The 57,671-nt window shown below is 70.7% G+C and carries 52 protein-coding genes and 1 pseudogene (1 of these 53 running past the window's edge); 15 read left to right on the top strand and 38 right to left on the bottom strand.

All coding sequences use genetic code 11. From position 1 onward, the window contains the following. Positions 1-79 precede the first annotated feature (79 nt). Positions 80-997 carry an endonuclease domain-containing protein gene (locus tag U870_RS0102430; protein WP_025155830.1) on the top strand — a complete coding sequence of 306 codons (918 nt, stop codon included), beginning with the start codon at positions 80-82 and terminating at the stop codon, positions 995-997. Positions 998-1,018: 21 nt separating this feature from the next. Here U870_RS0102430 and U870_RS24210 read toward each other — a convergent pair whose 3' ends face one another. Genes U870_RS24210 through recO form a run of 4 tightly spaced genes read right to left on the bottom strand, consistent with a single transcriptional unit; the run spans position 1,019 to position 3,475 of the window. Beyond that, positions 1,019-1,165: a hypothetical protein gene (locus tag U870_RS24210; protein ID WP_162819070.1), complete on the bottom strand. Its 147-nt coding sequence runs from the start codon at positions 1,163-1,165 to the stop codon at positions 1,019-1,021. Beyond that, complete coding sequence (locus tag U870_RS0102440; RefSeq protein WP_025155831.1) at positions 1,162-1,833, bottom strand: DsbA family oxidoreductase; 672 nt, start codon at positions 1,831-1,833, stop codon at positions 1,162-1,164. Before U870_RS0102440 ends, U870_RS24210 begins: the two co-directional genes overlap by 4 nt. Before the next feature lie 29 nt (positions 1,834-1,862). Next, positions 1,863-2,738 (bottom strand): isoprenyl transferase, encoded by an 876-nt coding sequence (locus U870_RS0102445; protein ID WP_025155832.1) that lies wholly within the window; start codon positions 2,736-2,738, stop codon positions 1,863-1,865. Further along, on the bottom strand, positions 2,735-3,475 hold the full coding sequence (gene recO, locus U870_RS0102450) for a DNA repair protein RecO (protein WP_025155833.1): 741 nt from the start codon (positions 3,473-3,475) through the stop codon (positions 2,735-2,737). The genes U870_RS0102445 and recO overlap by 4 nt, the downstream gene beginning before the upstream one ends. A gap of 60 nt (positions 3,476-3,535) precedes the next feature. On the opposite strand from recO, the gene U870_RS0102455 reads away from it, so the two are divergent. Further along, positions 3,536-4,297: a trimeric intracellular cation channel family protein gene (locus tag U870_RS0102455; protein ID WP_025155834.1), complete on the top strand. Its 762-nt coding sequence runs from the start codon at positions 3,536-3,538 to the stop codon at positions 4,295-4,297. Positions 4,298-4,518: 221 nt separating this feature from the next. Here U870_RS0102455 and leuA read toward each other — a convergent pair whose 3' ends face one another. The 15 genes from leuA to hrcA form a co-directional block, all read right to left on the bottom strand. Further along, positions 4,519-6,294, bottom strand: a complete 1,776-nt coding sequence (leuA, locus tag U870_RS0102460; protein WP_025155835.1) for a 2-isopropylmalate synthase — start codon at positions 6,292-6,294, stop codon at positions 4,519-4,521. 134 nt (positions 6,295-6,428) lie between these two features. Beyond that, a complete protein-coding gene (locus tag U870_RS0102465; RefSeq protein ID WP_025155836.1) occupies positions 6,429-9,104 on the bottom strand; it encodes a bifunctional lysylphosphatidylglycerol flippase/synthetase MprF in 2,676 nt (891 codons plus the stop codon). Then, entirely contained in the window at positions 9,101-10,387 is a 1,287-nt protein-coding gene (locus U870_RS0102470) for an alpha/beta hydrolase (protein ID WP_240183616.1), read from the bottom strand. The genes U870_RS0102465 and U870_RS0102470 overlap by 4 nt, the downstream gene beginning before the upstream one ends. 103 nt (positions 10,388-10,490) lie before the next feature. After that, positions 10,491-11,924 (bottom strand): ABC transporter permease, encoded by a 1,434-nt coding sequence (locus tag U870_RS0102475; protein ID WP_205288710.1) that lies wholly within the window; start codon positions 11,922-11,924, stop codon positions 10,491-10,493. Then, a complete protein-coding gene (locus U870_RS0102480) occupies positions 11,921-12,703 on the bottom strand; it encodes an ABC transporter ATP-binding protein (RefSeq protein WP_025155839.1) in 783 nt (260 codons plus the stop codon). Before U870_RS0102480 ends, U870_RS0102475 begins: the two co-directional genes overlap by 4 nt. Positions 12,704-12,777: 74 nt before the next feature. After that, a complete protein-coding gene (locus U870_RS0102485; protein WP_043709255.1) occupies positions 12,778-13,503 on the bottom strand; it encodes a response regulator in 726 nt (241 codons plus the stop codon). Then, entirely contained in the window at positions 13,500-15,380 is a 1,881-nt protein-coding gene (locus U870_RS0102490) for a sensor histidine kinase (protein WP_029947092.1), read from the bottom strand. Before U870_RS0102490 ends, U870_RS0102485 begins: the two co-directional genes overlap by 4 nt. A 79-nt stretch (positions 15,381-15,459) precedes the next feature. Next, positions 15,460-16,353: a GTPase Era gene (gene era / locus U870_RS0102495; RefSeq protein WP_025155842.1), complete on the bottom strand. Its 894-nt coding sequence runs from the start codon at positions 16,351-16,353 to the stop codon at positions 15,460-15,462. Then, the gene (locus tag U870_RS0102500) at positions 16,350-17,714 is read right to left on the bottom strand and encodes a hemolysin family protein (protein WP_025155843.1); all 1,365 of its coding nucleotides are present in this window, start codon (positions 17,712-17,714) and stop codon (positions 16,350-16,352) included. The genes era and U870_RS0102500 overlap by 4 nt, the downstream gene beginning before the upstream one ends. A gap of 8 nt (positions 17,715-17,722) precedes the next feature. Beyond that, a complete protein-coding gene (gene ybeY, locus U870_RS0102505) occupies positions 17,723-18,184 on the bottom strand; it encodes an rRNA maturation RNase YbeY (RefSeq protein WP_025155844.1) in 462 nt (153 codons plus the stop codon). A gap of 7 nt (positions 18,185-18,191) precedes the next feature. Next, on the bottom strand, positions 18,192-19,265 hold the full coding sequence (locus U870_RS0102510) for a PhoH family protein (protein ID WP_052357516.1): 1,074 nt from the start codon (positions 19,263-19,265) through the stop codon (positions 18,192-18,194). 7 nt (positions 19,266-19,272) lie between these two features. Then, positions 19,273-19,635: a histidine triad nucleotide-binding protein gene (locus U870_RS0102515; RefSeq protein ID WP_025155846.1), complete on the bottom strand. Its 363-nt coding sequence runs from the start codon at positions 19,633-19,635 to the stop codon at positions 19,273-19,275. A gap of 60 nt (positions 19,636-19,695) precedes the next feature. Further along, positions 19,696-20,424: a 16S rRNA (uracil(1498)-N(3))-methyltransferase gene (locus tag U870_RS0102520; protein ID WP_025155847.1), complete on the bottom strand. Its 729-nt coding sequence runs from the start codon at positions 20,422-20,424 to the stop codon at positions 19,696-19,698. 4 nt (positions 20,425-20,428) lie between these two features. Continuing rightward, a complete protein-coding gene (gene dnaJ, locus U870_RS0102525; RefSeq protein ID WP_025155848.1) occupies positions 20,429-21,544 on the bottom strand; it encodes a molecular chaperone DnaJ in 1,116 nt (371 codons plus the stop codon). A gap of 32 nt (positions 21,545-21,576) precedes the next feature. Beyond that, positions 21,577-22,596 carry a heat-inducible transcriptional repressor HrcA gene (gene hrcA / locus U870_RS0102530; protein WP_025155849.1) on the bottom strand — a complete coding sequence of 340 codons (1,020 nt, stop codon included), beginning with the start codon at positions 22,594-22,596 and terminating at the stop codon, positions 21,577-21,579. A gap of 184 nt (positions 22,597-22,780) precedes the next feature. Between hrcA and U870_RS0102535 the strand changes: the two genes are divergently transcribed. Continuing rightward, the gene (locus tag U870_RS0102535) at positions 22,781-23,371 is read left to right on the top strand and encodes a DUF4870 domain-containing protein (RefSeq protein WP_025155850.1); all 591 of its coding nucleotides are present in this window, start codon (positions 22,781-22,783) and stop codon (positions 23,369-23,371) included. A 119-nt stretch (positions 23,372-23,490) separates the two neighbouring features. Beyond that, the gene (locus tag U870_RS0102540) at positions 23,491-23,871 is read left to right on the top strand and encodes a DUF4870 domain-containing protein (RefSeq protein WP_025155851.1); all 381 of its coding nucleotides are present in this window, start codon (positions 23,491-23,493) and stop codon (positions 23,869-23,871) included. Between the two features lie 9 nt (positions 23,872-23,880). On the opposite strand, the gene hemW is transcribed toward U870_RS0102540, so the two are convergent. Further along, complete coding sequence (hemW, locus tag U870_RS0102545) at positions 23,881-25,110, bottom strand: radical SAM family heme chaperone HemW (protein WP_025155852.1); 1,230 nt, start codon at positions 25,108-25,110, stop codon at positions 23,881-23,883. Next, on the bottom strand, positions 25,110-25,757 hold the full coding sequence (locus U870_RS0102550) for a DUF1990 family protein (RefSeq protein WP_025155853.1): 648 nt from the start codon (positions 25,755-25,757) through the stop codon (positions 25,110-25,112). The genes hemW and U870_RS0102550 overlap by 1 nt, the downstream gene beginning before the upstream one ends. A 122-nt stretch (positions 25,758-25,879) precedes the next feature. On the opposite strand from U870_RS0102550, the gene U870_RS0102555 reads away from it, so the two are divergent. Further along, positions 25,880-26,512 carry a dihydrofolate reductase family protein gene (locus tag U870_RS0102555; protein WP_025155854.1) on the top strand — a complete coding sequence of 211 codons (633 nt, stop codon included), beginning with the start codon at positions 25,880-25,882 and terminating at the stop codon, positions 26,510-26,512. Positions 26,513-26,535: 23 nt separating this feature from the next. On the opposite strand, the gene lepA is transcribed toward U870_RS0102555, so the two are convergent. Together lepA and U870_RS0102565 are read right to left on the bottom strand one after the other, a co-directional pair. Further along, positions 26,536-28,380: a translation elongation factor 4 gene (gene lepA / locus U870_RS0102560; RefSeq protein ID WP_025155855.1), complete on the bottom strand. Its 1,845-nt coding sequence runs from the start codon at positions 28,378-28,380 to the stop codon at positions 26,536-26,538. Positions 28,381-28,423: 43 nt separating this feature from the next. Further along, a complete protein-coding gene (locus tag U870_RS0102565; RefSeq protein WP_025155856.1) occupies positions 28,424-29,644 on the bottom strand; it encodes an amidohydrolase in 1,221 nt (406 codons plus the stop codon). 100 nt (positions 29,645-29,744) lie between these two features. Here U870_RS0102565 and U870_RS0102570 point away from each other — a divergent pair, with 100 nt between their 5' ends. Both U870_RS0102570 and rpsT read left to right on the top strand, forming a co-directional pair. Continuing rightward, the gene (locus U870_RS0102570; RefSeq protein WP_025155857.1) at positions 29,745-30,635 is read left to right on the top strand and encodes an NAD-dependent epimerase/dehydratase family protein; all 891 of its coding nucleotides are present in this window, start codon (positions 29,745-29,747) and stop codon (positions 30,633-30,635) included. A 143-nt stretch (positions 30,636-30,778) separates the two neighbouring features. After that, entirely contained in the window at positions 30,779-31,039 is a 261-nt protein-coding gene (gene rpsT, locus U870_RS0102575; RefSeq protein WP_025155858.1) for a 30S ribosomal protein S20, read from the top strand. A gap of 197 nt (positions 31,040-31,236) precedes the next feature. Here the strand turns inward: rpsT and holA are convergent, their stop codons facing one another. The 5 genes and pseudogenes from holA to U870_RS0102600 all read right to left on the bottom strand — a co-directional run bounded on the left by holA (position 31,237) and on the right by U870_RS0102600 (position 39,749). Continuing rightward, the gene (gene holA / locus U870_RS0102580) at positions 31,237-32,217 is read right to left on the bottom strand and encodes a DNA polymerase III subunit delta (RefSeq protein ID WP_240183618.1); all 981 of its coding nucleotides are present in this window, start codon (positions 32,215-32,217) and stop codon (positions 31,237-31,239) included. A gap of 335 nt (positions 32,218-32,552) precedes the next feature. Then, positions 32,553-34,763: pseudogene (locus tag U870_RS25020) on the bottom strand (ComEC/Rec2 family competence protein); the annotation flags it as partial. Beyond that, on the bottom strand, positions 34,763-35,413 hold the full coding sequence (locus U870_RS0102590; protein ID WP_029947096.1) for a helix-hairpin-helix domain-containing protein: 651 nt from the start codon (positions 35,411-35,413) through the stop codon (positions 34,763-34,765). The gene U870_RS0102590 and the pseudogene U870_RS25020, both read right to left, overlap by 1 nt. 110 nt (positions 35,414-35,523) lie before the next feature. Further along, entirely contained in the window at positions 35,524-38,112 is a 2,589-nt protein-coding gene (gene leuS / locus U870_RS0102595; protein WP_025155862.1) for a leucine--tRNA ligase, read from the bottom strand. A 161-nt stretch (positions 38,113-38,273) separates the two neighbouring features. Beyond that, entirely contained in the window at positions 38,274-39,749 is a 1,476-nt protein-coding gene (locus U870_RS0102600; RefSeq protein WP_025155863.1) for an anthranilate synthase component I family protein, read from the bottom strand. A 17-nt stretch (positions 39,750-39,766) separates the two neighbouring features. Here U870_RS0102600 and U870_RS0102605 point away from each other — a divergent pair, with 17 nt between their 5' ends. Next, complete coding sequence (locus tag U870_RS0102605; protein ID WP_025155864.1) at positions 39,767-40,561, top strand: aminotransferase class IV; 795 nt, start codon at positions 39,767-39,769, stop codon at positions 40,559-40,561. Positions 40,562-40,567: 6 nt separating this feature from the next. Here the strand turns inward: U870_RS0102605 and cydC are convergent, their stop codons facing one another. Genes cydC through U870_RS0102625 form a run of 4 tightly spaced genes read right to left on the bottom strand, consistent with a single transcriptional unit; the run spans position 40,568 to position 46,327 of the window. Continuing rightward, on the bottom strand, positions 40,568-42,241 hold the full coding sequence (gene cydC, locus U870_RS0102610) for a thiol reductant ABC exporter subunit CydC (protein WP_025155865.1): 1,674 nt from the start codon (positions 42,239-42,241) through the stop codon (positions 40,568-40,570). Further along, on the bottom strand, positions 42,231-43,877 hold the full coding sequence (cydD, locus tag U870_RS0102615) for a thiol reductant ABC exporter subunit CydD (RefSeq protein ID WP_025155866.1): 1,647 nt from the start codon (positions 43,875-43,877) through the stop codon (positions 42,231-42,233). Before cydD ends, cydC begins: the two co-directional genes overlap by 11 nt. 4 nt (positions 43,878-43,881) lie before the next feature. Next, on the bottom strand, positions 43,882-44,901 hold the full coding sequence (gene cydB, locus U870_RS0102620; protein WP_025155867.1) for a cytochrome d ubiquinol oxidase subunit II: 1,020 nt from the start codon (positions 44,899-44,901) through the stop codon (positions 43,882-43,884). Between the two features lie 13 nt (positions 44,902-44,914). After that, the gene (locus U870_RS0102625) at positions 44,915-46,327 is read right to left on the bottom strand and encodes a cytochrome ubiquinol oxidase subunit I (protein ID WP_025155868.1); all 1,413 of its coding nucleotides are present in this window, start codon (positions 46,325-46,327) and stop codon (positions 44,915-44,917) included. A 95-nt stretch (positions 46,328-46,422) separates the two neighbouring features. On the opposite strand from U870_RS0102625, the gene U870_RS0102630 reads away from it, so the two are divergent. Genes U870_RS0102630 through U870_RS0102645 form a run of 4 tightly spaced genes read left to right on the top strand, consistent with a single transcriptional unit; the run spans position 46,423 to position 49,045 of the window. After that, positions 46,423-46,791: a BlaI/MecI/CopY family transcriptional regulator gene (locus U870_RS0102630; RefSeq protein ID WP_025155869.1), complete on the top strand. Its 369-nt coding sequence runs from the start codon at positions 46,423-46,425 to the stop codon at positions 46,789-46,791. A 5-nt stretch (positions 46,792-46,796) separates the two neighbouring features. Further along, positions 46,797-47,741, top strand: coding sequence for a M56 family metallopeptidase (locus U870_RS0102635; protein WP_025155870.1), 945 nt, complete (start codon positions 46,797-46,799; stop codon positions 47,739-47,741). A gap of 42 nt (positions 47,742-47,783) precedes the next feature. Beyond that, a complete protein-coding gene (locus tag U870_RS0102640; protein WP_025155871.1) occupies positions 47,784-48,374 on the top strand; it encodes a TetR/AcrR family transcriptional regulator in 591 nt (196 codons plus the stop codon). Continuing rightward, entirely contained in the window at positions 48,371-49,045 is a 675-nt protein-coding gene (locus U870_RS0102645) for a DedA family protein (protein ID WP_025155872.1), read from the top strand. The genes U870_RS0102640 and U870_RS0102645 overlap by 4 nt, the downstream gene beginning before the upstream one ends. 6 nt (positions 49,046-49,051) lie before the next feature. Here U870_RS0102645 and U870_RS0102650 read toward each other — a convergent pair whose 3' ends face one another. From U870_RS0102650 to U870_RS0102670, 5 genes are all read right to left on the bottom strand, one after another. Beyond that, entirely contained in the window at positions 49,052-49,981 is a 930-nt protein-coding gene (locus U870_RS0102650; RefSeq protein ID WP_025155873.1) for an ABC transporter substrate-binding protein, read from the bottom strand. A 51-nt stretch (positions 49,982-50,032) separates the two neighbouring features. Then, entirely contained in the window at positions 50,033-50,782 is a 750-nt protein-coding gene (locus U870_RS0102655) for an ABC transporter permease (protein ID WP_025155874.1), read from the bottom strand. Next, positions 50,779-51,465 carry an ABC transporter permease gene (locus tag U870_RS0102660; protein ID WP_025155875.1) on the bottom strand — a complete coding sequence of 229 codons (687 nt, stop codon included), beginning with the start codon at positions 51,463-51,465 and terminating at the stop codon, positions 50,779-50,781. The genes U870_RS0102655 and U870_RS0102660 overlap by 4 nt, the downstream gene beginning before the upstream one ends. Then, entirely contained in the window at positions 51,462-52,340 is an 879-nt protein-coding gene (locus U870_RS0102665) for an ABC transporter ATP-binding protein (RefSeq protein WP_025155876.1), read from the bottom strand. The genes U870_RS0102660 and U870_RS0102665 overlap by 4 nt, the downstream gene beginning before the upstream one ends. 217 nt (positions 52,341-52,557) lie before the next feature. Beyond that, positions 52,558-53,214 (bottom strand): TetR/AcrR family transcriptional regulator, encoded by a 657-nt coding sequence (locus U870_RS0102670; RefSeq protein WP_025155877.1) that lies wholly within the window; start codon positions 53,212-53,214, stop codon positions 52,558-52,560. A gap of 210 nt (positions 53,215-53,424) precedes the next feature. Here U870_RS0102670 and U870_RS0102680 point away from each other — a divergent pair, with 210 nt between their 5' ends. The 3 genes from U870_RS0102680 to U870_RS0102690 are packed head-to-tail and all read left to right on the top strand — an operon-like array spanning position 53,425 to position 56,709. Further along, positions 53,425-54,498: an App1 family protein gene (locus tag U870_RS0102680; RefSeq protein WP_025155878.1), complete on the top strand. Its 1,074-nt coding sequence runs from the start codon at positions 53,425-53,427 to the stop codon at positions 54,496-54,498. Positions 54,499-54,552: 54 nt separating this feature from the next. Beyond that, positions 54,553-55,644, top strand: coding sequence for a winged helix DNA-binding domain-containing protein (locus tag U870_RS0102685; RefSeq protein ID WP_025155879.1), 1,092 nt, complete (start codon positions 54,553-54,555; stop codon positions 55,642-55,644). A gap of 15 nt (positions 55,645-55,659) precedes the next feature. Further along, positions 55,660-56,709, top strand: coding sequence for an FUSC family protein (locus U870_RS0102690; RefSeq protein ID WP_025155880.1), 1,050 nt, complete (start codon positions 55,660-55,662; stop codon positions 56,707-56,709). Between the two features lie 93 nt (positions 56,710-56,802). Here the strand turns inward: U870_RS0102690 and U870_RS0102695 are convergent, their stop codons facing one another. Beyond that, positions 56,803-57,671 carry the 3' portion of a proline--tRNA ligase gene (locus U870_RS0102695; protein WP_025155881.1) on the bottom strand. 898 nt of this gene lie beyond the right edge of the window, so only the last 869 of its 1,767 coding nucleotides appear in the window; the start codon falls outside the window, past its right edge; it ends in the stop codon at positions 56,803-56,805.

Genomic DNA, 57,671 nt, shown 5'->3' on the forward strand with positions numbered 1-57,671 from the left:
GACGGCGTGTCGTGACAGATGGATGGCGTGGCTGTGGAGAACTCCGGCAGCCGGCGCGGGGGCGTGGGAGGGTGGCGCGATGCAGCCCACGCCCCTCCCTCCGGAGTTCCGGAACGACCCGTTCCGCGTTCGTGATGCACGCGCGGCCGGGATCTCGTCGTCCCGCCTCCGGCGCGCCGATCTGAGTCGGCCCACCCACGGCGTGCGGTCCGCGACGCCGGCACGGCTCGACGACACCGCCGGACGCTGTCGAGAGCTGCTGCCGGTCCTTCCGGACGAAGCGATCTTCAGCCACGCGACCGCCGCGGTCCTGCATGGGCTGCCGGTCCCCGCACGTCTGCACGACGGTCCGCTCCATGTCGCCGTGCCCCACCCGACGCGCGCGCCTCGTCGGCCGGGTGTCGTCGGGCACCAGCTGGAACGCATCGAACGGGTGCGGGTGGGCGGCATCCCCACGTCGTCTCGGCTCGAGACGTGGGTGCAGCTCGGCGCGCTGCTCCCCGTGGACGACCTCGTCGTCGCCGGGGATGCGCTGCTGCGCCGCCACGACCCGCACACCTCGATCGTCGCCATCGACTTCGCCGTGGACGCCGCCGCCGGTCGCCCCGGCATCCGTCGGCTCCGCACGGCACTCACGTTGATCAGGCCGCGCACGGATTCCCCGATGGAGACGGTGCTCCGGCTTGCGATCGTCCGCGCCGGTCTGCCCGAGCCGAGCATCAACCATGTGATCCCGACGCCGACTCGCGACTATCACGCCGATCTCGCGTACCCGGCGCTCCGAGTCGCGATCGAGTACGACGGCGACCACCATCGCACGGACGCCGCGCAGTTCCACACCGACATCGACCGCCTCTTCGAGATCGAGGCGGCCGGATGGCGCGTGGTCCGGCTGAACCGGTCCCACCTCACGCCCGACGCTGCACTCGCGATCGCACGAATCACAAGCGCGATGGCAACCAGTGGCCACGACACGCCGTGGGCGCGACGCCTCTGACGGCGTGTCGCGACAAGTGGTTCAGGCGGGGAGGGAAGGGAGGGCGCAGGAGTCGCCGTCGCAGGCGGCGGCGGAGGCGTCGCCGAGGGGGATGAGAGTGAAAGGGGCGGCGGACGCGGCGACCACGGCCCCGGTCACGGCCCCGGTCTCGGCGGGGGCGGCGCTCATGCGGTCGCCGCCTCGCGCTCGCCCCAGACCTGCTCGAGCACCTGGGCGAAGGTCGCGGCGTCCTGAGCTCCGGAGACGCCGTACTTGCCGTCGATCACGAAGAACGGGACGCCGTTGATGCCGAACTCGGTGGCGGTCCGCTGGTCCTCGCGCACGTCGGCGAGGTACTGCTCCGACTCCAGCGCGGCGAGGGCCTCGGCGCGGTCGAGGCCCACGGAGGCGGCGAGGTCTGCGAGGTCCTCGACGCGCCCGACGTGGCCGCCCTCGATGAAGTAGGCCTTGAACAACCGCTCGGCCAGCTCGAGCTGCTTGCCGTTCGCCTTCGCGAAGTGCAGGAGCTCGTGCGCCTTGACCGTGTTGGTGTGCTTGAGGCTGTCGAAGTCGTAGTCCAGGCCCACGGAGGAGGCGATGCCGGTGACGCGCTCCAGCATCTGCTGCACCTGCTCGGCGGCCATGCCCTTGTGCCCGGCGAGGAAGTCGATCTCGCTGCCGTCGAAGTCGACCGGGGTGTCCGGCGAGAGCTCGAAGGAGTGGTACTCGACCTCGACGTCGCGGCCGTCGCCGGCTCCGGCGAAGAGGCCGCTGCCGGCCTCGAACTTGCGCTTGCCGATGTAGCACCACGGGCACGCGATGTCGGACCAGATGTCGATCTTGATGGGTTCGCTCACATCGGCCTCAACGTCGTGCACCGCTGCAACTATTCCGAACCGGACGAGGCCGCCGAACCCGACGAACCCGACGAACCCGACGAACCCGACGAACCGCCGCCCTCGGCGGTGGGCGTGTCGACCGCCCCGCCGAAGCGACGGTTGCGGCGCGCGTACAGCCCGACGGCCTCCCACAGGTCCGTGCGGCTGAAGTCCGGCCACAAGGTGTCGAGGAACACCATCTCGGCGTACGCGCTCTGCCAGAGGAGGAAGTTGCTGGTGCGCTGCTCCCCCGAACTGCGTACGAAGAGGTCGACGTCGGGCATGTCGGGCAGGTAGAGGTGGCGCTGGATGGTCTTCTCCCCCACCGCGGACGGCTTCAGCCGGCCCGCGGCGACCTCCTGGGCGATGGAGCGGACGGCGTCGGCGATCTCGGTCCGTCCGCCGTAGTTGACGCACATCGTCAGGGTGAGCACGTCGTTCCCCGCGGTCAGCTTCTCGGCGTACTGCAGCTCCTTGACGACCGACCCCCACAGACGCGGCTTGCGGCCGGCCCAGCGCACCCGGACACCCCACTCGTTGAGCTGGTCGCGCCGGCGGTGCAGCACGTCGCGGTTGAAGCCCATGAGGAAGCGGACCTCGTCGGGCGACCGCTTCCAGTTCTCGGTCGAGAACGCGTAGACGCTCAGGTGCTTGACACCGATCTGGATGGCGCCGGCCACGACGTCGAGCAGCGACGCCTCCCCCGCGCGGTGTCCCTCGATGCGGGTCAGGCCCTGCCGATTGGCCCAGCGTCCGTTCCCGTCCATCACGATCGCGACGTGCCCTGGCACCACGGCGGCGGGCAGGGCAGGCGGATACACGCCGGTCCAGTCGAGCGGGCGGTACTCGACCGCGTCCTTGTGCGTGTAGGGCTTGGGGCTCATGCGCTCCCCTTCTCGTCGTGGTGGACGTGCTGCAGGGAACGGAGGCCGCGCTCCAGATGCCACTGGGTGTAGGCCGAGACGACGCCGTTCGCCCGGGAGCGGGTGGTGTCGTCCGCCGCGTCGGCGGCCGCCCAGTCGCCGGTCAGCAGTGCGCCCAGCAGGTCGATCGTCGCCGGGTCGACCCGCGGGGCACCGCTCGGCGCGCACTCCGGACAGACCACGCCGCCGAGCTGGACGACGATGTGGTCGTGCGGTCCCGGACGCCCGCACCGCGAGCAGTCGAGGAAGCTGGGCGCCCAGCCCGCGAGGGAGAGCGCCCGCAGCAGGTAGGAGTCCAGCGTGAGGGTCGGTGGGTGCTCGCGGCGCGACAGCGAGCGCAGCGCTCCGACGAGCAGCAGGTACTGCTGCAGGGAGGCTTCCGCGTCGGTCAGCCGGTCGGCGGTCTCCACCATCGCGCTGGCCGCCGTGTAGCTGGCGTAGTCGTCCGCGATGAGCGCGCCGTAGGAGCCGAGGGACTCCGCCTGCGTGATCACGTCGAGCGTGCGCCCTTCGTAGAGCTGCAGGTCGGCGACCATGAACGGTTCGAGCCGCGCCCCGAACCGCGAGGCCGTGCGCCGCACCCCCTTGGCGACCGCACGGATCTTGCCGTGCTGGCGGCTGAGGAGCGTGACGATACGGTCGGCTTCGCCCAACTTGTGGGTGCGCAGCACGACGGCTTCATCACGGTAGACGGGCACCCCTCCAGTATCGCGCGTCCGACCGACAGCCTCGCGCAGCGCCGCATGGTAGAAGTGACTGTGAGCACGACCGCCGCCCTGACCATCCCCCTCTGGGGCGACCTCGTCGCCGTCGGCATCGGCAGCCTCCAGGGGGCGATGTTCGCCTCCGGTTTCCGCGATCGACGGCTCGATCTGCTCGGCGTCGCGATCATCGGCGTCGCCACCGGCGTCGGCGGCGGTCTGCTGCGCGACCTGCTCCTGAACGTCACACCGGTCGCACTGCAGTCCAATTGGTACCTGCCGGCGACCGTCGTCTCCGCCCTGGTCGGGATGCTGCTGGTCCGCCTGTTCCGTCGGCTGGACCCGCTGATCACCTTCCTGGACGCCCTCACCATCGGCCTGTTCGGCGCGATCGGCGCGAGCAAGGCGCTCTCGCTGGGGCTGCCGGAGGTTCCCGCCATCTTCGTGGGGGTGCTGGCGGCCGTCGGCGGGTCGATCCTGCGCGACGTGCTGCTCAACCTGCCGATCGCGCTGATGCACGTCGGCTCTCTCTACGCGGTCGCCGCGGGAGCAGGCACCGTCGTGCTGGTCGTCCTGGTCGATCTCGGAGCACCGCTCACGGTCGCCGCTCTGCTCTGCGTGGTCGTCACCCTGATCATCCGGTTGCTCGCGGTGCGTTTCGGCTGGAGCCTGCCGGAGCAGCGGGAGCTGGGCCGGATCCCGCGGGTGCGCTGGCCGCGGCTGACGCGCCGCCCGGTCGATGCGCACGTGGACGAGCGCACCGACACCGGCGCCATCCCCCGCTACCGCATCGAGAAGCCCGACGACCCCGTCCAGTAGCGCGGCGCCCCAGGATCCGGCCCTCTGCGATCCGGCGCCCTGGCGATCCGGAGCCTCGAGATCCCGCGCACTGCGATCCGGCACTCCCCGATCCGGCGCCCCGCGTTCCGGCACCCCGCGACGTGGCGTCGAGCGCCGTCGCACCCGCCGCCCAGGCCGCCACACGCCGCCCGCACGACGGAACGCCGCCCACCTCGTGGACGGCGTTCCGGGCGACCGGTTCAGGCGCTGACGAGCTCGGCGTCCTCCGCCTGACCCGCCGAGGCGCGCACCGCGCGGTTGACGGCCGAGACGACCGCCTTGAACGACGCGGTGGTGGTGTCGGCGTCGATCCCGACGCCCCAGAGGCGCACCCCGTCCACGTCGAGTTCGATGTAGGCCGCGGCCAGCGCCGACTCGCTCGCCGACAGCGTGTGCTGCGAGTAGTCGTAGAGGTGCGCGTTGATGCCGCGGGCGTTCAGGATGTCGATGAACGCGGCGATCGGCCCGTTGCCCTCTCCGCTGACCTTCGAGACGGTGTCGCCGTCGCGCAGGGTGGCGGTGAGGGTCACGTGGTCGCCGGACTCGTTCGTGGTCGAGGTGCTGCCGAGCTCGAACCGGCCCCACTTGGCGTCGGCGTCGGAGGCCGGCGCGGGCAGGTACTCGTCCTGGAAGACGTCCCAGATCTGCTCGCTGGTGACCTCGCCGCCCTCGGCGTCCGTCTTCGCCTGCACGACGCCGGAGAACTCGATCTGGAGCTTGCGCGGCAGGTCGAGCGCGTGGTCGGTCTTCAGCAGGTAGGCGACGCCGCCCTTTCCGGACTGCGAGTTGACGCGGATGACCGCCTCGTAGCTGCGGCCCAGGTCCTTCGGGTCGATGGGCAGGTACGGCACGGCCCAGACCAGGTCGTCGACCGACTTCCCCTCGGCCTCGGCCTGCGCGGCCATCGCCTCGAAGCCCTTCTTGATGGCGTCCTGGTGCGAGCCGCTGAAGGCGGTGAAGACCAGGTCGCCGCCCCAGGGGCTGCGCTCGCCGACCGGCAGCTGGTTGCAGTACTCGACCGTGCGCTTGATCTGGTCGATGTCACTGAAGTCGATCTGCGGGTCGATGCCCTGCGTGAAGAGGTTGACGCCCAGCGTGACCAGGTCGACATTGCCGGTGCGCTCGCCGTTGCCGAACAGGCAGCCCTCGATGCGGTCGGCGCCGGCCATGTAGCCGAGCTCGGCCGCCGCGACGGCGGTGCCGCGGTCATTGTGCGGGTGCAGCGACAGGATGACGTTCTCGCGGTGGTTCAGGTGGCGCGACATCCACTCGATCGAGTCGGCGTAGACGTTGGGCGTCGCCATCTCGACCGTCGCGGGCAGGTTGATGATGACCTTGCGCTCTGCCGTGGGCTCGAAGATCTCGATCACCTGATTGCAGATGTCGGCGGCGAACTCGAGCTCGGTTCCGGTGTAGCTCTCGGGCGAGTACTCGTAGTAGATCTCGGTGCCGGGGACCAGCGCCTCCATCTGCCGGCAGAGCCGGGCGCCGGCGAGGGCGATGTCGACGATGCCCTGCTGGTCGGTGCGGAAGACGACGTCGCGCTGCAGGATGCTGGTCGAGTTGTAGAGGTGCACGATGGCCTGCTTGGCGCCGATCAGCGACTCGTAGGTGCGCTTGATCAGGTGTTCTCGCGCCTGGGTCAGCACCTGGATCGTGACGTCGTCCGGGATCGCGCCCTCCTCGATGAGGCTGCGGACGAAGTCGAAGTCGGTCTGGCTCGCGCTCGGGAAGCCGACCTCGATCTCCTTGTAGCCCATCCGGACGAGCAGGTCGAACATGATGCGCTTGCGCTCGGGGCTCATCGGGTCGATCAGCGCTTGGTTGCCGTCGCGCAGGTCGACGGCGCACCAGCGCGGCGCGACGGTGATGCGGTTGTCCGGCCAGGTGCGGTCCGGCAGGTGGACGCGGATCTGCTCGTGGAACGGACGGTACTTGTGAATCGGCATGGCGCTCGGCGCCTGCGTGTTCTTCATGGTCTGAATTCTCCTCGCGGGGTGGTGTGGAGAGCCGACGACGAACTCCGCGACGAGGGAGGCCCGGAACTAGGACTCGTCGCGGCAGCTAAGAAGGAGCAGACCGTACACAGCAACGAGAGTACCACGCATGGTCAGGAGCGACCGCGGGCCAGCGACGCCGCCTGACGCACCGAGAGGTCGGGGAGATAGGCGCGCGCGAGCCCGATCCCGATCTCCGGCAGCGCGACCGGATCGGGGTAGGCCATGATCAGCGGGTGCAGCTCGGGTTGGAACTTCTGCTTGAAGTTCAGCAGGGAGCGGAAGCCGTAGACGGGCTCGAGCGAGGTGCTGAGGTAGCCCAGGATGCGGTCCATGCCGCTCTTCTCGCCGTCCGGGGTGCCGGCCGTGTGGGCGAGCGGCGCCGCCGAGAGGCTCATGAACTCGATGCCGTCGGCCTTCATCCGCGTGGCCGCCTCGGCGATCAGGAACTCCATCACTCCGTTGATGCTGCCCGGGCGGCGGCGCATGAAGTCGAGGGTCCAGCCGATCACGACCCCGTCGCGCCAGGTCGGCAACCAGCTGGTGACGCCCTCGATCCGGCCGCTCTCGTCGATCGCGAGCATGAGGCGGACCGCCGGGTCGCGCAGCTCGTCGATGCCCCCGAGCGTGAAGCCCATCTCCGGCAGGTCCTTCTCGGCCACCCACTGCTCCGAGATGTCGGAGATCTGCACCGTCGCACTGAGCGGGAGCGCAGGATACGAGGTCCACTCGGCGCGGATCCCGGCGCGCTGCGCACGGTTGATGGACGTGCGGACGTCCTGCCACTTCTTGCCGGTGGTCGCCCAGTTCTGCGGCCGGATCACCGTCTCCTCCGCGACCGTCATCGTCGACCAGCCCATGCGCTCGAACAGCGGTTCGTATTCGTCCTCCACGCTGTAGTAGACGGGGATCCAGCCGTTGTCGTCGCAGTAGCGGGCGAATCGCTCGATGGCGCGGTCATGCGGAGCCGGCGCGCCGAACGGGCCGCCGGTCGTGATCGCGACCCGGCCGACCACCCGGTAGGCGATCGCGCCGCCACCGTCGGGGTCGAACCAGTGGCTCGTGCCCGGCCAGGTCGCCATGAACGAGAGCGCGTCACCGCCGCCGCGGGTCAGCAGCGCACGGACGCGGGCCGCCTCGTCGGCGGTGCGCCCGACGGCCCCGCGACCGAGCATGGGCGGGATGGCCGCGGCGATGACGATCAGCCAGAACAGCGTCCCGATGTTGTGGTAGACGATGGTCGCCAGTGGCGTCGTCGGCAGGTACTGCACCGGCTCGCGGCGCAGGAAGCTCACCGGGACGAATCGCTCGAACACATCGTCGAGCAGGTCGCCGATGTCGATCGGACGGGTGAAGCCGGTGTCGCGCTGCAGCCAGCCGACCAGCACGTACAGGGCGGCGAGTCCCAGGCCCGAGAGCACGACCGTGAGCACGTAGCGCCGCACGGCCCGGGCGGTGGGCAGCACCGGGAAGTGCCGGCGGAGGACGATCAGCAGGATCGCCATGACCAGCGGCACCGCCGAGGAGATCGCGAGGATCGCGGTGACCTCCCAGTAGCGCGCCGAGACTGCGGCGCGCGCCCCGCCGGCGACCGGGAGGATGCCGAAGTAGAGCATCGAGAGGATCGCGAGGAGACCGTTCACGCCGACGGCGAGCCACACGGCGAACCGCCGGCCGCGCAGGAGGCCGAAGGCCGCCACCAGGAGCACCAGGAGCGGCAGCACCGAGAGCAGAACCGGCCCGAGGCCGTTGATCCGCTCGAGCGTGATGTCGCGCACGCAGTCGCGGGTGACGGCGAACGCCTGGCAGCGCTCGAGCACGTTCCCCCGGTTCGCGACGTCGTCGCTGAACAGGAGGGCGATCGGCGAGAGGAGGCCGTACCGCGAGCGGGTGAGCAGCCCGATCACCGGGCCGATGGCGGTGACCGCGACCGCGGAGGCGAGGAGCACCCGGATCTCGTGATGGGAGCTGCGCTGCCACCCGCGGGCCCGTCCACCGCGGTTCAGGAGGGCGCCCAGGGCAAGACCCGCGAGCACCGCGAGCAGGCGGTCGAGGTCGGAGGGGAACCCGGAGTAGAGCAGGAACATGATCGCGACCAACAGCGTGATCACGCGGATCCGGCGTCGCCAGAGCGCGCCGGCGAACGCGCTCGCGGTCATGATCGTCCCGCCGATGGCCGTGAAGACGTCGAGCGCGACGAGCCCGTGGACGTTGCGCGACCACATCTCCCCCGTCTGGCTGCCGATCAGCTGGACCGCCGACCCGACGACGATCCCGACCACCGGTGTGACGACGAACGCCAGCGCCGTGCGCCAGGTGCGCATCAGGTGCTCGGAGGCCCCGACCAGGAGGACGAGCAGCACCAGACCGAGGATCAGCTCGGCGATGTCGCTCGTGAACAGCACGGACGTGACCGGCGACCACCAGTGGCCGTCGGCGATCTGCGCGGCACCCGTGCCCACCCAGATGCGCAGCGGCCGGTGCGGGCCGTGCAGCGGGCCTGTCACGAGGGCGAGCACCAGGACGAGCACCGTGACGCCGAGGGTGAACGGGTAGCGGGCGACGATGCGCCCGACACGGTGGATTCCGCGCTCCTCCGTCTGGATCGCGAGGGCGCCGGTGAGCGGCAGAGGTTCGCGCGGTCGGTCAGCGGCCGGTTCCGACGCGGGCGGTTCCGACGCGGGCGGCTGCGGCGCGCTCGGCTGTTCGGCGGGCGGCTGCGGCGCGCTCGGCTGTTCGGCGCTCGGCTGTTCGGGCCGCTCCGGCGCGTTCTCCCCCGGACCGCTCATCGTTCCAGTCCCATCTGACGTGCGATGGCCGGGAAGCCGTCCTGCAGAGTGTGACGCACGGTGTTCCAATCGTGCGCGGTCCCCGGGGAGATCAGCAGTTCGCTGTGGATCCCCGCCGCGGTGGCCGCCGCATCCAGCGTCCGGGCGAACGCGGTGTACTTGGCATCGTTCTGCCCGACGCCGAACACGATGGTGGAGTCCTTGTAGGGCGCCTTCGCCTTCATCATGGCGAGCGGCTGTGCCGCCTCGAATGCGGCGGTGGAGCCGCCGAACCCGGTGTCGATCGTCAGCGTCCGGTCCCCCAGGGTCGGGCCGAGCTCGCTGGAGGACGCCAGCGCCGAACCGAACAGCTCCGGGTGCCCTGTGGCGAACTGCACGGCGCAGGTCGCACCCTGCGAGTAGCCGAACACGCCCCAGGCGGCCGGATCGCTGCTCACCCGGAGGTGGGACGACACCCAGTTGCGGACGTCCGTCAACAGATAGGTCGCCGAGTCGCCGTACTCGCGCGAGTCCACGCACATCGGGTTGCGGCCGGGGCCGCCCAGCTGGTCCGCGGCGACGACGATCGGCGCGTAGCCGTCGTGCGCCGCGGCGAAGGCGTCCATCGCGGGCGCGAGCCGCCCGGCGGTGAACATGTCGGCCGGGGCTCCGGGCTGGCCGGAGAGCGCGTAGAGCACCGGGAGCGCCGGCGGATGCGCCGTCAGGGCGACCGGGGGCAGGTACACCACGGCCGTGCGCGCCGGGAAATGCGATTCGGTGGCCGGGATCTTCACCGTGCCCACCTGGCCCTTCGCCGGCACCGTCTGTCCGGTCGTCGCCGTCGAGGCGTAGTCCGTGCCGATGTCGAGCACCTCCCCCCGCTCCGCGTGCAGGTCGAGGGCCTTGTACGGCACGACCCCCAACGCATCGTCGAGATCACGGTACGCCCCGAAGTCGACATTGATGCCCGCCGCGGCGGTGACGAGGAAGACCGGGATGCTGACGATCGCGATCAGCTTGCGCCACCAGCGCGAGCGGAACAGGTTCGCGATCGCGAGGCTCACGCCGGCGAAGCCGAGCACCGCCCACCACGTCGTCACGGGGGTCAGCCCGACGCCGAACGCGTTGTAGACGTCGTCGGCGAGCCAGACGATCAGCCAGCCGACCAGACCGCCGGCCACCGCGGCGATCAGCCCGGCCGCCGTCCGCCGCGCGGTGGGGCGCAGCAGCAGGTAGAGGGCGAGGACCGCGGCGATGATGTCGACGGTGATGAGGAACGGCGGCTTGTCGATCCTCAACGTCATGAGCCAGTTCAGGGTGGGTCCTCTCCTCGGTGCGCTGCCATTATCCGGGTCACAGGTGGTCCCGAGCTGGAGCCGTGGTCAGGTTCAGGAAACTCGAAGGGGGCTATTCGACAGCGAGCGCGGCGACCGGGGTGATGCGCGTGGCCCGGCGGGTGGGGGCCAGCGATGCGAGCACCGCGAGCACGGCGCCGGCCAGGGCCACCACACCGAGGTACGCCCACGGCAGCACCGGGATCACGAAGCCGCCGCCGGGGATGCCCGCCAACAGGGACTGCGCGCCGGCCCAGCCGTAGACGGATCCCAGCACCAGCCCGGTGACGACGCCTGCGACGGTGATCTGCACGCTCTCGGCGAGGATCATCCGCCGCACCTGTCCACCGGTGAAGCCGAGCGCGCGGAGCAGGCCGAGCTCACGGGCACGCTGGAGCACGCTGAGGGCGAGGCTGTTGACCACACCGACCGCCGCGATCACCGCCGAGAAGCCCACCAGCACGCTGAACACGACCATCGTGACGGTGAGGATATTCTCAACACCCGCGTAGACCTCCGGCTGGTCGTGCGCCGCCTGCTGGATCATCTGGAGCCAGGACTGGGCGGCGACGACGAACATCGTGACGAGGGTCACCCCGATGACGAGACCGATCGTCGTCCGCGAGCTGCGCTCCGGGTTGCGCACCGCGTTCGCCGCCGCCAGGCGGGCGGCGGCGCCGCGCCCGAGCAGCAGTCCCGCTCCCCGCAGGACCGCGGGCAGGAACAGCGGCGCCGCGAGCACGATGCCCGTGAACGAGAGGATGCCTCCCGGGAAGGCGACGAGGATGCCGTACGGTCCGAGAGCCTCCAGGACAGGGACACCGCCGAACACTCCGAGCCCGAGCAGGACCCCCACCGCCAGCAGGGCGACGCCGACGGCGATGAGAGCGAGCGCGACGATCGTGCGGCCGCGGGTGCGCACCGCCGATGCCGGGCGCTCCTGCGCCGCGCCGAGCGCCTGCACGGGAGTGACGGTGAGCACGCGCCTGCTGCCGATCCAGGAGGCGAGCCAGGTCGTCAGCGCGACGATCACCACCGGCACGAGGAGAGTCGGGGTGAGGACGGGGTAGAGCCGGTCGGGCAGCACGCCGGCGACCGTCAGCAGCCGGGTCGCGAGCAGCGACAGCGCCGCGGCTCCCGCTCCCCCGGCCACCGCCCCGATGATCCCGACCGTGAGCCCCTCGCCCGCGACCGATCGCCGTTGCGCCTGCGCGCTCGACCCGATGAGCCGCAGCAGCGCGATGGTGCGGGTGCGTCCGGCGATGATGGTGGCGAACGTGTTGGTCGTCACGATCGCGCCCACATAGACCGCGATCACGAAGAAGACGGCGGAGACCATGGACAGCGCGATCTGCGCCGTCGTGCTCGCCCCGAGATCGGTGGCGCCGATGTAGGCGCTCAGGACGTTCGTGCAGGCCAGGAGTGCGACGCCGAACGCCGCGCTCAGGGCGGCGACCAGGATGCTCGCCCGGTGCTCGCGCGCGTTGGCCCGGAACGCCCGGATCACGCCAGGGCCTCCATCCCGAGCATGTACGCCGAGATCTCCTCGGCCGAGGAGCGGTCGCGTTCGGCGGCCACGCGGCCGTCGGCGAGGAAGACGATGCGGTCGGCGAAGCTGGCGGCCACCGGGTCGTGCGTGACCATCGCGATGCTCTGACCGTAGCTGTGGGCCGCCTCCCGCAGCACCGCGAGCACCTCGCGTCCCGTGCGCGAGTCCAGGTTGCCGGTCGGCTCGTCGGCGAAGACCAGGTCGGGCCGGGTGGCGAGCGCTCGCACGATCGCGACCCGCTGCTGCTGGCCGCCGGAGAGCTCGTGCGGCCGGTGCGTCAGGCGCGCCTGCAGGCCCAGCGATTCGATCAGGTGGTCGATCCACTCGCGCTCCGCGGCGGCCGGGCGGCGACCGTCCAGCTCGAACGGCAGGAGGATGTTCGCCTGCACGTCGAGCGTCGGGACCAGGTTGAAAGACTGGAAGACGAAGCCGACGCGCCGACGGCGCAGCAGGGTGAGCTCGGTGTCCGGCAGGCTCGTGATCTCGGTGTCGCCGAGGAAGACGCGTCCGCTGGTCACCGTGTCGAGCCCCGCCATCACGTGCATCAGGGTGGACTTGCCCGATCCGCTCGGACCCATGACGGCGGTGAAGCGCCCGGCGGGGATGCCGATGGTCACTCCATCGAGGGCGGCGACCCGGCCGGCTCCGGAGCCGTAGGTCTTGGTGGCGCCCTCGACGCGGGCGACGGGGGCGGGATCGGCGGCGCCCGCGGACGGCAGCGCAGTGGTCTCTGTCATACCTCCACGCTAGGAATCGGGCGCGCCCGGCGGATCGCGCTCAGGACCCATCCGCCATCCCTCCGGAGGATGATTCAGCCGGCGGTCCCGGTCAACCCGTGCTCGAACGCGTACACCACCATCTGCACCCGGTCCCGGAGCCCGAGCTTGGCCAGGATGCGCGAGATGTGGGTCTTCACCGTCGCCTCGCTGAGGAACTCGGATCCGGCGATCTCCGCGTTGCTGAGGCCCCGGGCCGCGAGGACGAAGATCTCCCGCTCGCGCGCCGTCAGCGTGGCGAACTCGACCGGCTGGGGGCGTTCGGCGCGCCCCTCGGAGAAGTACTGGAACAGTTCGCGCGTGGCACCGGCGGCGATGACCGCGCTGCCGGCGTGCACGGTGCGGATCGCCGCGAGCAGGAACTCGGGCTCGGCGTCCTTGAGCACGAATCCGCTCGCTCCACCGCGGATCGCCCGGGCGGCGGCCTCGTCCAGATCGAACGTGGTGAGCACCACGATGCGGGGCGGCGTGCGTCCCTCGCGCTCCGCCGCGGCGATGATCGCGCCGGTCGCGGCGATGCCGTCCATCACCGGCATGCGGATGTCCATCAGCACCACGTCCGGACGGGCACTGCGGGCGAGGTCGACGCCCTCCTGGCCGTTCGCCGCCTCGCCGACGTACTCCAGATCGGGCTGCGAGCTCACCAGCATCCGCACCCCGGCACGGAAGAGCGCTTGGTCGTCCACCAGGAGCACCCGGATCGGATCGGGTGCCGCCGCCGACGTCGCGGGCGCAACCGGAGCGCTCTCGTCGCCGGTCACGCGGCCCCTCCCGCGGGCAGGAACGCGGATACGACGAACACCCCGTCCGACGGTGCTGCCGAGAGCGTGCCGCCGGCGAGGGAGGCGCGTTCGCGCATCCCGGGCAGGCCGTGGCCGATGCGCGGCAGCGTCCCGGTCGTGAGCTGATCGGCGGACAGGTGCTTCATGGTGTTCCTCACGGTGATGACGATGCCGGGCCCTCCGGCGCCGGGAGCGGTCTCGGCCAGGATGACGGCGGCTGGCTGGGTGGTGTCGCCGTGCCGGAGGGCGTTGGTCAGCGCCTCCTGCACGATGCGGAAGGCGGCGATCTGCTGGGCGGAGCCGAGCGTCTCGAACGAGCCGAACCGCTCCAGCGAGACCGCCAGCCCCGCAGCCCGGATGTGCTGAACGGTCTCGCCGATGTCGTCGATGCCCGGCTGCGGTCCCTCGGGTTGCGACTGACGCAGCTCGGCGAGCAGCACGCGCACGTCGCCGAGGGCCGAGCGCGCCGTCGCCGCGATCGTGGTGAGCGCCTCGTCCACGGCATCCGGATCGGTGTGCCGGGCGTAGCGCGCGCCGTCGGCCTGGGCGATCACGACGGCGAGCGAGTGGGCGACGACGTCGTGCATGTCCCGGGCGATGCGGGTGCGCTCCTGCTCGACGACGACGACCTCCTCCGCCCGATTGCGGTCGAGCTCGGCGACGGTCTGCGCGTAGCGGGAGAACCGGGCCGCCCGCCAGGTGCGCATCAGCAGCCCGAGCACCCAGGACAGTCCCAGCACGGTCACGCTGACCACGAACAGGAAGGCGAACTGCAGCGCGATGCTGGTGATGGCCGATGAGAGGAGGTTGAAGTAGTCCTGCGCGAGGGCGCTCGTGACCGAGAGGTACAGCGCGGCGACCAGGGCGCCGAGGCCCGCGGAGACCAGGCCGACCCACCGGACGACACGGTCGCCGTACGCGGCGGTCGCGTAGAGCACGAGCAGCACGCCCAGATCGCTCGCCAGGATGCTGTTGCCGGTCGTCATCTGGATGACGGCGGCCAGCCAGGCCAGCGCGAGAGCGACCGGCGGTGAGAGCCGGCGCAGGGCCACCGCGACGGTGAAGACCGTGAGGACCACGATTCCGGAGCGGCCGCCGTCGTGGCTGAAGCCGAACACGTTCGAGGAGTCGATCAGCAGGCAGAACACGGCGAACGCCGCCGCACCCGCGATGTCGAAGGTCAGCTGGCCGCGGCGCAGGCGGCGCACCAGCCCGGGCCGGTCGGGGTCGCTCTCGGTCACGACCGCCCCGCCCGACGAGGCGAGCCAGACCAGGACCGACCCGCGCTGGCCCGTTCCGCCCGGCGTCGGCGCCGCCGGCTCGAACGCACGCTGGCGGGCGACCAGGTAGCCCAGCAGCCAGGCGAGCAGGAAGGCCACGATCATCAGCAGGCTCATCAGGAGCAGCCCGACGCCCTGGCTCGTGTAGTAGCCGGCGATCACCGGACCGAACTGCAGGAACTTCAGCTCGCCGCGGACGGTGAACAGGAACGCCATCGCCGGTCCGAACAGGATGGCCGACCCGAAGGCGAACCACCGCAGCACCGCGCCGCCGTGCGCGGCGATGCCGAACACGGTCGCGAACACCGCGACGGCGGCGATCACCCGGAACGCGCTCGGCAACGGATCCGGCTCCGTCAGCTCCAACAGGATCGCCGTCCAGACGATCCCGAGCGCGACGCCGGGAAGCACGCGGGACAGGGCGACGGCGGCGCAGTAGAACAGCAGAGCGAGCGCCGACAGGGCGGTGGGGAGCCCCGCGATCAGCCAGGCCGCGAACAACAGCACCGCGACCGCGGGTTCGAGCACCCAGCGGCGCGGTGCGAGCGCGCTCAGGACGCGGGTGCGGTCGGCCATGCCTCTACGGTACGGTCCCCGCGCGGCCGGGACCGCATCCGTCCGCGGGAATCATCCTGCCGATGTACGGGACGGCGGGTCAGAATCCGAGGCGGCCGAGCTGCTTCGGATCGCGCTGCCAGTCCTTGGCGACCTTCACCCGGATGGAGAGGAAGACGTGCTGCCCGAGCAGTTTCTCGATCGGCTCGCGCGCAGCCGCCCCGACATCGCGCAGCCGGCTGCCGCCCTTCCCGATCACGATCGCCTTCTGGCTGTCGCGCTCGACGAAGAGGTTGGCGTAGACCTCGACGAGGTCTTTGTCGTCGCGCTCGATGATGTCGTCGATGGTCACGGCGAGCGAGTGCGGGAGTTCGTCCTGCACCCCCTCCAGCACGGCCTCGCGGATGTACTCAGCGATCCGGTCCTCGAGGCCCTCGTCGGTGATCGCGTCCTCCGGGTACAGCGGACCGGGCGACGTCGGCAGCAGCTTCATCAGCTCGCCGGTGAGGGTGTCGAGCTGGATGGCGCTGGTCGCCGAGATCGGCACGATGGCCTCCCACTCGCGCAGCTCCGCCAGCGCCAGCAGCTGCTGCGCGACCTGCGGACGGCTCGCCTTGTCGATCTTCGTGACGATCGCGACCTTCTTCGCCGACGGGTAGTCGTCGAGCTGGTCGTTGATGAACCGGTCACCCGGACCGATCTTCTCGTCCGCCGGCACGCAGAAGCCGATCACGTCCACGTCGCCGAGCGTCGACTGCACGAGCGTGTTGAGCCGTTCGCCGAGCAGGGTGCGCGGCCGGTGGATGCCGGGCGTGTCGACCAGGATGAGCTGACCGGCCTTCTGGTGCACGATGCCGCGGATGGCGCGGCGGGTCGTCTGGGGCTTCGAGCTCGTGATCGCGACCTTCTCCCCCACGAGGGCGTTGGTCAGCGTCGACTTGCCGACATTGGGTCGGCCGACGAACGACACGAATCCGGCGTGGTACTCGGTCACGGGCGTACTTCCTTCTCGCGTCTGTCGCGCTTCTGGTTCTTGTCCTCGCCGCGCTGCCTGTCCTCCGCGCGGTGGAAGGTAATCGACGGCTCGGGCTCGGGCAGGAGGGCGGTGTCGCGCTCCACCAGGACGGTGCTCACGTGCTTGTGGCGACCCTCGATCCGATCCACCGTGAAGCGCAGACCGTGCACCCCGATCGTGGAGCCGACCTCGGGGAGGCGGCCCAGTGCTTTCGCGACGAGACCGCCGACGCTGTCGACGTCCTCGTCCTCGATCTCGAGGTCGAACAGCTCTCCCAGGTCGTCCAGCGGCAGCCGTGTCGCGATGCGGTAGCCGCCCGAGCCGAGCGGTTGGATGAGCTCGACCTCGTGGTCGTACTCGTCGGAGATGTCGCCGACGAGCTCCTCGATCAGGTCTTCGAGGGTGACGAGTCCCGCGATTCCGCCATACTCGTCCACCACCATCGCCAGGTGGTTCGACTCGCGCTGCATCTCGCGCAGCAGCGCGTCGGCCTTCTGCGACTCCGGCACGAACAGGGCGGGCCGGGCGATCTCCCCCATCGTCAGCCCTTCCGCGCCGAGCGGGCGCTCGAAGCTGAGCTTGGCGACGTCGCGCAGGTAGAGCACTCCGACGACTTCGTCCGGGTCGCCGTCGATGACCGGCATGCGCGAGACGCCCTTGCTGAAGAAGAGTCCCATCGCCGTGCCGAGACCCGCCGACGTGTCGAGGGCGATCATGTCCGTGCGCGGGATCATCACCTCGCGCACGACGGTGTCGCTGAACTCGAAGATCGAGTGGATCAGCTCTCGGTCGTCCTCCTCGAGCACGTCGAATTCGGTCGCTTCGTCCACGATGCTGAGCAGCTGCTCCTCGCTCGTGACCGGCGCCGAGCGGGCGCGCGACGGCGTCACCCTGTTGCCGAGCGCCACGAGGCCGCCCGGGATCGGGCCGAGCACGACCCGCACGAAGCGCACCAGCCCGGCCGTCGCGCGCAGGAGCCCGGTGGAGTTCGCGCGGCCGACGCTGCGCGGGCTCACCCCGACCAGCACGAACGACACACCGGTCATGATCAGGGCGGCGAGGATCAGCGAGATCCACCACTCGTCGAAGATCTGCTCGAAGGCGAGCGTGACCAGCACGGCCGCCGTGGTCTCCGCGATGATGCGGCTGAAGTTGACGGCGTTGAGGTACGGGCCGGGGTCGTCGGAGATCGCCAGCAGGGCCTTCCTCGACCGGGACGTCTCGGCCAGATCGGCGAGGTCCCCGCGCGACTGCACGCCGAGGGCGGAGTCGACCGCCGCCATCAGACCGCCGAAGGCGACGAGCAGGAAGGCGACGACGAAGAACAGCGCCGTGAGCATCGGACTCCCTAGCGCTGACGGTCGTAGCGGGCGAAGCCCACCAGGATGTCGCGCTGGATCCCGAACATCTCGCGCTCCTCCGCCGGCTCGGCGTGGTCGAAGCCCAGCAGGTGCAGGATGCCGTGGGTCGTCAGGAGCAGCAGTTCATCCATCAGGGTGTGCCCGGCGGTCTCCGCCTGCATCTGTGCCACCTGCGGGCAGAGCACCACGTCGCCGAGCAGGCCGGCCGGGGAGGGCTCCTCCTCGGTGCCGGGACGCAGCTCGTCCATCGGGAAGCTCAGCACGTCCGTCGGACCGGGCTCGTCCATCCACTGCACGTGCAGCTGCTCCATCGCAGCCTCGTCGACCAGGACGATCGCGAGTTCGGCGTCCGGGTGCACGTGCATGATGTCGAACGCGTAGGCGGCGAGGCGCTGGAGGGCGGCCTCGTCCACCTCGATCGTCGACTCGTTGTTGATCTCGATGCTCATGGCAGGCCTATCGTCGCTTCGGGAGGTGGTCGCGGGCGGCGCCGCGGCGCTCGGCACGGTTGGCGAACTCGGCCGCCTTCTCGCGTTCGTACAGGCGGGCCTGCTGCTTCGCGTCGTACTCGGTGTAGGCGTCGACGATGCGGCCCACCAGGGTGTGGCGCACGACGTCGTCGCTGGTCAGCTGGGCGAAGTGGATGTCGTCGACGCCCTTCAGCACGCGCGTCACCAGCCGGAGGCCGCTCGCCGCGTTCGGCAGGTCGATCTGGGTGATGTCGCCCGTCACGACCATGCGCGAGCCGAAGCCCAGCCGGGTGAGGAACATCTTCATCTGCTCGGGTGTGGTGTTCTGCGCCTCGTCCAGGATGATGAAGGAGTCGTTGAGCGTGCGCCCCCGCATGTACGCCAGCGGGGCGACCTCGATGGTGCCCGCTGCGAGCAGCTTGGGGACCAGCTCGGGATCCATCATCTCGTTCAGGGCGTCGTAGAGCGGACGCAGATACGGGTCGATCTTGTCGGTGAGGGTGCCCGGCAGGTAGCCGAGCCGCTCGCCCGCCTCGACGGCCGGGCGGGTCAGGATGATCCGGCTGACCTCCTTGCGCTGGAGGACCTGCACGGCCTTCGCCATCGCCAGGTAGGTCTTGCCCGTGCCGGCCGGGCCGATCCCGAACACGATGGTGCTCTCGTCGATCGCGTCGACGTACTTCTTCTGGCCGAGCGTCTTCGGTCTGATCGCCTTGCCGCGCGCCGTGAGGATGGCCTGACCGAGCACGTCCGCCAGGTTCACGGTCGTGTCGGTGTCCAGGATCTTCGCCGATGTCGTCACCTCGGCCGGGCTGATGTCCTGGCCGCTGCGGACCAGTTGCAGCAGCTCCTCGATCAGCCGGCGTGCGGCCTCGACCTGCGTCGCATCACCGCTCAGGGTGATCTCGTTGCCGCGGACGTGCACGCTGACCAGGGGGTACTGCCGTTCCAGCGTGGTCAGCAGGCGGTCCTGGGGTCCCAGCAGACGGACCATCTGGACGCCGTCGACGTGCAGACGCGCCTCGGCGGCCCCGTTCGACGCGGCGCCCGCCTCGGGCATCGGTTCGCTAGTCGGCAAGGCTTCCTTCCTCGAGCGACCCGCCGGGGCCGGCGCTCAGTACGTGGGCGTGCACATGGAATACGGTCTGTCCCGCGCCCGCACCGGTGTTGAAGACCAATCGGAAATCGCCTCCGGCTTCGGTCGCGAGCCGGTGGGCCACCGCGACCATCTCGGCCAGGAGGGCCGGATCGCCCGCTGCCAACTCCGTCACATCCCGGTACTGCTCGGTCTTGGGGACGACGAGCAGATGCACCGGAGCCTTGGGGGCGATGTCGCGGAACGCGATGATGCGCTCGCCGTCGTAGACGATGTCGGCCGGGATCTCTCCCGCGACGATGCGCGAGAAGATCGAGGGCTGTGCGCTTTCCATGACATCCATCCTATTCGCCCGCCCGGGAGGTTCGGCCAGGTCCGTGGCCGGCCACGGCGACTACCAGCGCCCGAGGGCGGCGTTCAGCACGGCGAGGGCGGCCGGACCGGCGGTGGAGGTGCGCAGCACGGTGTCGCCCAGCCGCACGATCCGCCCGCCCGCCGCACGCAGCGCGTCCAGCTCGGCAGGGGCGATTCCGCCCTCCGGGCCGACGACCAGCACCAGGTCGCGGTCGCCGGCGGTGACGGCCGTCAGAGGCGACTCCCCCGTCGGCTCCAGCACGAGGACGTCCGACTCCGTCGCCAGAGCGGCCACCTGCGCCGTGCCGGCCAACGCGCCGACCTCCGGCACCCAGGCCCGGATCGACTGCTTCGACGCCTCGCGCACGATCGTCGCCCAGCGCTCGCGACCCTTGGCGACCTTCGCCCCCTCCCAGCGCGAGACGGACCGGGCAGCCGACCACGGGACGACCCGGTCGACGCCGAGCTCCGTCGCCGCCTGGATCGCGAGCTCGTCGCGGTCGCCCTTCGCCAGTGCCTGCACCAGGGTGATGCGCGGGGCGGGCCGCTCGGTCTGCCAGGAGGAGGCCACCTCGATGGTGAGTTCGGCGCCGGTCGCGAACAGCACCTCGCCCGAGACCAGCAGCCCTCGGCCGTTCCCGATCTGCACGGTCTGGCCCGGGCGGGTGCGGTTCACGGTCGTGGCGTGCTTGGCCTCGGCACCGGTCAGCGTCAGGAGCGCACCGGGCTCCGCCGCCTCGAGGTCCTCGCGCAGGTAGAGCGAGCTCATCGGATCAGAAGTTCAGGAACCGGTCGCGGAGCTTCGCGAACAGCCCCTGCTGGAACCGGGCGAGCGAGGGCTCCACCGAGTGGTGGGTGGCCGCGAACTTCTTGATCAGCTCCTTCTCCTTGTGGTCGAGCTTCGTCGGAGTGACCACCTGGATGCCGACCCGCAGATCGCCGCGTCCGCTGCCGCGCAGGTGAGTGATCCCGCGGTCCTTCACGGTGACGATGTCGGCGCTCTGCGTGCCCGCCTTCAGCTCGAGGCGGATGTCCCCGTCGAGCGACTTCACCGTCGCGGTCGTCCCGAGGATCGCGTCCGCCATCGACACCTCGAGGGTGCACAGCAGGTCGTCGCCGTCGCGGCTGAACACGTCGTGGTGCTTCACCTTGATCTCGAGGTACAGGTCGCCGTTCGGGCCGCCGGCCGGGCCGGCCTCGCCGCTGCCCGGCATCTGCAGGCGCAGACCGGTGTCGACGCCGGCGGGGATGTCCACCGGCACGGTGCGCCGGGCCCGGACGCGACCCTGACCCTGGCAGGTGACACAGGGGGTGGCGATGATCGTGCCGTAGCCGCGGCAGCTGCCGCACGGGCTGGAGGTCATGACGTTGCCGAGCAGGGAGCGCACCGAGCGCTGGAGGCTGCCGGTGCCGTGGCAGATGTCGCAGGTGACCGGCGCGGTACCGGGCTGGCAGCACGAGCCGTTGCAGGTCTCGCAGACGACGGCGGTATCCACCTCCAGCTCCCGGTGGGTGCCGAAGACGACCTCGTCGAGGTCGATCTCCACCCGTAGCAGCGCGTCCTGTCCGCGCTCCCGGCGCGAGCGTGGTCCGCGCGAGGTCCCGCCGCCTCCTCCGCCGAAGAACGTCTCGAAGATGTCGCCGAAGCCGGCGAAGTCGCCCTGGCCTCCGCCGCCGAAACCGGTCGAGCCGCCGAGGTCGTATTGCTGGCGCTGCTGCGGATCGCTGAGCACGTCGTAGGCGTGCGTGACCAGCTTGAAGCGCTCCTGCGCTTCCGAGCTGGGGTTGACGTCCGGGTGCAGCTCGCGCGCGAGTCGGCGGTACGCCTTCTTGATCTCGTCGGTGGTGGCGTTGCGCTCAACGCCCAGGACTTCGTAGTGGTCGGCCACGTAAGGTGCGTTCCTTGTCGTTTGTCGTGTGTCTAGTCGCCGAGGAGGCGGGAGAGGTAGCGGGCGACCGCGCGGACCGCGGCCATGTTGCCCGAGTAGTCCATGCGGAGAGGGCCGAGCAGGCCGATCCGGGCGATGTCGGATCCGGCCGCGCTGTAACCGGTGGAGAGGATCGACGCCTCGCTGAGCCCGAGGACGGCGTTCTCGCGTCCGATGCTGACCGCGACGCCGTGCTGGTCGAGCGCCATCTCATCGAACAGGCGCAGCAGCACCACCTGCTCCTCGATGGCTTCGAGCACCGGTGTGATCGTTCCGGGGAAGTCGGTCTCGGTGCGGACGAGGTTGGCGGCCCCGGCCATCACGAGACGCTCCTGGCGGTTTGCCGCGATCTGGTCGAGCAGGGCGCTCGCGACCGGGGAGACCAGGTCGCGGGTGCGCTCGGTCAGGGCGTTCGGCAGGTCACGCAGCCGCGCGGTCGCGTCCGGGAGGGACAAGCCCGCAGCCGCGCCGTTGATCGCCCCGCGGATCTCCGCGATCTCCGGGTCGGTCAGTTCGGAGCCGAGCTCGATCACCCGCTGCTCGACGGCGCCGGAGTCGGTGATCAGCACGCTGAGCAGACGGTGCGGGGCGAGCGACACCAGTTCGATGTGCCGGATGCGCGAACGCGTCACCGACGGATACTGCACGAGCGCGACCTGATTGGTCAGCTGGGACAGCAGCCGCACGGTCCGTGCGAGCACGTCGTCGAGGTCGATGGACTCGCCCAGGAACGCCTCGATGGCGGTGCGCTGCGCCGGGGTGAGCGGGCGCATCTCGGAGAGGTGGTCGACGAAGAGCCGGTACCCCTTGTCCGTCGGCACACGGCCCGAGGAGGTGTGCGGCGCGGCGATCAGCTCCTCCTCCTCGAGGAGGGCCATATCGTTGCGGATGGTGGCGGCCGAGACGCCGAACGAGTGCCGCTCGACGATGCTCTTCGAGCCGACGGGCTCGCGGGAGGCGACGTAGTCCTGGACGATCACTCGCAGGACCTCGAGACTGCGCTCGGAGACCATGGCACCCTCCCGTCGACATCTGCCCGTCACCTCGTGAACGCTCCGCCACTTAGCACTCAGCATTCTTGAGTGCTAATCATATCGCGCGAAAGGCCCGCGCGAGTCATTGTCGGCGGGCGCGCCCGGCTGTACGGTATCGGCACCGGGTCGACTCCGTCGTATCCGATCACGAAGGGGCGAGACGATGTCCGATCCGAATCAGCCAGCGGAACCCGACGGCGGCATTCCACCGCAGCAGCCCGGCGTCCCGCCGCAGCAGCCGGCCGGTCCGCCTCCCGCCGCGCCACCGGGCGGGTACAGCGCTCCGCCGGCCGGTGCTCCCCAGCAGCCGTACGGATCGCAGCAGCCGTACGCCGGGCAGCCGCCGCAGCAGCCCTACGGCGCGCAGCAGCCCTACGCCGCCCCCGCACCGGCGGCGGGCGCCCCGCTGGACGAGGCGTCCGACAAGCAGTGGGCGTCGTTCGCGCACCTCGGCGGCATCCTGTGGCTGATCCCCTCGCTCATCATCTGGCTGGTCTTCAAGGATCGCGGGGCGCGCACGAACGTCGAGGCGAAAGAGGCGCTCAACTGGCAGATCACCTGGATCATCGTCTGGGTCGCCTCGCAGATCGTCGGCATCATCCTCGCCTTCACCGGCGTGGGCTGGCTGCTGTTCGGGCTCCTGATCCCGTGGGCGCTCTACATCGTGAACCTGGTGTTCTCCATCCTCGGTTTCGTCAAGGTGAACTCGGGAGGCTCGTACCGCTACCCGGTGAACTTCCGCTTCATCAAGTGACGGCCCGGGAGCGAAAGGCTCTCGGCGTCTTCTCAGATTCGGGCCATCGGCCCTAGGCTGTGTGGGTAATCGTCCGTCGATCAGCCCGGCGCGCCCGGGCTCTTTGCAAGGAGACCCCAATGTCCGCAACGCCCCCACCGCCGCCGCAGCAGCCGTACGGAGGCGCCTCTCAGCAGCTGAGCCCCGCCGACGAGAAGCTCTGGGCAACGCTCGTCCACGTCGGCGGCATCCTCTTCGGATGGCTTCCGGCGCTGATCGGCTACCTCGTCCTCAAGGACCGCGGCCCCTTCGTCCGCACGCACACCGCCACCGCGCTGAACTTCCAGATCACGCTGTTCATCGGCACGATCGTCGGATGGATCACGAGCTTCGTCGTCATCGGCATCTTCATCCTGATCGCCGTCTGGGTCGTGAACATCGTCTTCAGCATCATCGCCGCCATCAAGGCGAACCGCGGTGAGTACTACACCTACCCGATCGCCATCAAGTTCGTGAGCTGACGCTCGGGTTCACTGCTCGGCGAGCAGCCGTCGGACGACGGCATCCGCCAGAAGCCGTCCTCGCAGGGTGAGGGTCACCCGCCCGGCGAGGGCGGCTTTTCCGTCGATCAGCCCGTCGGCGATCAGCCCGGCGACCTCGCGCCGCCCGTCCTTCGACAGCTCGGACGTCGCGATCCCCTCACGGATGCGGGTCAGGAGCAGCACCCGCTCCACCCGCCGCGTCTCGGCGCCGAGCGTCTCGCGCCCGGCCGCGGGCGATTCGCCGGCGAGCACGCGCTGGGCGTACGCGGCGGGATGCTTCACGTTCCACCAGCGCACCCCGCCCACGTGACTGTGCGCGCCGGGCCCGATGCCCCACCAGTCGTGACCGAGCCAGTACGACAGGTTGTGCCGCGAACGGTGCGCGTCGTCCCGCGCCCAGTTGCTCACCTCGTACCAGCCGTAGCCGCCGGCGCCGAGCCGTGCGTCCGCGAGCTCGTACATGTCGGCCTGGAGGTCCTCGTCCGGCTCCGGGACCTGCCCGCTCGTGATCTGGCGGGCGAGCTTGGTCCCCGGCTCGACGATGAGCGAATAGGCCGAGAGATGGTCGGGCGCGCAGGCGAGCGCCGTCTCCAGGCTCCGCTCCCAATCGGCGAGGGACTCCCCCGGCGTGCCGTAGATCAGGTCGAGGCTGACCTGCAGGCCGGCCTCGCGGGCCCATTCGACGACCAGGGGGATGCGCTCCGGATCGTGGGTGCGCTCGAGCGTCGCGAGCACGTGCGGGACCGCGGACTGCATCCCGAACGAGATCCGGGTGAAACCCGCGTCGGCCAGGCGGCGCAGATCGCTCGCATCCACCGAGTCCGGGTTCGCCTCGGTGGTGACCTCCGCGTGCGGTGCGAGGCCCCAGGCGTCGCGGACCGCGCCCAGCATCGCACCGAGGTCCGCCGGCGGCAGGAGGGTCGGGGTGCCGCCACCGAGGAAGACGGTCGACACCGGCCGGGGCGGGAGCCCGCTGGCCTCGAGCGCGGCGGCCGCGAAGGCCACCTCCGCGACGGCGTGGCCGGCGTAGTCCGATTGGCTCACACCGCGCAGCTCGGTCGCGGTGTAGGTGTTGAAGTCGCAATAGCCGCAGCGCACCCGGCAGAACGGCACGTGCAGGTAGACGCCGAAATCGCGTTCGTCGACGCCGTCGCGGGCGGAGACCGGCAGCACGCCGTCGGCGGGCGCCGGATCACCCAGCGGGAGCGCGCCCGGCATCAGGCGGACCGCGCCGGCAGCAGCGCGCGCAGGTACCTGGCCGTGAAGCCGTTCTGCACCAGGCGCAGCACGGGGGCACCGAGGCGGTAGAAGGCCGTCGACGGCCGGGAGAACGCCCGCAGCACGAACCACACCGTGCCGTCCTCGTGGCGCTCGACCAGGAACGCCTCCTCGCCGCTCTCCGGGTGGCCGCGGAGCGTGCCGTAGGCGAAGCCCTTGCGATCCGGCTCGTCGATGACGTAGACGACCCGGATCGGTGCGGAGACCTTGAACGGGCCGAACGGCACCTTGAGCACGGCGGTCATGCCGTTGCGGATGAACGGCGAGCCGTCGTCGGCGAACACGTCCTCCTCCGGGCGCTGGGCGCGCATCCCCACCGGAGTGCCGTCGGCGTCGTACTCGATGCCCTCGTACTGCACGCCGGTCCCCTCCGTCACCTCGGTGACCAGGATGCCGCTTCCGCGCTGCACGCCCCAGGTCATCAACGCCGAGGCCGCCGTGTCGAACCGCTCGTCCCCCGACCCGAGCCGCATCCGCTTCTGCAGCGGCCGGTAGCCCTTGGGCGGGTAGTAGAGCAGATCCGGGGCCTGCGTTCCGCCGACGGCACCGTAGGTGACGGGCTGGTCGGTGAAAGTGGAGCGACGCATGGTGTCTATCCTCCGCCAATCCGCGTCGGAGCGCGAACCGGACGATCCGATCGGACTGCCGCCCCTGGCGCGATCCGACGGCCGGGACGACACTGGTGCCCACACGACCCAGGAGGAACGGCATGAGCAGCATCGTGGTTCAGGAGTTCATCACGCTGGACGGCGTCATCCAGGCGCCCGGAGGTTCGACGGAGGACGACGAGCGGGGATTCCCGTACGGCGGCTGGCAGATGGACTTCGAGCAGGAGAGCGGGCAGCAGCCGGGTGACGGATCGCCGGACGACGACGTCATCGTCGAATGGGAGAAGCGGACGGAGGCGCTGCTGCTCGGGCGGCGCACGTATGAGATCTGGGCGCAGGCGTGGGGCGTCTGGCCCGAGGACGCACCCGGCCTGCAAGGCGAGTTCACCCGGCGCTACAACCGCGTGCCGAAGTACGTGGCGTCGCGCACCCTCACCGAGGTCGGCTGGAAGAACTCGCAGCTGCTCGGCGACGACGTGCCGGCCGCGGTGGCCGCGCTCCGTGCACAGCCGGGCGGGGAGATCCGCGTCTGGGGCAGTGCGGACCTCGTCCAGACCCTCGGCGCGCACGACCTGGTCGACGAGTACCGGCTCGTCGTCTACCCGCTCGTTCTGGGCACGGGCAAGAAACTCTTCGCGGAGGGGTTCCCCCGTACCCGGCTCGCACTGGTCGAATCCCGCGCGCTCGCGTCCGGCCTGCTGGTGAACGTGTACCGGCGCGCGAGCGACGGCTGAGCGTTCCTCGCTCCTTCTTGGTGCTACTTCTTGGTCTCGGTGTCGCCCGAGAGTGCGGCGATGAACGCCTCCTGGGGGACCTCGACGCGGCCGACCATCTTCATGCGCTTCTTGCCCTCCTTCTGCTTCTCGAGGAGCTTGCGCTTGCGGGTGATGTCTCCGCCGTAGCACTTCGCCAGGACGTCCTTGCGCATCGCGCGGATGTTCTCTCGAGCGATGATGCGGGCGCCGATGGCGGCCTGGATCGGAACCTCGAACTGCTGGCGCGGGATGAGTTCGCGCAGGCGGCCGGCCATCATCGTGCCGTAGGCGTAGGCCTTGTCGCGGTGGACGATCGCGCTGAACGCGTCGACGGCCTCACCCTGCAGCAGGATGTCGACCTTGACCAGGTCGGCCTCCTGCTCCCCCGCGGGCTCGTAGTCGAGCGAAGCGTAACCGGCGGTACGGCTCTTGAGGTTGTCGAAGAAGTCGAAGACGATCTCACCCAGCGGCATCGTGTAGCGGATCTCCACGCGATCCTCGCCGAGGTACTCCATGCCGAGCAGCGTGCCGCGGCGGCTCTGGCAGAGCTCCATGATGACGCCGACGTAGTCCTTCGGCGCGAGGATCGCCGCCTTGACGATCGGCTCCTCCACCTTGTCGATCTTGCCGCCGGGGAACTCGCTCGGGTTCGTGACGGTGACGGTCTTCTTGTCCTCCGTCGTGACTTCGTAGATCACGCTGGGTGCCGTCGTGATGAGGTCGAGGCCGAACTCACGGGAGAGCCGCTCCGTGATGATCTCGAGGTGCAGGAGGCCGAGGAAGCCGCACCGGAAGCCGAACCCGAGCGCCACCGATGTCTCGGGCTCGTAGACGAGCGCGGCGTCGGAGAGCTTGAGCTTGTCGAGCGCCTCTCGCAGCTCCGGGTAGTCGCTGCCGTCGAGCGGGTAGAGACCCGAGAACACCATCGGCTTGGGCTCGGTGTAGCCGGGCAGCGCGACGGTCGCCGGCTTCGCGGCCGTCGTGATCGTGTCGCCGACCTTGGACTGGCGCACGTCCTTCACACCGGTGATCAGGTAGCCGACCTCGCCGACGCCCAGGCCCTTCGACGGGGTGGGCTCGGGCGAAGAGACCCCGATCTCCAGGATCTCGTGCGTGGCCTTGGTGGACATCATCTGCACGCGCTCGCGCGGGGAGAGCTTGCCGTCCACCATGCGCACGTACGTCACCACACCGCGGTAGCTGTCGTAGACGGAGTCGAAGATCATGGCCCGCGCGGGCGCGTCCGCGACCCCGACGGGGGCGGGGATCTCCTGCACGACCCGGTCGAGGAGTGCGTCGACGCCCATCCCGGTCTTGCCGGACACGCGGAGTACGTCTTCCGGGCGGCCGCCGATGAGGCTCGCCAGTTCGGCGGCGTACTTCTCGGGGTCGGCGGCGGGCAGGTCGATCTTGTTGAGCACCGGGATGACCGTCAGATCGTTCTCGAGCGCCAGATAGAGGTTCGCGAGGGTCTGGGCCTCGATGCCCTGTGCCGCGTCGACCAGCAGGATGGCGCCTTCGCAGGCGGCGAGGGACCGAGACACCTCATAGGTGAAGTCGACGTGCCCGGGCGTGTCGATCATGTTCAACGCGAAGGTCGAGCCCTCGTGCGCCCAGGGCATCCGCACTGCCTGGCTCTTGATCGTGATGCCGCGCTCACGCTCGATGTCCATGCGGTCCAGGTACTGGGCGCGCATGTCCCGCTCGGCGACCACTCCCGTGATCTGCAGCATCCGATCGGCCAGAGTGGACTTGCCGTGGTCGATGTGCGCGATGATGCAGAAGTTGCGCAGGTGTGCGGGATCGGTGGCGGCCGGCTCGAGGGCCGTCAAAGCTCGTGGTGACATCGTGCCGCCATTCTCCCATGAACGGCCGAGCGCCCGTGCCCGGTCAGGCGAAGCGCTCGGCGCGCTCCACCACGCGGCCGGCGCCGTCCTCCCAGCGGTACACCTCTGCACCCTCGATGAACACGCGCTCGGCGCGCGAGTTCACGTCCAGCGGGTCGCCCGACCACACCACGACGTCACCGTCGCGCCCTGGAGCGAGGGCGCCGATCCGCTCGTCCAGGCCCAGGAAGGCCGCCGGGTTCACGGTGAGCGCCTCGAGGGCGGTCTGGCGCGGAAGCCCGTCCTTCACGGCGAGAGCCGCCTGGTAGACGAGGAAGTTGATCGGCACGACCGGGTGATCGGTCGTGATCGCCACGCGGACGCCGGCCGCGGCCAGGGTCGCCAGGTTGGCGATCGCCCGGTCCCGCAGCTCGACCTTCGATCGCGAGGTGAACATCGGCCCGAAGATCACCGGGATGTCGCGCTCGGCCAGCACATCGGCGATCTTGTGCGCCTCGGTGCCGTGGTTCACGACGAGCTTGTAGCCGAACTCGTCGGCGAGCCGGAGGGCGGTCGCGATGTCGTCGTGGCGATGGGTGTGCTGATCCCAGTAGAGCTCGCCGTCGAGCACCCGGGCCAGCGTCTCCTTGGTCAGGTCACGGGCGAACGGCTTGCCGTCCCGCTCGGCCTCGGCCCGCGCCGCGCGGTAGTTCTGGGCGTCGACGAAGGCCTCGCGGATGATCATCGCCACACCCAGACGGGTGCTCGGCGTGACGTTCTTGCCTCCGTACACCCGCTTCGGGTTCTCGCCCAGCGCGGACTTGACGCTGACCGAGGCCTTGATCACCTGCTCGTCGATGGTGCGCCCGCCCCACGACTTGATGGCCACCGTCTGGCCGCCGATCGGGTTGCCGGAACCCGGCTTCACCACGATGGAGGTCACCCCGCCGGAGAGGGCGTCGCGGAAGCCTTCGTCGTCGATGTTGACCGCGTCGATCGCGCGCACGGCGGCGGTGTTCGGCGTCGTCATCTCGTTGGTGTCGTCGCCGGCGGGGCCGTTCGCCTCCTCGTGGATGCCCACGTGGCCGTGGGACTCGACGAAGCCCGGGAGCACCCACTTGCCGGTGGCGTCGACTGTCGCGATGCCGTCCGGGACCGAGACCTCGCCCGCTGCGCCGACCGCCGCGATCACGCCGTCGCGGATGAGGACGGTGCCGCCCTCGATGGGCTCCCCGAGCACGGGGACGACGCGGGCGTTGACGATGGCGATGCTCGATGAGGTCATGGCGTCGAGCCTACGCTCGCCCTTCACACCCCGCCGATCCTGGTTCAAATCGGTGGACGAGTCGGGGAATGCACAGCGGCGCGGTGCGATTGGGGACAGTATGAGCATCCTCCTGACCGGCGCGACCGGCTACATCGGCACCTCCGTCCTCCCCCGCCTGATCGAGGAGGGGCACTCCGTGACCGCCCTGGTCCGCGACGCCGCCAAGGCCGCGGTCGTCGAGGCGGCGGGTGCCACCGCGCTCATCGGCGACGCGACCGACAGCGAGCTGGTGACGAGCGCGGCTCGTGACAGCGACGGCGTCATCCACATCGCCTCCGGGCAGGACGTCGACCCCGGCTTCGTCCAGGCCGTCCTGACCGGCCTCGCCGGCAGCGGCAAGCCGTTCGTGCACACCGGCGGCATCTGGACCTACGGCTCGAATGCGGACATCACCGACGACTCCCCCGCCGCTCCTCCCGCGATCACCGCCTGGCGCGGTGCGAACGAGGCCGTCGTGCTGCGGGCCGAGGGCGTGCGCGGCATCGTCGTCGTGCCGTCGATCGTCTACGGCCACGGCGCGGGTCTCGCGCGGGTCGTGGTCGACGCGCCGCGCGGCGACGCCGCCACGCCCGCCCTCCACCTCATCGGCGATGGGGAGCAGCACTGGGCCACCGTGCACGTCGACGATCTTGCGGCACTCTACGTGCTCGCGCTCGAACAGGGCGACGCGGGCGCCGTGTACCTGGGCGCGAGCGGGGCCAACCCGACCGTGCGCGAGCTCGGTGCGGCGGCGGCATCGGCCGCCGGGGTCGCCGGAGGTGTCGTCGCCGAGACGGTCGACGAGACCGCGGCCCGGCTGGGGGCCGGTCTCGCGGAGGCCCTGCTGCTGGACCAGCAGTCGCGCGGGTCGAAGGCGCGGATCGACCTCGGCTGGGAGCCGAACGGACCGACCCTGGTCGAGGAGATCACCTCGGGCTCGTACGCTCCGGAGGCCGACGCGACCCGCTGAGACGGCGGCATTTGGCGCCAGGGTGAGCCGCTGGTAAAGTTGTTTGTTGGCTTGCGTGTGGGTGTAACCGCACGAACGCCGCGAGGCGCCCTCTCTCGCTGAGCGGCATTTCCGATACTCACTCCGAACGAAAGTACTCTTCAGTGGCAAACATCAAGTCGCAGATCAAGCGCAACCGCACCAACAAGAAGGCGCAGGAGCGCAACAAGGCCGTCAAGAGCGAGCTCAAGACCGCCATCCGTGCGACCCGTGAGGCCGTCGTCGCCGGCGACAAGGACAAGGCGACCGCGGCGCTGCGCCTCGCTTCCAAGAAGATCGACAAGGCCGCCAGCAAGGGCGTCATCCACCAGAACCAGGCGGCGAACCGCAAGTCGGCCATCGCCAAGCAGGTCGCCGCTCTCTGAGCCGTGGACCCCGCGGGACCTGATCCCGCACCGCGCCGAGCCCCCGCTCCGAGGACCGATGGTCCGAGGGCGGGGGCTCGTCGCGTTACAGCCTCGTCGCGTTACAGCCTCGTCGCAGTGCAGCCCCATCGCGTTACGGAATGGTCGCGGTGCAGGCTCTCCCGGCGCACCGCAGACACGCGTGCTGCTCGTCGGCGTCAGGCGCGCCCGCGCGCGCTGACGATCCGGACCAGCCGTTCGAGGGCGAAGACCGGATCCCGGCCGCCGCCTTTCACGTTCGCGTCGGTCTCGGCGAGCACCTCGATGCATCTCCCGAGCCCCTCCTCCGACCAGCCCTGCAGATCCCGCTTGGCACGATCGACCTGCCACGGCGCCAGGCCGAACTGCTGGGCGAGCTGCCCGGAGCCGCCCCGGGCCCCGGAGATCTTGGCCATCGTGCGGATCTTGCTCGCGAAGGCGGCGACCATCGGAACGGGGTCCGCGCCGGAGGCCAGCGCGTGTCGCATCGTGATGAGTGCGTCGCCGTGCCGGCCGGCGATGGCGGCATCGGCCACCTGGAACGCGTTCGTCTCCACGCGGCCGCTGTAGTACTTGTCCACGGTCGCCTCGGTGATCTGCTCGGCGGCGTCGGAGATGAGCTGCTGGCAGGCCGCGGCCAGCTCGGCGAGATCGTCCGAGAACGCCGAGGTGATCGCCCGCAGAGCGCCGGGTGTCACCTTGCGTCCCGCCGCGGCGAACTCCGCCTGGGTGAAGTCGTACTTCTCGGCGTCCTTCTTCAGCTCGGTGCAGACGACCTCGACGCCGCCGCCGGCCCCGCTGCGGATCGTGTCCAGGAGCTTCTTGCCGCGCACGCCGCCGCCGTGTCGGAGGACGACCACCGTCCCGTCGGCCGGTGCCGCCAGGTACTCGATCATCTCGGTGAGGAACGCGTCGGTGCACTTCTCCACCGCCTCGACGCGGATCAGCCGCGGCTCGCCGAAGAGGGAGGGGCTCGCGAGGGTGATGAGCTCGCCCGGCGCGTAGTCGGCGGCTGAGACATCACTGATCTCGAGGCTGGGGTCCTCCGCCTTGAGCGCGTCGCGGAGGCTCCGGATGGCGCGGTCGGCCAGGAAGCCCTCCGTCCCGGAGACCAGGACGACCGGCGCCGGCCGGATCTGGTTCCAGGCCACCTGCGGGATCGCGCTCGCGGCCGCGCGGGCCTTGCTCGCGCCGGAGCGGCTTGCGCCGCTGCGGCCGGTGTTTCGGTTCGCCACGTTCCTCCTCGTTCCTCTCCAGGATACGGGCGACCACCGGCATCGGCGCGCGCACGGCGCTCGCTCCAGAGCCGCGGTCCGTCGTTCCCCGGCGCAACGAGGAGGAGCCCCCCGGTGTCGGTCCGTGCCGCGACACCGCCGCTGCCGCCCACGAGATCGAGCGCGCGCCGCGTGGGGTGCCCGTAGCCGTTGTCCGCGCCGACGGAGAACAGGCCGATCCGGGGTGCGAGTGCCGCATAGAGCCCGTCGCTCTGGTCCGCCGAGCCGTGGTGGGCGACCTTGAGGACGTCGACCGGCCCGATGCCGCCGGCGGCGAGGAGACGTTCCTGGGGGCGTTCGCCCAGATCGCCGAGGAAGAGCGCGGTCAGACCGGCGCCGCTGGTCCTCACCACCACGCTCCCGTCGTTGCCCGTGGGCGTCCCCTCACCCTCCTCACTCGGCCAGAGGACCTCCCAGCGCAGCCGGCCGAGCGATCCGGCGAGTCCGCGCCGTGCGACGTGCATCGTCACGCCATGCGCGGCCAACGCCCCGACGACGCGCTCGTCGGCCGGCCCCGCGGTGCGGCCGACGACCGCGTGCTCCACCCGATCCACCACCCCGGGGAGGCCGGCGACGTGATCGGCGTCGTAGTGCGTCAGGACCAGCAGGTCGATCCGAGACACGCCGAGCGTGTCGAGACAGGTCGCCACCGCGTCCGGCGTGCGTCCGACGTCGATCAGCCCGATCGCGTCGCCGTCGCGGAGGACGAGCGCATCCCCCTGCCCCACGTCGCACGCGGCGATCTGCCAGTCACCGGGCATCGCGACCGTTCGTGCGACCGGGCCTCCGGCGAGGGCGCCCGCGTAGCCCACGACGGACGCCACCAGTCCCAGGGCCGTCACACGGACGATCGGCCGCGGAAGCAGCCGGCGGGCGGTCAGGACCGCGACCGCCACCAGTGTCCCGGCGCACAGCACGACCCCGGCGAGGCCGTCGACCCACGGGAGCGCCGCACCGGGCAGGCCCGCGGCCGTCTGGGCGATCTGCGCGATCCATGCGGAGGGCAGCCAGGCCACCCGGACGAACAGATCCCCCAGTGCAGGGAACCAGGGCAGCGTCAGGCAGGCGAGGCAACCGAGCACCGTCGCGAGCGGCGCCGCCGGTTCCGCCAGCAGGTTCGCCACGACGCCGTAGAGCGGGATGGTCGGAGTGAGCAGGATGAGAATCGGTTGGCACGCCAGTTGCGCCGCCGCCGGGATCGCGACCCCGAGGGCGATCCCGCGCGGCATCCAGCGGGTCAGCATCCGGGCCAGAGGTCCCGCCAGCAGGAGCAGTCCGGCGGTCGCCGCGACGGACAGCGCGAACCCGAAATCGCGGGACATCCACGGGTCGTGGACCAGCAGGACGATGACCGCCAGGGCCAGCGAGGGCACCCCGTCGGCCGGCCGGCCCCTGGCCAGCGCGAACAGGACGACGGCGGCCATCACCGCCGCGCGCAGAATGCTGGCGCCGGGGCCGACCAGCACCACGAAGGCGAGCAGCGCGCTTCCGGCCACGACGACGCGCAGCCGCCGGCCGGCGCCCAGCCGCGACGAGACGAGGAAGACCAGACCGGTGACGAGGGCGCAGTTCGCGCCGGAGACCGCGGTCAGATGGCTGAGTGCGCTCGCCTTCATCGCCTCGTCCAGCTCCGGGGAGACCGCGGACTCGTCCCCGATCGCGAGCCCGGGAAGAAGGGCACCGCCGTCACCCGGCGTGACGCGGGCGGCGCGGGCGAACGCCGTGCGCACCGGCTGGGTCCATCGCACCCAGCCCGGCGGGTCCGCCACCCGCTCCGCCTCCGCGACGGCGGAAATCCGGAAAGACGTCGACTCGCCCGGCTCGTTCGCGCGCACCGTCCCCGTCACCACGACGACGGCGCCGAACGGCGGCACAGGGGCCCCGGCATCGACCGCGCTCGCAGGGACCGATCCGGTCGACCCGGCCACGAAGACGGTGACCGGGACGCTCACCGCGATCGCCGCGGCCCGCCCTCCGCCGTCGGTGCGACCGTCCGCCCGGCCGTTCGTGCCCGCGACGACCCGTACCGCCGTGCCCTTCCAGCTCCAGCGGTCGGCACCGTCGAACCCGGCCGCGACCCGCCGCCCGGGAGACTCGGTCCGCACGTGCAGCGTGACCGTCTGCCGGCTCTCGGCCGCGACCACGAGAGACTCGGCTGTTCGTCCCGGCGCCCGGACCGCTGTCACCCCGCAGCCCACGGCCACGCCGGCCAACACCACGGCGGACAGCACGGCGGCGGCGAACCCGCGCGCTCGACGCCGACCCGCCGGCACGCGCCCCGCCGCACGGAGGGCCGCGAGCAGGGCAGCGCCGACCGCCGCGCAGACCGCCGCACCCACGGCGACGAACCCGGCCATGTCGGGCGCACCGATCGCCAGCGCGCACGCGACCCAGAGTCCCGCAGCGGGAAGGGCGAGACGCAGGTCCGGCATCACACGCTGACCCGGTCCTTCAGCCCGTCGAACACCTTGTCCCCGATGCCCGTCACCTTCAGCAGGTCGGTCGGTGCGCTGAACCGTCCGTTCGCCGCGCGCCAGTCGAGGATGCGCTGCGCGAGCGCCGGGCCGATCCGCGGCAGGGTCTCCAATTCGGCGAGACCCGCGGTGTTCACGTTCACGACGGCACCGCCCGCCGTCGGGGAGCCGGCGCCCGCCGCGCCTCCGGAGACCGCGGGAGGCGCCTCCCCCTCGCGGGGCACGATCAGCTGCTCGCCGTCGGACACCGGTCGTGCCAGGTTCACCCCCGCCGGATCGGCCTCCGGCGTGAGACCGCCCGCCGCCGAGATCGCGTCGACCACCCGGGCGCCGGCGTCCAGCGTGACCAGCCCCGGGCGGATCACCGCTCCGGAGACGTGCACGAACACCTCGTCGGCGGCTGTGGCACCGCCGGTCGGTTCCCCCTCCGACGGAGCCGAGACGCGCGGTGCGGGCAGCTCGACCTCCGCACCCCGCTGCGCGAAGGCGGAGGCGGCGATCGCGACGACGAACGCGCCGAGGAGCAGCACGATCGCCGCGCCGACGCCCAACCGCAGCCGCCGTCGGTCACGGGGCTCCACATCGGAGGGTTCGGCACGGTGTCGCATCCCTCCACGCTAGGAAGCCGCGATCGCTCGCCGACGCCCCCGGAGGAATCGGTGGAGAACGAGAATCGGCGGCCCTCCTGTGGAGGACCGCCGATTCCGTCACCGCATGCTCAGGCCTTCGGTCGGGTCGCGATGTTCACCAGGCGCGGAGCACGCACGATCACGTTCACCACCTCGCGATCACCGACCGACCGCACGACGGCCTCGGAGGCGCGCGCCAGGGCCTCGAGCTCGTCGCCGGAGATCTTCGGCGAGACATCGACGCGGTCGCGCACCTTGCCGTCCACCTGCACGACGGCGGTCACCGACTCCTCGATCAGGAGCGTCGGGTCGGCCTTGCGCCACTGGGCCAACGCCACGGAGGCCTCGTAGCCGAGGATCTCCCACATGTCCTCCGCCGTGTAGGGCGCGAACAGGTTGAGGGCCATCGCGGTGACCTCGGCGGCTTCGCGCACCGCCGCGTCGGCCGGGCCGGCGCCGGTGTCGATCGCCTTGCGCGTGGCGTTCACCAGCTCCATCAGGCGGGCGACGACGACGTTGAACTTGAACGCCTCGATCAGCCCGGGGGCATCGGCGAGGAAGCGGTGGGTCACCCGGCGCAGCGCCGGATCGCCGTTCTTCCAGACCACGTCCGGCGCGCTCGTGACGTCGTGCGCCACCCGCCAGGCGCGCGCGAGGAACTTCGCGCTGCCCGACGGCGACACGTCCGCCCAGTCGATGTCGTCCTCCGGGGGGCCGGCGAACGCCATGGTCAGGCGCACGGCGTCGACGCCGTGCTCGTCGAGCTGCTCGGACAGCTTCACGATGTTGCCGCGCGACTTCGACATCGCGGAGCCCTCCATCAGCACCATGCCCTGGTTCAGCAGCGCCGTGAACGGCTCCGTGAAGCTGATCGAGCCCATGTCGAACAGGACCTTCGTGATGAACCGGGAGTACAGCAGGTGCAGGATGGCGTGGGTCACGCCGCCGACGTACTGATCGACGGGCGCCCACTTCTCGGCCTCGCGCGGGTCGAACGCCTGGGTGTCGTCCTTCGGGTTCAGGAACCGCAGGAAGTACCAGGAGCTGTCGACGAACGTGTCCATGGTGTCGGCGTCGCGCTTCGCCGGGCCGCCACAGGTCGGGCATGCCACATTGACCCAGTCCTCGGCCGCGCCCAGCGGGCTGGTCCCCTTCGGCTTCAGGTCGAGACCCTCCGCCGGCGGCAGCAGCACGGGCAGCTCCGACTCGGGGACGGGCACCTCGCCGCACTTGTCGCAGTGGATGATCGGGATGGGAGTGCCCCAGTAGCGCTGACGCGAGATCAGCCAGTCGCGCAGACGGAAGTTCTTCGCCCTCTCGCCCAGACCGGAGCCCTGCAGGGCCTCCGTCACGCGACGGATCGCGTTGGACTTGCTCAGGCCGTCGAACGGACCCGAGTTGATCAGGCGGCCCTCGCCGGTCAGGGCGACGCCCGTCTCCGACGGGTTCTCCAGCGGGGCGTCCTCGGGCATCGACGGTTCGCCCGTCTCCGGATCGACGGGGATCACGGGGATGACGCCGGTGACCGGCTGATTGGTGTCGACGACCACCCGCACCGGCAGGTCGAAGGCGCGCGCGAAGTCCAGGTCGCGCTGGTCGTGCGCGGGCACGGCCATGATCGCACCGTGACCGTAGTCGCTCAGCACGTAGTCGGCCGCCCAGATCGGGATGCGCTCGCCGGTCAGCGGGTTGATCGCGTGCCGCTCCAGGAACACGCCGGTCTTCTCGCGTTCCGTGCTCAGCCGGTCCATCTCGGTCGTGCCGCGGACGGCGGCCAGGTACTCGTCGAACCGCTCGCGGACCTCCGGTCGCGCATCCTCCACCAGCTCGGCCGCCAGGTCGGAGTCCGGGGCGACGACCATGAACGTCACGCCGTAGAGCGTGTCCGGCCGCGTCGTGTAGACCGTCACGGCCTCGTCGCGGCCCTCGATCGCGAACTGCACGTCGGCTCCGGTGGAGCGGCCGATCCAGTTGCGCTGCATGCTCAGGACCTTGGACGGCCAGGCGCCCTCCAGCTGCTTCAGGTCGTCCAGCAGGCGATCCGCGTAATCGGTGATGCGGAAGTACCACTGGGTCAGCTTCTTCTTGGTGACCAGGTTGTCGCAGCGCTCGCAGCGTCCGTTGACGACCTGCTCGTTCGCCAGCACGGTCTGGTCGAAGGGACACCAGTTGACCTGGCTGGCCTTGCGGTAGGCCAGGCCCTTCTCGTACAGCTTCAGGAACAGCCACTGGTTCCAGCGGTAGTAGTCCGGGTCGCAGGTCTGGATGACGCGGTCCCAGTCGAAGCTGGGCGCGTAGCGGCGCATGCTGGCCTTCTGCTGCGCGATGTTGTCGTACGTCCAGTCGCGCGGATCCAGGTTGCGCTTGATGGCGGCCCCCTCGGCGGGCAGGCCGAACGCGTCCCACCCGATCGGGTGCAGCACGTTGAAGCCCTGCTGACGCCAGTACCGGGCGATCACGTCGCCCAGCGCGTACGCCTCGGCGTGACCCATGTGCAGGTCGCCCGACGGGTACGGGAACATGTCGAGCACGTACTTCCGCGGCCGCTTGTCGTCCGGGTCCGCCGTCGCGAACGGCTTCAGCTCGTCCCAGACGGGAAGCCACTTGTTCTGGATGGCGGCGAAGTCGTACTGCGCGCCCTCCACGGGCGTGCTCCCTGAATCGTGCTCGTGTGCCACGGGACTCCTGTTTTTCTCGCTAGCGCTGTGTGTGCCGCCGTCTCGACCGCACCGTGACGACGATCGTCGGGCGGGGTGGGCGGCGAAGCAGACGCCGGGCACGCAGCCCGGGACTCCAGACTACTAAACGTCGGAGGCGTCCAGTCCGTTCCCAGCGCACGTCAAGCCGGCGCGGACCCGTCCACACGGGCGGTCAGACCGGCCGCCCGCAGCAGCGCCGCCGCCTTCACCCGCACCTCCTCGAGCTCCTCGACCGGGATGGAGAGTGCGGTGATGCCGCCGCCGGCCCCGACCTGGACCGCACCGGCACGGAAGCGGAGGCTGCGGATGACCATGGCGAGGTCCGCCGACCCGTCGGCACCGAGGATCCCGAAGCAGCCCGCATACACCCCGCGCGGCCCCTGCTCGAGCCGGGAGAGGATCCCCATCGCACTGAGCTTCGGGGCGCCGGTCATCGATCCGGCGGGGAAGCAGGCGGCGACCGCGTCGATCGCACCGGATCCGTCGGCCAGCCTCCCCTCCACCGTGCTGACCAGCTGGTGCACCTGGGCGTAGCTCTCGACGGCGAGCAGATGCCGGACCTCCACGGAGCCCAGCTCGCAGACCCGGGCGAGGTCGTTGCGCATCAGGTCGACGATCATCACGTTCTCGGCCTGCTCCTTCTCACTCGCCTCCAGCTGGGCACGCAGCGCCAGGTCCGCGGCGACCGTGGCGCCTCGCGGCCGGGTGCCCTTGATCGGCTTGGTGCGCACACGCCCGTCGGACGTCACCTGCAGGAACTGCTCAGGGGACGAGCTGACCAGCGCCTCGCCGGCGATCCGCAGGAAACCGGCGTGGTGGGCCGGACTGCTCGCGCGGAGCCGGAGGTGCACGGCCAGCGGGTCCGCCGCCGTCCGACCGGTGGCGAGGTTGGTCAGGCACAATTGGTAAGCATCGCCGGCCCGGATCGCGTCGAGGCATTCACCGATGAGGCGCAGGTAGTCGTCGTCGTCGTGCCGCCAGCGCACCTCCGCCGGGGCGACGGGATGCGCCTCCCGATACGCCTGCGCTGCACCCTTGCATCCGGCGAGGGCGGCACGCGCGGCCTCCGGCCAGTCCGGGTCGGCTCCCGGCGCCGCAGCGATGTGGACCCGGCGGCGCGCGTGGTCGAAGACGACGACGCGGTCCAGCAGCACCAGCGCGGAGTCGGCGCCGTCGCCGGAGGTGTGCGGGGCGCCCAGCCGTCGCGCACCGCTCTCGTAGCCGAGCCAGCCCGCCCAGCCGAACGGCGTCGCCGCCTGCTCGCCCTGCTCACCGCCCGGAGTGTCCGCGGCCTGGCCGCCGTCCGCCGCCCCTCCGCCGTCCGCCGCCCCTCCGCCGTCTGCCGCGACCACGGCGGCGAGTTCGCCGCGCAGCGCATCGATCGCGTCGCCCGCATGCACGACCCCGTCGATCTCGACCGTGCCGTGCGCGGCGGACGCGGTGATGGTGCGCCGTCCCGTGCCGATGATGCTGCGACCGTCGACGGCGTCGGGGCCGCTGTCGAGCCAGACGGCGTCGGCCGCGCCCGCCGGAGAGGCGTCGCCGAACAGGGCGACGAAGGCGTCCGCCGGATCGACCCAGTCGTCGAGCGGCAGCGTGCGGAGCGTGAGGACCACTGGGCTAGCCTAGGCGAATGGACGCGAGCAGCACCCTTTTCGACTGGGCGGGCGGCGAGCTCGTCGCCCGGGACTCCTGCGAGGTCGCCGAGACCGAGCTGCTCGTCGCGGACTCCTTCCTCGTCGCCGACGGCAGCGCTCTCGCCCTCGGTCTGCACGGCTCCCGGTTCCAGGACTCCGGGCGTCTGCAGGGGCACCCCGACCGAGCGGAGCTGCAGCGGTTCTGGGAGGCGGGCGTCCGCGCGCTGCCGCGCACCGGTGCCTGGTTCCCGCGGTTCGAGCTGGTGCGCACCGGTGACGCGCTGCGGTTGCGTTTCCGGTTGCGCACAGCGCCGGCGCTGACGAACGAGCTGGTCGTCGCCACGGCGGCCTCCGACCCGCGACGGACTCCCGACATCAAAGGGCCCGACATCGACCGGCTGTCGGTGCTGCGCCAGCGCGCACAGGCGGCCGGCGCCCAGGAGGCGATCCTGCTCGACGGGGGATTCGTGGCCGACGGTGCGACCACCGCCCTGCTCTGGTGGCGCGGCGACACGCTCTACACGCCCCCGCTGTCCCTGCCCCGGGTGGACAGCGTCGCCGCGCGCACCGTCCGCGGCATCGCCGCCGCCCTGCGGGTGCCGGTCGACGAGGAGGAGGCGCGCCCCGCGCAGCTGGACGGCGTGACGCTCTGGGCCGTCAACGCCCTGCACGGCATCCGGGCCGTGACGGCCTGGGTGGACGGCCCCGGGCTGTCGCAGGATCCGGCACGCACGGACGCGTGGCGTGCCCGCTTCGCGATGCTGTCCCGTCCGCTGCCGCCCGCAGCCTGACCGCCGCTACGCCGCCGTGAGCCGGCCGTCCTCGAGGGCCACGCTCCGCGTGATCAGGTCCCGCGGGACGTCGGTGTGCGAGATGAGCAGCACCGTGCGACCGTCCTCGGCGGCGGTGCGCAGGATGTCGCGGACGACACGGTCGGCGGCGGTGACGTCCACGTTCGCGGTCGGCTCGTCGACGACCAGGACCGGGAAGTCGGCGAGCAGCGCGCGCGCCAGCGCGATCCGCTGGGCCTGTCCTCCCGACACGAGAGCGCCGTGTTCGCCGACGCTCGTCGCGAGACCGTCGCGCGCGTCGGCCCACTCGGCCAGCCCGACGCGCTCCAGCACGGCGCGCAGCTCGTCGTCGGTGGCCGTCTCGCGGGCGAACAGCAGGTTCTGCCGCAGGTCGGCGTCGAAGAGGTACGGCTGCTGTTCGCACAGCCCGACCACTCGGCGCACGTCGTCCTGACGCGCGCTCCTCGTCTCGACGCCGTCGAGCGCGTAGCTGCCCTCGTGCTCGAGGAACCGGACGAGCACGTGGGCGAGGGCGGTCTTGCCCGCGCCGGTCGGGCCGGTGAGGAGCACGCGCTCCCCCGGCTCCAGCGTGAGGTCGATGTCGCGCAGCACGGGCGCCTCGACACCCGGCCAATGCGCGGACACCCCCGCCAACCGCACGGCCGGCACGCCGTCGACCGCGAGCGGCGCGGCGTCGACGCCGTCGATCGGGACGCCGGCCGGGATCGTCGCCGGAGCCGTGTCGGCGATGCGCTGGGCACTCGCCGCGACCTGACGCCAGGCACCGAGCGCGAGCGGAACCATCCCGAAGACCTCGAACACCGCCATCGGCAGCAGCGCGACCACGGCGAGCACCGGGCCCGGGATCCGTCCCGCGTCGAGGGCGGGGATGCCGCCCACCAGGCCGAGAATCGTCGCGCCACCGGCCAGCAGGGACACCGCTCCGGCCGTCAGTCCGAGGCCGGCCGCGCGCACGCGGATCGCGCGGGTGAGGCGACCGCTCGCCTCGGAAACGCGCTGCTGCGCCGCCGGGAGCGCTCCGAAGGCGGTGAGCACGTCCACGTTGCGGACCAGGTCGAGGATGGCGTCCGTCAGCTCGGCGCGCAACGGAGCGATGCGGCGTTCAGCGGCCCCGGACGCCCACGAGTTCACGAGCGACCCGGCGACGGCGGCGACGAGGAGCATCACCAGCAGCGCGATTCCGGCCTCCGGGAGCAGCACGAAGGCCACCACCACGCTCGCCACGGCGATCACGCCGGAGGTCACCAGCGGTTGCACGACCCGGAGCGAGTGGTTCTGCAGCTCGTCCACATCGTCGGCGAGCCGCGAGAGCAGATCGCCGCCGCGCGCGCCACGCAGTCCGTCGGGAGCCAGCGGCACCAGGCGCGCGAACATCGAGGACCGGATCGCCGGCAGCTGGCGGAACGCGGCGTCGTGACCGGCAAGCCGTTCCAGGTAGCGGAAGAACGCGCGGCCGAGCGCGAACGCGCGCACGCCGACGACGGCCATCGACAGGAAGAGCACGGGAGGCTGTTCCGCCGCGTAGGTGATCAGCCACGCCGATGCGCCCAGAAGCGCTACTGCGCACGCCGCGCTGAGCACGCCGAGGGCGACGGCCGCCCAGAGCCGTCGGGCGGGCGGAAGGGCGAGTCGGAGGATCCGACGGACATCAGCGGACACGGTCGACCGCCTCCACTTCGAAGATCGCGTCGGCCGCAGCGACCACGGCCGCGCGGTGACTCACGACGAGGACGGCCGTGCCGTCGGCGGCGATGCGCCGCAGGCTCGCCACCAGAGCGGACTCGGTCGCCGCGTCCAGGGCCGACGTCGGCTCGTCCAGGATGAGCACCGCGCACTCCCGGGTGCGCAGGCGATAGAGGGCCCGCGCGACGGCGACCCGCTGTGCCTGTCCGCCCGACAGGCCGACTCCCCCCGCGTCCACCGCGGCATCGGGATCGAGTTCTCCCGCCGCCGCCGCGTGGAGAGCGTCGAGCACCGCCGCTCGCTCGGGATGCGGATCGCCGAGCGCGATGTTCTCTGCGATCGTCCCCGCGATCAGGCCCGGGCGCTGTCCGGCCCAGGCGATCGCGTCCCGTCGGCCGGCGGCGTCGGCACGGCCACCGGCGACGAGCGTGCCGGTCGCGTCGGCGAACCCGAGCGCCGCAGCGACGAGGCTGGACTTCCCAGCGCCGCTCGGTGCGCTGAGCACGCCCAGCGTTCCGGGCGCCAGCGTCGCCGAGAACGGCCCGACCACCGGCCGGCCGTCGTAGCGCACGACGACGTCGTCGAAGACCAGCCCAGGGATCCCCGGCCGCTGGAGCACGGCGGTCCCGGCCGTCCCTGCTGTCGCCGCACGGGAGCCTTCCGCCGCCTCGATCACGGCGAACGCATTGTCGGCCGCCTCGATGCCCTCCGCCGCGGCGTGGTAGCTGGCGCCGACGTTGCGCAGGGGAAGGAATGCCTCGGGGGCCAGCAGGAGCACGAACAGCCCGACCGACAACTCCATGTCGCCGGCGACGAGCCGCAGGCCGATCGTCACCGCGACGAGGGCGACGGACAGACTCGCGGCCAGCTCGAGCACGAAACCGGAGAGGAACGACATCCGGAGCACCTTCATGGTGTGCAGCCGGTAGTCGTCGCTCACCGAGCGGATGCGCCCCTCCTGCCGGTGCTGCCGACCGAAGAGCTTCAGCGTCGACAGGCCGCCGACCACGTCGAGGAAGCCCCGGGACAGCGTCGAGAGCGCCGTCCACTGCCGCTTCTGGGCCGCCTGGGTCGCCCAGCCGACGAGCACCATGAAGAGCGGGATCAGCGGGAGGGTGAGGACGATGATGATGCCGCTGGTGAGGTCCTGCCAGCCGATCACCACCACGAGGATCGGCGTGGCGACGGCCGTCGCGATCAGTTGCGGCAGGTACTTGCCGAAGTATCCGTCGAGCGCATCCATGCCGCGCCCGGCAACCAGGGCCACGTCGGCCGAGCTGCGGGAGGCCGTCCACCCGGGCCCCAGCGTCGCGACCGCGGACATGAGGCGCTCGCGGAGCTGCCCGACCACGCGCGCGCCACCGCGGGCGGCGACGGCGTCGACCAGCCAGAGCACGGCCCCGCGTCCGATGACGACGAGGACCAGTAGTGCCACCAGTCCGCTCAGGGCGGCGAGACCCTCCCCTGCGATGGCGCGGACGATCAGCTGCGTCACGAGCCAGGCGAACGCCAGGCCGGCGGCGGTCTGCACGAGAGCGAGCAGACCGCCGGCGGCGAGCGTCCCCCGGGTCGCCGAGGCGTACCGGAGCAGGCGGGGATCGAAGGGCTTCACAGGGTCAGGCGTTCACAGGCTCTGGCGCCTGGTCCGGGATGCTCGCCCGGGTGACGCGCTTGCGGAAGACCCAGTAGGTGAAGCCCTGGTAGAGCAGGATCAGCGGCAGGAAGATCGCCGCCACCCAGGTCATCACGGTGAGCGTCGCGGTGGTGCTGGAGGCGTTCGCGATCGTGAGGCTGTTCTCCGGGTTCGGGGACGACGGCATCACGTTCGGGAAGAGCGCGGCGAAGAGCGAGATCACCGCGAACGCGATCGTCGCCGCCATCAGCGCGAACGACCAGCCCTCCGCGCCGCGCAGGTTGGCGACCCACGACGCGATGAGCGCGACCGCGGCCAGTGCCGCGAGCACCAGGAACGTCACCGAGAAGTGCGCGATGCCGGTCCAGAGCAGGAAGGACGCGGCCACGACGATCGCCGCGGCCCCCGACTTCACGGCCAGCTTGCGTGCCCGCTCCCGGATGGCGCCGTCCGTCTTGAGGGAGATGAACACGACACCGTGGGTGAAGAACAGCAGCAGGGTGGTCAGACCACCGAGCAGCCCGTACCCGTTCAGCAGATCGAACAGGGTGCCCGTGTAGTTGTGGCCGGCATCGAGCGCGACGCCCTGCACGATGTTGGCGAACGCGCAGCCCCAGAGGAACGCCGGCGCGGCGGAACCGAACACGATCATCCCGTCGAACCACTTCTTCCAGCGCGTGCTGTCCCGCTGGTGCCGGTACTCGAACGACACACCGCGCAGGATCAGGGCGATCAGGATGAGCAGCAGGGCGAGGTAGAACCCGCTGAACAGTGTGGCGTACCACTCCGGGAAGGCCGCGAACAGGGCGGCGCCTCCCACGATCACCCAGGTCTCGTTGAGGTCCCAGACCGGGCCGATGGTGTTGATCATGACGCGGCGGTCCACGTCGTCCTTGCCCAGGAAGGGCAGCGCCATTCCGACGCCGAAGTCGAATCCGTCGAGCACGAAGTAGCCGACGAAGAAGAAGGCGACGATGCCGAACCAGAGAATTGCGAGATCCATTTTCCGTCTCCTCCTAATAGACCGTCGTGACCGGGATGTGCTTGCCCTCTTCGTCGATATGCTCCTCGACCGGGGCCGGACCCTTCTGGGCCGCACGCTTGATCAGCTTGAACTCGACGACCGCGAGCGCGCCGTAGACGAGGGTGAAGGCGACGATCGAGATCAGCACATCGAGCCCCGTGGTGTTGGGCGAGACGCCGTCCGCCGTCTTCATGAGGCTGAAGACGATCCAGGGTTGCCGCCCCATCTCCGTGAAGATCCAGCCGACGATCATGGCGGCGAGCGAGAGCGGCATCGCCCAGATGGCAAGCTTCCACTGCCACTGGTGCTTCGGCATGCGGCCCTTGCGGGTCAGCCAGAGGCCGACGACGGCGACCAGCACGTGGAGCATGCCGAGGCCGATCATCCAGCGGAACGCCCAGTAGGTGATCCAGATCGTCGGGGTGTAGTCGCCCGGTCCGTACAGCTGGACGTACTGCGCCTGGAGATCGTTGATGCCCTCGACGGTGCCGTCGAGCGTGTGCGTCGACAGGAACGACAGCAGATAGGGCACGCGGATCGAGAACAACTCGTGCACACCGTCCGGTGTCCCGAGGGTGAAGATCGAGAACGAGGCGTCCGCACCCGTCGATGTCTTGTAGAGCGCCTCCGCAGCCGCCATCTTCATGGGCTGCGTCTGCACCATGGCGAGGCCGAGCTGGTCGCCGCTCAGCACGGTGCCGATCCCGGCGACCACCATCATCCAGAGGCTGAACTTGAGGGCGGGTCGCATGGTCTCGAGGTGCTGGTTGCGCGAGAGGTGCCAGGCCGCAACGGTGATGATCAGCCCCGCCGACACCATGAAGGCGCCGAAGATCGTATGCGGGAAGGCGGCAAGCGCCACCTTGTTGGTGAGCACCGCCCAGATGTCGGTGAGCTCGGCTCGTCCGCGCTCGGGGTTCAGCGTGTACCCGACCGGGTTCTGCATGAAGGCGTTCGCGGCGATGATGAAGTAGGCGGACAGGATGCTGCCCGCTGCGGTGAGCCAGATGGTCGCCAGGTGCAGACCCTTCGGCAGCTTGTCCCAGCCGAAGATCCACAGGCCGATGAACGTCGCCTCGAGGAAGAAGGCCAGCAGGCCCTCCAAGGCGAGCGGGGCGCCGAAGATATCGCCCACGAACCGCGAGTAGTCCGACCAGTTCATACCGAACTGGAACTCCTGCACGATTCCGGTCACCACGCCCATGGCGAAGTTGATCAGGAAGATCTTGCCGAAGAAGTGGGTGAGCTGCAGGTAGTGCACCTTGCCCGTGCGGTACCAGCAGGTCTGGAAGATCGCGACCACGGTGACGACGCCGATCGTCAGCGGCACGAACAGGAAATGGTAGATCGTTGTGAGCCCGAACTGCCACCGCGACAGCAGCAGCGGGTCCAAGAGATCGTGCACGGCGTCTCACCCTTCGATCGGTCTTCTACAGGATGTAGAAGTGCGTCTTCTACAGAGTGTAGAACATTCTCAGCATGTTCGCGTACGCTATATCCGTGGCAAATCTCGGAGAACTGGAACAGGCTGTCATGGACACCCTGTGGGCGGGCGACGCCCCGATCACCGCCAACGAGTTACGCGACAAGCTATCGGCCGCTCGCGGAGACGGCAAGACTCCCGCTCTCACCACCGTGCTCACGGTCCTCTCCCGCCTCGAGCAGAAGGGGATGGTGGCGCGGGACCGCGACGCGCGTCCGCACCTCTACTTCGCCTCGCTCACCCGGGCCGGCCACGTCGCCGATCTGATGCGCGAGGTGCTCGAGTCCTCCTCCGACCGCACCGAGGCCCTCGCGTTCTTCGTGGGCTCCGTCGACGAGTCCGAGGCGCAGGTGCTGCGCCGTCTGCTCGAGGCCCGCGCCTCCTAGCCGCCGTGCTCCCCGTCAACGAGACGGCCATCGTCCTGGGACTGCTGGCGATCGCCCTGGCCTGGCCCGTGCCCGTCCTGCTCGCGCGCGCGACCTGGCCACCCGCCGCACCGGTGCTCGCGGTCGCGCTCTGGCAGTCCATCGCCCTCGCCGGTGGCATCTCGATGATCGGATCCCTGCTGCTCGCCGGACTGCAGCCGTTCGGCGCGGACCTCTGGGATCGTATCGGGGCCGCGGCGGGGACCGTCTTCTCCGGACCGCTGCCGGCCGGGGTGACGCTGCTGAACGCCTTCCTGCTCAGCGCCGCGGTGCTTCTCACCGCGCACCTCGTGCTCAACCTGGCCCTCACCTCGGAGCGCAGCCGCCGGCAGCGGCACCAGCACATGGAGTTGCTGCGACTGCTCAGCTCGCCCCTCCCCGATGTGCCCAGCACGCGCGTGATCGATCATCCCGCCCCGGCGGCGTACTGCCTGCCCGGCGCCCGCAGCGTCACGGTCCTGTCCGAGGGGATGATCGCGCTGCTCAGCCCGGAGGAGCTTGACGCGGTGATCGCGCACGAGCGCACGCATCTGCGCCAGAAGCACCACCTCCTGCTCGACGCGTTCCGCTCCTGGAAGCGCGCCCTGCCCTGGTTCCCGATCGCCACGCGGGCCCAGGACGCCGTCGCGCTTCTGCTCGAGATGCTCGCCGACGACACGGCCCGCCGGTCGTCCGGCGACCCGGTGCTCGCGGAGGCCATCCGCATCGTGGACGAGACCGGGACCGCCGGCACCGCCCTGGGCGCCCCGAAGGACCGGCGCACGCCCGAGCAGCGCCGCGACGCCCTCCTCGCCCGCGAGGCGCGCCTCACCGCCGGACGCCGGACGGTCGGGCCGGCGCTGCGGGCGGCGGTCTCCGTCGCGACCGTGCTGCTCGTGGTGGTCCCTCCGGTCCTCGTCCTCACCAGCTGACCTCCCCCGCTCTCCCAGGCGCCGCCCAGTAGCATCGTCGTTATGCCGAAGAAGGGCTCGTACGCCAAGGGAATCGCCAAACGGGAGGAGATCCTCTCGCGCGCGCTGGAAGTCTTCGCCGCGAAGGGATACCGCCGAGCATCGCTCCGCGAGATCGCCGAATCGGTGGGGCTGAGTCAGGCCGGGCTGCTGCACCACTTCTCCTCGAAGGAGGAGCTCTTCTCGGAGGTGCTGCGCAAGCGCGACGAGGTGGACACCGGCGAGGCCGCGCTCGACGACCAGTGGTCGGACGCCGTGGACGGGCTCGTCCGCGTCATCCGGCACAACGCGGAGGTGCCCGGACTGGTGCAGCTCTACGCGACCCTGTCGGCCGAGGCGGCCGATCCGGAACACCCCGGGCACGACTACTTCGTGGAGCGCTACGAGCGGATCGTCGGCGGCCTGGAGCAGTACCTCCGCGCCGAGCAGGAGGCGGGGCGGATGACTGACGCGGTCGACGCCCGCCAGCTCGCCCGGCTGGGGATCGCCGTCGCCGACGGCATGCAGGTGCAGTGGATGCTCGACCCGTCGGCGGACATGGCCGACGCCCTCACCGCGTTCTGGGACCTCGTGCGGACGGCCCCGACCGCGTGAACGAGGCCCTCACCTGGCTCCTCGACCTGGTCCAGAGCGTGGACCCCGTGCTGCGCACGCTCCTCGCGGGAGTGGGCATCATGCTCGAGACGTCGATCCTCATCGGTCTCGTGGTCCCCGGAGACACCGTGGTGCTCGTAGCCAGCACCGCGGTGGACGGCCCGGTGGAGTACGCCGCGATGGTGGCGGTCGTCGTCGTCGGCGCGCTCTGCGGCGAGTCGATCGGGTTCGCGCTGGGCCGGTGGTTCGGGCCCCGCATCCGGGCGAGCCGACTCGGGCGCCGGCTGGGACAGGACAACTTCGACAAGGCCGAGGCCTACCTGGCACGGCGCGGCGGAATCGCCGTCTTCCTCTCCCGGTTCCTCCCGGTGCTGCACTCGCTCATCCCGTTGACCGTCGGGATGAGCCCGATGCGCTACCGCACCTTCATGACGTGGACCGTGCCCGCCTGCGTGCTCTGGGCGTTCGCGTACGTCACGGTCGGATCGCTGGCCGCGGGCAGCTATCGGGAACTCTCGCGCGAGCTGCACTGGGCGGGATACATCTTCGTGGCCATCATCGCGGTGTTCGTCCTGCTCGTCTTCCTGGTGAAGAAGGTGCTGCAGAAGCGCGAGGCGGCGCACATGGGTGCGGCGGCCCGGTCGCCCGAGCCGCCGCAGGACGGGGAGTGACTCCCGCTACAGCTTGACCGGGTGGTCCTTCAGCCAGTTCTTCGCGACCACGTCGGGCGCGGTCTTGCTGTCGCCCTGGTTCTCGCTGTTCATGGTGATGAGGTCATCTGTGGTCAGCTCGGCCGAGAGGGCGTTCAGCACCTTCTTGACCGTGTCGGACGCCTTGCCGCTGTTGATCAGCGGAACGATGTTCTGCGCCGCGATCAAGCTCTTCGGGTCCTTCAGCGTGACGAAACCGTTGTCCTTGATGGCCGGTGTCGTCGTGTAGATGTCGGCCAGCTGCACGTCGCCGTTCTTGAGCGCCGTGACGGTCAGCGGGCCGCCCGAGTCGCTGATCGGCTTGAGCGTCGCGGTCACGCCGTACGCGGACTTGAGGCCCGGGATGCCGTACGGCCGGGTCTCGAACTCCGGGTTCGCGCCGACGGTCAGCGGCTCGGTGACCTTGGAGAGGTCGGCGAGGCTGGTGACGCCCCACTTGTCCGAGAACTCCTTGGTGACGTTGTACGAGTCGGCGTCCTGCGCCTTGGCCTGGTCGAGCACCTCGTAGCCCGAAGGGAGCGCCGACTTCAGCGCCGCGTAGACGTCGTCGCTGGAGGTGGCGGTGGCGTCCTTCTTGTAGAACTGCAGGAGGTTGCCGCTGTACTCGGGGATGAGGTCGATGGAACCGTCCTGCAACGCCTTCAGGTAGATGTCGCGCTGGCCGATGCTCGGCTTGTAGTTGACCTTGACGCCGTTGGCCGCCAGCGCTTGGCCGTAGACCTGCATGAGGATCTCGGACTCGCCGAACGCGGCCGAGCCGATGGTGACGCTGTCACTCGACGAGGACGAGGTGTTGCCGCCGAGCGCGCCGCCGCCGGACGAGCACGCGCTGAGAGCGAGGAGTGCTCCCGCCGCGACCACGCCGGCCGCGATGCGGCCTCTCTTGGATGCGAACATGTTGGTTTCTCTCTTTCGGTGGGTGCTATGGATCGTGGTGGGTTCGGGTGGTCAGATACCGGTGCCGATGGGGTGGTTGGGCACAGACGGTCCCATCGGTCGCCAGGGGTCCTTCGTACGGACGTCCTGGATCTTGCCGGCCGTGACGCCGCGCGGAACCACGAGGCGCTGCACGATGGCGAAGACGCCGTCGGTCACGAGGGCGAGCGCGATCACGAGGATCGATCCGCCGAGCATCACGTTGTACTGCTGCACGGCGAGACCGTCGAACAGGAACCGTCCGAGGCCGCCGACCGGGAGGATCGCCGCAACCGTCCACGTCGCGATGACCTGGAGCGCGGCGGAGCGGATCCCCCCGATGATCAGCGGGAGCGAGAGGGGGATCTCCACCTTGAACAGGATCTGGAGCTCGGTCATCCCCATCGCTCGCGCAGCATCGATCGTGCGCCGGTCCACTGATTCGAGGCCGGAGTACGCGCCCGCGAGCACCGGCGGGATCGCCAGGATGGTGAGAGCGATCAGCGGCGGGACGATGCTGAGGTTGAGCGTGATGAGGGCGAGATACACGACGAGACCAAGCGTCGGAATCGCCCGGAGGGCGCCGGAGAGGCCGACGGCGAGGCCGCGGAACTTCCCCGTGTGCCCGATCGCCAGGCCGATCGGCAGCGCGATCACCGCGGCCAGGACCAGCGTCAGCAACGAGTACCAGGCATGCTCCCCGAGGCGCACGAGGATTCCGCTCGGCCCGGCCCAGTTGGCAGGGTCGAACACCCAGGCGAACGCTGCGACGATATCGGTCATGCGCCCGTCACCGCCTTCAGCGCGGCACGGCGGCTCGCGCGCTTGGTCGTGCCGAGGCGCGTCCACGGCATCAGCAGCCTCCCGAGGAGGACGAGGATCAGATCGAAGACGAGCGCGATGATCACGATCGCGACGATGCCCGTCACCACCTCGGCGTTGTTGTACTGGTTCAGTCCCTGGACGAACATGGTTCCCAGGCTGCTCACACCGACGAGGGATCCGACACTGACGAGGCTCACCGTGCTCACCGAGACCACCCGGAGACCGGCGAGGAGCACCGGTCCGGCGAGCGGCAGCTCGACGGACCAGAAGCGGCGCCAGGTGCTGAAACCGACGGCGGACGCCGATTGCAGGACATCACCCGGCACGCTCGCGAGAGCGTCGGACGTCGTGCGCACCATCAGAGCGAGCGCGTACAGGCTGAGCGCGATGACCACGTTCTTCGGGTCGAGGATCTGCGTGCCGATCAGCGCGGGCATCGCGACGAACAGCGGGAAGGAGGGGATCGTGTACAGGATGCCGCCGAGCGTGAGCAGCACGCCGCGGCTGGCGCGGTAGCGGTTCGCGACCCAGCCGATCGGGATCGAGATCAAGAAGCCGATGACGATCGGGAACACGCTCAACGTCACGTGAGCGACCGTGAGATCCCAGACGAGGCCGAGGTTCGACCACAGCCAGCTCACGACGCTTCCTCACCCTGCGCCGAAGCACCCACGACCGGGAGGGTCGTGGCCTTTGCCTCATCGGACGGGGTCAGCACACCGGCCGGCCGTCCTTCGCTGTCGACCAGCACCTCGCCGGTCGGGGTCTGCTGAACGTGCAGCGCACGCCGGCCGCGGTCCGCCCCGATGAACGAGGCGACGAACTCGTCGGCCGGGGCCGCCAGGATCTCGGACGGGGTGCCCTGCTGGGCCACGATCCCGCCCGTGCGGAAGATCACCACCTGGCTGCCCAGCCGGAACGCCTCGTCGATGTCGTGGGTGACGAAGACCACGGTCTTGTCGAGCTCCCGCTGCAGGTGCAGCAGCTCGTTCTGCAGCTCGTCGCGCACGATCGGGTCGACGGCGCCGAACGGCTCGTCCATCAGCAGGATGTTGGGGTCGACGGCGAGTCCGCGGGCCACTCCGACGCGCTGCTGCTGACCGCCCGACAGCTGGCTCGGGTAGCGGTCGGCGAGCGAACGCTCGAGGCCGACCGTGTCCATCAGCTCCAGGGCGCGCTCGCGCGCGGCCTTCTTCTTCTCCCCGCGCAGGAGGGGCACGGTGGCGATGTTGTCGACCACCTTGCGGTGAGGCAGGAGACCGGAGTTCTGCATGACGTAGCCGATGCTGCGCCGCAGCTGCACGGGCTGGAGCTTCTGCACGTCCTCGCCGTCGATCTCCACCGTGCCGCTGGTCGGGTCCACCATGCGGTTGATCATCCGCAGGATCGTCGTCTTCCCGCTGCCGGAGGAGCCGACCAGGACCGTGATCCTGCGCGACGGGATCACGAGCGAGAAGTCGTCGACGGCCACCGTCCCGTCGGGGAACCGTTTCGTCACCGAACGGAACTCGATCATCGCTGGGGCCCATTTCTGTCGGTCAGGTCCATCCATTCCACCCAAACAGCGTTCTGGCCGTTTGGCAACGGATGCGTCCCTTTATGGCGAAATTCGCGTGAAAGACGAAGTTCGCCGGTCGAGGGGATCGTGCGATCCCCGACCTGGTTCGGAGCACAGCCGCCGATGGATGTCAGCGTTGCGCGCACCACCGACATTCCCGCCCGAGCGGACGGATTCAGCCCTTGCTGCCGTAGCGCGCCTCGAGGTACTCGCGGGCCACCACGCGGGCTTCGGCGATGTAGCGCTCGTCCCCGGCCGGGTCGTCCCGGAACGCACGGTTGATCAGCGCATCCATGACCTCCACGACGATCTCGAGGCGGAAGGCGAGGTCGTCGCCGGCCGGGAGGCTGTACTCATCGGCGAGGATCTCGGCGAACTGCGCCGCGAACGAGACGTCCCGCACGACCTCCTCGCCGGGGAGCCCGGAGCGCTCGGCGTCGGTGAAGCGGATGATCCGGAAGCCCGCCTCGGTGCGGAACATCGCCACGAACGAGTCGATCGCGGCCTCGACCGCATTCCACCAGTGCTCTGGCTGCTGCTCGTGGATGGCGGCGACCACGGCGCGGCGGTAGCGCAGCACGGCGCGATCACGCAGTGCCTGCAGCAGGACGATCCGGTCGGGGAAGTACCGGTAGACGGTGCCGATGGAGGCACCGGCGCGCTCGGCCACCATGGCGGTGGTCAGCCGGTCGAACCCGATCTCGTCGACCACGTCGGCGGCCGCGTCCAGCAGCGCGTCGACCCGGGCGGCACTGCGCTCCTGGATCGGCTCGGTGCGCACGAGGGCTGCTCCGACGGTGTTCTGTCCGGCCACGAGGTCGTTGATGGGCACGATCGCAACTCCTTCTTTCGCTGTCTACGTTACGTGGTGCGGGTCCCCGACCCATGCGCCCGCCACTGCGTGGCGCACTCCATTGGGATCGATCATATTCGTGGAAACCTCACTTATTGCGGGGAATCGTCTGCAACTCGCCGAGGATCCGCCCCCAGATCTGGGGCGTGCGGAAATCGATCCTGCACTCCATGAGAGACTTGAATCTCTATGACCGCAACTCCCGACAAGCGCGGCACCGCTGCGGAGCCCATCATGCATCGCGCAGCGCGCATCGAAGACGCTTTCCACGAGTTCAGGGCCCGTCGCTCCCGCAAGCGCGGCGCCCTCGCCACGATCGTCCCGTACACCGGCTACGGCGCGCCGTCGTGGTTGCGCATCCTAGGCAGGGTCGTCCTCGCCAAGGACCCCAAGCCCGGCAGCCGCGCCGAGCGGAAGCACCGCAAGCGCGAGGAGTCCATCCGGGGCTGGCGGTCCTTCATCAGCGTGCCGGTGTCGGACGTGGTGGTGACGATCGAGATCGAGGGCGACCGGCACACGGTGATGCCCGACCGCGGCGGCGTCATCGACACGGTCATCCCCGTCCAGCTCACGCCCGGATGGCACACCGTCCGGATGTCCACCGTCGAATCGACCCGCGTCTTCGAGGCCCCCGTGTTCGTCGTGGACCCGAAGGCGACGTTCGGCATCATCTCCGACGTCGACGACACCGTGATGGTGACGGCGCTCCCCCGGCCGCTCCTCGCCGCCTGGAACACCTTCGTGCTCGACGAGCACGCCCGCGTTCCCACGCCGGGCATGGCCGTCCTGCTGGAGCGCCTGGCGGCCACGCATCCCGGCACACCCGTCATCTACCTCTCGACCGGCGCCTGGAACGTCGCCCCCACGCTGCGGCGCTTCCTCTCCCGGAACCTCTTCCCCGCCGGTCCCCTGCTGCTGACCGACTGGGGGCCCACCCACGACCGCTTCTTCCGCAGCGGGCGGGAGCACAAGCGCATCAACCTCGAGCGGTTGGCCTCCGAGTTCCCCGGACTGAGGTGGCTGCTGATCGGCGACGACGGCCAGCACGACGAGCTGCTCTACGGCGAGTTCACCACCGCGCACCCCGACAACGTGGCCGGCGTCGCGATCCGCCAGCTCTCCGGCGGGGAGGCGGTGCTCGCGGGCGGCCGGTCGAAGGCCGAGAAGCACAGCGAACTCTCCGGAGCCCCGTGGGTGTACGCCCCGGACGGCGCGGGACTGAGCGAGCAGCTCAGCGAGCTCGGAATCCTTCCCGGCGCCTGACGACGCCCCGTCTGCGGACGGGCGGCCGTCGGTGGGCTGGGGCAGACTGTCCCCATGCCCGGCACCGCACGCGCGAACCGCTCCGATCTGCTCCGGCTGCGCCGGCTGGCCCAGCACATCGACGGCGACCGCCCCGCCGCGCCGGCCGATGTCGTCCGCCGGCTGCTGGCGGTCCAGGCGCAGGACTTCGGCGCGGCCTGCTGGGCCCTCGCACTGCGCACCGCCACTCCCGCCCGCAGCGCAGTGCTCGCCGACCTGGACGCGGGGCGGATCGTGCGCTCCTGGCCGATGCGCGGCACGCTGCACTTCGTGCCGCCGGAGGATCTGCGCTGGATGCTCTCCGTCACCACCGAGCGCATGGTGGCCGGTCTGACCCTCCGCCACCGCCAGCTGGAGCTCGAGGCACCGGACTTCGTGCGCGCCCGGGACCTGCTGAGCGCGGCGCTCACCGGCGGCCGGGCGTTGGGGCGCGCGGAGGTCATGGAGCTCTGGGAGTCCGCGGGGATCGCGACGGGCGGCCAGCGCGGTTACCACCTGCTCTATTTCCTCGCGCAGACCGGCGTCGTGTGCTGGGGTCCCTCCCATCGGACCCAGCAGGCGCTCGTCCTGCTGGACGAGTGGGCGCCGCTCTCCGCCGCCCGCCGGCTCGACCCCGACGAGGCCGTCGCGGAATTCCTGCTGCGCTACCTGGTCGGCCACGGCCCGGCGACCGTCAGGGATTTCGTCTGGTGGACCAAGGGGACGATCGCACAGGCGCGGACCGCGGTCGCCGTGCTCGGCGATGCGCTGCGCACGCTCGACGTGGACGGTGTCGAGTACCTCGTCCCGGCGGAGCTCGCCGATGACGCGGCCGCGCGACCGCCGAGCCGCGCGGAACGCGAGGCCGTCCACCTGCTGCCCGCCTTCGACGAGTACCTCCTCGGCTACCAGGACCGCTCTGCGGTGATCGACGACGACCGGTTCGAGCGGGTGGTGCCGGGCAAGAACGGCGTCTTCGCGCCGATCATCGTCGCGCGAGGCCGCGTCGCCGGCACGTGGCGGCGTTCCGGCACCACCATCGAGCAGTTCCCCTTCGAGCCGCTCACGGCCGCCCGGACCGCCGCCGCCGGGCGCTCGGCGGCGGTGTACGCGCGCTACGCGGACTAGCCTGGAACGGTGGCACTGAAACTCCCCGCGAGCATCCGCGCGTCCAGCCGCACCCCGTTCCTGCAGGTGCTCAAGACCGCCGTCGCCATGATCCTGGCCTGGCTCGCGGCGAGCCTCATCGTGCCCGGGGAGCTCCCGGTCTTCGCCGCGATCGCCGCCCTCCTGGTCGTCCAGCCGAGTGTCAACCAATCGGTCGGTCGCGCGATCGAGCGCTCCCTCGGCGTCATCGTCGGCGTGCTCGTCGCCTACGCGGTCGGACTCGCATTCGGGACCAACAGCTGGATCGTGCTCGTCGCCGTCGTCCTGTCCGTGCTGCTCGCCTGGGCGCTCAAGCTCACCCCGGGCAGCGCGAACCAGGTGCCGATCAGCGCCATGCTCGTGCTGGCGATCGGCGCCACCAATCCCGAGTACGCGCTCGCGCGGATCGGCGAGACCATCATCGGGGCCGTCATCGGGGTGATCGTCAACATCGCGGTCGTCCCACCGGTGCTCACCGGGCCCGCGCGGACCGCCGTGCTCGCGCTCGGCACCGAGCTCGCCGCCACCCTCGACCGGCTCGCCGACGCCATCACCAGCACGCTCGCCCCCGGGCAGGTGGATGCGCTCCTCATCGAAGCCCGGCTGCTGCGGCCCATGCAGACCAAGGCAGGGGCCGCCCTCACCGCGGCCGAGGAGAGCCTGACCCTGAACCCCCGACAGGGCAAGCACCGCGTGGTCCTGGCTCACGACGAGGCGCTCTTCGCGCGCCTCTCCCCCATCGTCACCCGCGCCATCGGCATGACCAGGGCCTTCCACGATCACTACGACGACGGCCTGACCGGCGAACCTGCGCTGGACGCCATCGCGGAGGAGCTGCGCCGGGCGGCGCACGATCTGCGCCTGCTCAGCCGGGCTCCGGACGCGCCGTTCGCCGAACCGGACACCGCGACGGCGGGCCTGCCCGTGCTGACCGCTCCGCTGGTGATCTCGACACCCGATCCCCGGCACTGGGTGCTGCTCGGATCGCTCATGGAGGATCTGCGGCGGATCCACTCCGAGATCACGGGCGACGGCGACGGCACCTGATCACCCTCGACGCGGTCGCGGACGGCGGGTCGGACGGATGCCGAGCGGCGGCCGTCGATGTCCTCGACGGCCGACGCTCAGGTCCGATCCGCGCTACGCGGTCAGCGTCGCGATGGCCTCCGCCAGCGGCAGGGTGCCGCGCTCGCCGGTGCGGCGGTTCCAGAGCTCGACCTCGCCCTCGGCGGCGCCGCGCCCGGCGACCAGGACGCGCGGGACCCCGATCAGCTCGGCATCGCCGAACTTCACGCCCGGAGAGACCTTGGGGCGGTCGTCGAGGAGTACCTCGAGGCCGGCGGACTCCAACTCGGCGGCAGCCTGCTCGGCCACGTCGAACGCGGCCTGATCGCGGCCGGCGGCCACGACGTGGACGTCGAACGGCGCGACCGACTCGGGCCAGATCAGCCCCTTGTCGTCGTTGTTCTCCTCGGCGATGATCGCGAGGATGCGCGTCACGCCGATGCCGTAGGACCCCATCGTGACCGTGACCAGCTTGCCGTTCTCGTCCAGCACCTTGAGGCCGAGTGCTTCCGCATACTTGCGACCGAGCTGGAAGACGTGGCCGATCTCCATGCCGCGCGCGAGCTCCACGGGCCCGGAGCCGTCCGGGGCCGGGTCGCCCGCCTTGACCTCGGCAGTCTCCACGACGGCGTCCCAGGCGAAGTCGCGGCCGGCGACCAGACCGAAGACGTGCTTCCCGTGGATGTTCGCACCGGTGATCCAGCCCGAGCCGTCCACGACCCGGGGGTCGACGACGAAGCGGATGCCGGTGGACGACTCCTCGCCCAGCACCGCGCCCTCCGGAGACCAGGGCCCGATGTAGCCCTTGACCAGTCCGGGGTGCGTGGCGAAGTCGGCCTCGGTGGCGGGCTCGACCTCGGCGGGCGCGAACGCGACCTCTGCGCGCTTGGTGTCCACCTCGCGGTCGCCGGGCAGGCCGACGACGACGAGCTCGCGGCTGCCGT

Source organism: Leifsonia aquatica H1aii, assembly GCF_000633535.1.
In the GTDB taxonomy this organism is placed as follows: domain Bacteria; phylum Actinomycetota; class Actinomycetes; order Actinomycetales; family Microbacteriaceae; genus Leifsonia; species Leifsonia aquatica_A.

Coding starts and splice junctions, on each gene's coding strand:
- U870_RS0102430 (WP_025155830.1), top strand. CDS start 80: ATGCAGCCCACGCCCCTCCCTCCGGAGTTCCGGAACGACCCGTTCCGC.
- U870_RS24210 (WP_162819070.1), bottom strand. CDS start 1,165: ATGAGCGCCGCCCCCGCCGAGACCGGGGCCGTGACCGGGGCCGTGGTC.
- U870_RS0102445 (WP_025155832.1), bottom strand. CDS start 2,738: ATGAGCCCCAAGCCCTACACGCACAAGGACGCGGTCGAGTACCGCCCG.
- leuA (WP_025155835.1), bottom strand. CDS start 6,294: ATGAAGAACACGCAGGCGCCGAGCGCCATGCCGATTCACAAGTACCGT.
- U870_RS0102465 (WP_025155836.1), bottom strand. CDS start 9,104: ATGAGCGGTCCGGGGGAGAACGCGCCGGAGCGGCCCGAACAGCCGAGC.
- U870_RS0102470 (WP_240183616.1), bottom strand. CDS start 10,387: ATGACGTTGAGGATCGACAAGCCGCCGTTCCTCATCACCGTCGACATC.
- U870_RS0102480 (WP_025155839.1), bottom strand. CDS start 12,703: ATGACAGAGACCACTGCGCTGCCGTCCGCGGGCGCCGCCGATCCCGCC.
- U870_RS0102490 (WP_029947092.1), bottom strand. CDS start 15,380: ATGGCCGACCGCACCCGCGTCCTGAGCGCGCTCGCACCGCGCCGCTGG.
- U870_RS0102500 (WP_025155843.1), bottom strand. CDS start 17,714: ATGCTCACGGCGCTGTTCTTCGTCGTCGCCTTCCTGCTCGTCGCCTTC.
- ybeY (WP_025155844.1), bottom strand. CDS start 18,184: ATGAGCATCGAGATCAACAACGAGTCGACGATCGAGGTGGACGAGGCC.
- U870_RS0102510 (WP_052357516.1), bottom strand. CDS start 19,265: ATGCCCGAGGCGGGCGCCGCGTCGAACGGGGCCGCCGAGGCGCGTCTG.
- U870_RS0102515 (WP_025155846.1), bottom strand. CDS start 19,635: ATGGAAAGCGCACAGCCCTCGATCTTCTCGCGCATCGTCGCGGGAGAG.
- U870_RS0102520 (WP_025155847.1), bottom strand. CDS start 20,424: ATGAGCTCGCTCTACCTGCGCGAGGACCTCGAGGCGGCGGAGCCCGGT.
- hrcA (WP_025155849.1), bottom strand. CDS start 22,596: ATGGTCTCCGAGCGCAGTCTCGAGGTCCTGCGAGTGATCGTCCAGGAC.
- U870_RS0102535 (WP_025155850.1), top strand. CDS start 22,781: ATGTCCGATCCGAATCAGCCAGCGGAACCCGACGGCGGCATTCCACCG.
- U870_RS0102540 (WP_025155851.1), top strand. CDS start 23,491: ATGTCCGCAACGCCCCCACCGCCGCCGCAGCAGCCGTACGGAGGCGCC.
- hemW (WP_025155852.1), bottom strand. CDS start 25,110: ATGCCGGGCGCGCTCCCGCTGGGTGATCCGGCGCCCGCCGACGGCGTG.
- U870_RS0102550 (WP_025155853.1), bottom strand. CDS start 25,757: ATGCGTCGCTCCACTTTCACCGACCAGCCCGTCACCTACGGTGCCGTC.
- U870_RS0102555 (WP_025155854.1), top strand. CDS start 25,880: ATGAGCAGCATCGTGGTTCAGGAGTTCATCACGCTGGACGGCGTCATC.
- lepA (WP_025155855.1), bottom strand. CDS start 28,380: ATGTCACCACGAGCTTTGACGGCCCTCGAGCCGGCCGCCACCGATCCC.
- U870_RS0102565 (WP_025155856.1), bottom strand. CDS start 29,644: ATGACCTCATCGAGCATCGCCATCGTCAACGCCCGCGTCGTCCCCGTG.
- U870_RS0102570 (WP_025155857.1), top strand. CDS start 29,745: ATGAGCATCCTCCTGACCGGCGCGACCGGCTACATCGGCACCTCCGTC.
- U870_RS0102590 (WP_029947096.1), bottom strand. CDS start 35,413: ATGCGACACCGTGCCGAACCCTCCGATGTGGAGCCCCGTGACCGACGG.
- U870_RS0102605 (WP_025155864.1), top strand. CDS start 39,767: ATGGACGCGAGCAGCACCCTTTTCGACTGGGCGGGCGGCGAGCTCGTC.
- cydB (WP_025155867.1), bottom strand. CDS start 44,901: ATGGATCTCGCAATTCTCTGGTTCGGCATCGTCGCCTTCTTCTTCGTC.
- U870_RS0102640 (WP_025155871.1), top strand. CDS start 47,784: ATGCCGAAGAAGGGCTCGTACGCCAAGGGAATCGCCAAACGGGAGGAG.
- U870_RS0102650 (WP_025155873.1), bottom strand. CDS start 49,981: ATGTTCGCATCCAAGAGAGGCCGCATCGCGGCCGGCGTGGTCGCGGCG.
- U870_RS0102655 (WP_025155874.1), bottom strand. CDS start 50,782: ATGACCGATATCGTCGCAGCGTTCGCCTGGGTGTTCGACCCTGCCAAC.
- U870_RS0102665 (WP_025155876.1), bottom strand. CDS start 52,340: ATGATCGAGTTCCGTTCGGTGACGAAACGGTTCCCCGACGGGACGGTG.
- U870_RS0102680 (WP_025155878.1), top strand. CDS start 53,425: ATGACCGCAACTCCCGACAAGCGCGGCACCGCTGCGGAGCCCATCATG.
- U870_RS0102685 (WP_025155879.1), top strand. CDS start 54,553: ATGCCCGGCACCGCACGCGCGAACCGCTCCGATCTGCTCCGGCTGCGC.